Source organism: uncultured Parasphingopyxis sp., from assembly GCF_937129435.1.
Taxonomy (GTDB): domain Bacteria; phylum Pseudomonadota; class Alphaproteobacteria; order Sphingomonadales; family Sphingomonadaceae; genus Parasphingopyxis.
In genome coordinates, this window is record NZ_CAKZNF010000078.1 from 1 (window position 1) to 44,795 (window position 44,795).

The window sequence follows — 44,795 nt, forward strand, 5'->3', positions numbered from 1 at the left end:
GATTTCCTCACGGGTCCAGTCGGTGCGGATCGCTTGCTCTTCGTCGTGCTGAACGTGTTTCAGCATCCACTCTTCCTCCCGAAATCACCAGGCAATCTGATGTGTGAACCCTGAAACAAGTTCAGGGTGACGGCAACTCTCACTCCGCAGCCTCCTCGAGCGGCGGCAGATTGTGCCCCAACAGTTTCAGCACCTCGCCCGCCGCATCGACCAGATTCGTCCCCGGTCCGAAGATCGCCTTCACCCCCGCCTGCCGCAGGAAATCGTAATCCTGCTGCGGGATCACGCCGCCGGCGATGACCTTGATGTCGTCGCGGCCCGCGTCCTTCAGCTTCTGGATCAGTTCGGGGATCAGAGATTTGTGACCGGCGGCGAGGCTTGAGGCGCCGATCACGTCGACATCGTTTTCGATCGCGTCCTTCGCGGCTTCCTCGGGAGTCTGGAAGAGCGGGCCGCTGACGATCTCGAATCCCAGATCGGCGAAGGCGCTGGCGACGAGATTGGCGCCGCGATCGTGTCCGTCCTGTCCCATCTTGGCCACCATCATCCGCGGCTTGCGGCCTAGCCGTCGCTCGACGGCCGCGACACCCTCTTCGGCGCGTTCCCAAACGGGATCGCCCTTGTAAGCACCGCCATAGATGCCGCTGACCGGCGTCGGGCGCGTATCGTACCGCCCGAACGCGTCTTCCATTGCGCTCGATATCTCGCCCAGCGTACACCGCGCCCGCGCGCATTCCACGGCGAGCGCCAGCAGGTTCGCGTCAGCTTTCGCGCCTTCGGTCATGTTCGCGAGCGCTTGTTGCGCCGCGTCCTCGTCGCGTTCGGCGCGCGTCTTCTCGATCCGTGCGATCTGGTCGCGGCGGACGCGCGCCGTGTCGATATCGAGGATATCGATCTCCTCTTCCTCGGCACGGCGATATTTGTTGACGCCGACAATGACCTGATCGCCGCGATCGACGGCGGCGGCCTTGGCGGCGGCGGCCTCCTCGATGTGGCGCTTGGGCAGGCCCTCGGCCACGGCCTTCGTCATACCGCCGGCGGCCTCGACCTCCTCGATCAGCTCCCACGCCTTGTCCGCCAGCTCCTGCGTCAGATGCTCGATATAATAAGAGCCGCCCAGCGGATCGGCGACCTTGGTGATGCCGCTCTCGTCCTGCAGGATCAGCTGCGTGTTGCGCGCGATCCGGGCCGAGTTGTCGGTCGGCAGCGCCACCGCCTCATCGAAGCTGTTGGTGTGCAGGCTCTGCGTCCCGCCGAGCGTCGCCGCCATCGCCTCGATCGTGGTGCGGATGACGTTGTTGTAGGGATCCTGCTCGGTCAGCGAGACGCCGCTCGTTTGGCAATGCGTCCGCAGCATCTTAGACTTGGGGTTCTGCGCGCCGAAATCGTCCATGATCGAATGCCACAATTTTCGCCCCGCGCGCATCTTGGCGATCTCCATGAAGAAGTTCATGCCGATGCCCCAGAAGAAGCTGAGGCGCGGGGCGAAGCTGTCGACATCGAGACCCTTGGCCATCGCGGCGCGGACATATTCCATCCCGTCGGCGAGCGTATAGGCGAGCTCCTGCACCGCCGTCGCGCCGGCCTCGTGCATGTGGTAGCCGCTGATCGAGATCGAGTTGAACCGCGGCATGTGCTCCGAGGTGTAGCCGATAATGTCCGCCACGATCCGCATCGACGGTTCGGGCGGATAGATATAGGTGTTGCGGACCATGAACTCCTTGAGGATGTCGTTCTGGATGGTCCCCGACAGGTCTTTCTGGGCAACGCCCTGCTCTTCCGCCGCGACGATATAGAATGCGAGGATCGGAATCACGGCACCGTTCATCGTCATCGAGACGCTCATCTCGTCGAGCGGGATCTGTTCGAACAGGATCTGCATGTCGGCGAGCGTGTCGATCGCGACGCCGGCCTTGCCGACATCGCCCGTCACGCGCGGATGATCGCTGTCATAGCCGCGATGCGTGGCGAGATCGAAGGCGACCGACAGCCCCTTCTGCCCGGCGGCGAGATTGCGGCGATAGAAGGCGTTTGAATCCTCGGCCGTCGAAAAGCCCGCATATTGCCGGATCGTCCAGGGGCGCCCGGTATACATCGAGGCATAGGGGCCGCGCGTATAGGGTTCGAAGCCCGGCATGCCCGGATCGAGCGCATCGCCGGCACCATAGGCGGGCCGGACGGTGATGCCCTCGGGCGTCTCCCAGTCGAGCTCGCGGCCCTTCACTTCCTTGTCGGCGCGCGCGCGCCATTCGTCGTAGCTCGGCTTGTCGGTCATTTTTCGGCCCTCTTGCCGGGCGCGCCTCCAAGGTCGCGCCGTCGTTTCGATCAAGCACGCCCCTCAGGGCGCGCGACCTATCGTCCCTTGAATTCGGGCTTGCGCTTCTGAAGGAAAGCCATCGCTCCCTCGCGCGCGTCTTCGCTGTCGCCCGCCACCCGCTGTCCTTCGGCTTCGCGGATCAATGCTGTCGCGAAATCGCATTCCATCGCTTCGGCGAGGTTCCGGCGCATCTGTCCCAGTGCCACGGTCGGCATGGCGGCAAGCCGCCGGGCCAGTTCCTGCGCCTCCCGCATTAGCGAATCGGGATCGACAACCTTGTGGATCGCGCCCCATTCATAGGCCTTCTCGGCCGTCAGTTTTTCGCCGAGCATCATCAGTTCGGTCGCGCGCGCCTTGCCGACCAGGCGCGACAGCATCCAGCTTGCCCCACCGTCCGGGACGAGCCCGATATTGACGAACGCCTGGAGGAAATAGGCCTTGTCGGAAGCGATGACGAAATCGTTCGCGAGCGCGATCGAGCAACCGACCCCCGCCGCCGGACCGTTGATCGCGCCGATCGTCGGGATGTCGAGACGATGCAGCTTGACGAGCATCGGATTATAATGGTTCATCAGTGACTTGTAGCTGCCCTGGCCACCAGAAATATCGCTCGCGCGCCCGCCCGAAAGATCCGCACCAGAGCAAAAACCGCGCCCCGCTCCCGTAAAGATGAGCGCCCGCGCGCCACCGAGTTTATCCAGCGCATGATTGATCTCGTCGGCCATGGGCAGGCCGCAGGCGTTCATCTTCTCTGGAACATTCAGGGTGATCGTCGCAATCTCGTCGGAAACATCCAACGTGATGGTTTCGAATTCTGACATGCAATTTTCTCCCGGGGAGGATTACGTTTGCGTCAACGGTGCCGCAGAAGCTCTATCGTTGCAAGTGGCCGTTAGTGCTCTTGCTTCGGCGTCTCCATGATCTCCGTCAGCACGCCGCCCATGTCCTTGGGATGGACGAAGAAGATCGGGGTTCCGTGGGCACCGATCCGCGTCTTGCCGAGGATACGCTTGCCCATGGCCTCATATTCGATCCGCGCGACCTGGATGTCGGGCACCTCGAAACACAAATGATGCTGGCCGCCGGCCGGATTGGCCTCGAGGAAATTGGCGATCGGCGAATCCTCGTCGAGCGGCTCGATGAGCTCGATCTGGCAATTGGGCGTGTCGACGAAGCAGACCTTCACTCCCTGTTCGGGCATGTCGAACGTATCGTGGATGAAGGTCGCGCCCATGATCTCGCGCCAGAAGACGATGCTGTCTTCGATCGAGGGCGTGGCGACGCCGACATGGTTGAGGGGGCCGAGTTGCATAAGTTGCTCCTGTCTAGTGATTGGCGCCGTGCGGCATGATCCTGTGCACGATCGGCGCGAGGATCGAGCCGATAATCACCGCAACGATGGTCGAGGCAAGCGCGAAGACGAACCAGTCGGCAAAGCCGTGCAGGCTTGCGGGCGAGGCTTCGACGATCGGATGCGCCACGGCGTGGATCCAGTCTTCGGGCGTATGCCATCCGAGCGCGGCGGCATTGTGGATGAGGAGACCGCCACCGACCCAGGCCATCGCCACCGTTCCGACGATGGAGATGAAGGTCAGCAGCTTGGGCATGAAACCGACGAGCCCGCGCCCGAAGCCCGCCCAGGCGCTGCCCTCGTCCTGCGCCAGATGCAGCCCGAAATCGTCCATCTTCACGATCATCGCGACCGCGCCATAGACGACGGCGGTGATGACGATGCCGATCAGGCCGAGGATCAGGCCCTGCTGCCACCAGACCTCGTCCGTCACTTCGTTGAGCGCGATCGCCATGATCTCTGCGGACAGGATCAGGTCGGTGCGGATCGCGCCGGAAACCATCCTGTTCTCGCGCTCGACGCTGCCCCCTTCGATGACGGGAGTCTCGTGCTTGTTGGTCTCGTCGACATGGAAGAGTTCGAGGATTTTCTCCGCTGCCTCGTAGGAGAGAAACAGCCCGCCCATGATCAGGATAACGGGAATGAGGAACGGTGCGAACTGGCCGAGCAGCACGGCGGCGGGAAGCAGGAAGAGCAGCTTGTTCTTGAACGATCCTTTGGCGATCCGCCAGATCATCGGCAATTCGCGCGCCGGCGAGAAACCGGTGACGTAGCGCGGCGTCACCGCGGCGTCGTCGATCACCACGCCAGCGGTCTTGGCCCCCGCCCGCCCGGCGGCGGCTCCGATATCGTCGATAGACGCGGCGGCGACCTTGGAAATCGCAGCGACGTCGTCGAGAAGGGCTACTAGGCCTGAGGGCATGGGAAGCCGATCAAAAGTTCGATAATCATCTGCATTGCCATACCATCGTCATTGCGAGGAGCAACGCGACGAAGCAATCCAGAGCGGTAAGGGACAGCGCGAGCGGCTCTGGATTGCCGCGTCGCCTTCGGCTCCTCGCAATGACAGCGGACGGTTCAAAACAAATCCTCGTACAAATCACGCCATGTCGGATTGTCGGCCTCGATCAACGTCAGCTTCTTCTTCCGTGACCCACCCTTGATCTGCTTCTCCCGCGCGATCGCAGCTTCCATAGTCTCATGCATTTCGAACCAGACGAGGAACTTGCAGCCATATCGCTTGGTATACCCGGGAACTAGACCCTCACTATGCTGATAAGCCCGCTGCGGCAGGTTCGACGTAACCCCGGCATACACCGCCCCGTTCCGCCGATTGGCCATCATGTAAACCGCCGGTCGCTTCACCTCATCCGTGCCCCACCCCCGTCATCGCGAGGAGAGCAGCGACGACGCGATCCAGAGCGTCACGCGACACGCCCTGGATTGCTTCGCTCCGCTCGCACTGACATTAGCTACAACGGAATATTGTCATGCTTCTTCCACGGATTCTCCAGCGCCTTGTTGCGGAGCTTCCGTAAGCCGAGCGCGATGCGGCGCCGGGTGGAATGCGGCATAATGACCTCGTCGATAAAGCCCTTCGACGCCGCCACGAACGGGTTGGCGAAGCGGTCTTCGTATTCCTTCGTCTTTTCGGCGATCTTGTCGGGGTCGTCGCGGTCCTGGCGGAAGATGATCTCGACCGCGCCCTTGGCGCCCATCACCGCGATCTCGGCGGTCGGCCAAGCGTAGTTCAGATCGCCGCGCAGATGCTTCGACGCCATCACGTCGTATGCGCCGCCATAGGCCTTGCGCGTGATGACCGTAATCTTGGGCACCGTCGCCTCGGCATAGGCGAAGAGCAGCTTGGCGCCGTTCTTGATGATGCCGTTATGCTCCTGCCCGACGCCGGGGAGGAAGCCCGGCACGTCCACGAACGTCACGATCGGAATTTCAAAGGCATCGCAGAAACGCACGAAGCGCCCGGCCTTTTTCGACGCGGCGATGTCGAGGCAGCCGGCGAGCACCATCGGCTGGTTGGCGACGATGCCGACCGTGCGGCCTTCGATCCGGCCGAAACCGGTAATGATGTTGGCGGCATGGGCAGGTTGCAGCTCGAAGAAATCGCCCTCGTCGAGCGTCTTCCGGATCAGCTCGTGCATGTCATAGGGATGCGCGGCGCTGGCGGGCACGAGCTGGTCGAGGCTCGGCTCCTCGCGGTCCCACGGGTCTGCGGTGGGGCGCTCCGGCACCTCCTCGCGGTTCGACGCGGGCAGGAAATCGATGAAGTCGCGCGCCGCCATCAGCGCCTCGATATCGTTTTCGAACGCCACATCGGCGACGCCCGATTTGGTGGTGTGGGTGACGGCGCCGCCCAGTTCCTCCTGCGTCACCACCTCGTTGGTGACGGTTTTGACCACGTCCGGCCCGGTGACGAACATATAGCTCGAATCCTTCACCATGAAGATGAAGTCGGTCATCGCCGGCGAGTACACCGCGCCGCCCGCGCACGGGCCCATGATGAGGCTGAGCTGCGGCACGACGCCCGACGCGAGCACGTTGCGCTGGAACACCTCGGCATAGCCGCCGAGGCTCGCCACGCCTTCCTGGATACGCGCTCCGCCCGAATCGTTGAGGCCGATTACCGGGGCGCCGACTTTCATGGCGCTGTCCATGACCTTGCAGATCTTCTCGGCATGGCGCTCGGACAGCGATCCGCCGAACACGGTGAAGTCCTGACTGAAGGCGAAGACGAGGCGGCCGTTGACCGTGCCCGATCCCGTCACCACGCCGTCGCCGGGGACCACGGTATCGGGCATGCCGAAATCGACGCAATTATGCTCGACGAACATGTCGAGCTCTTCGAACGATCCTTCGTCGAACAGCACTTCAAGCCGTTCGCGCGCCGTCAGCTTGCCGCGCGCATGCTGCGCATCGATCCGCTTTTGCCCGCCGCCAAGCCGCGCTTCCTCGCGCCGCCGTTCCAGATCTTCGATCACTTCCTGCATGAGATGCCCTGTCCTTTTTCCCGTGGGGAGGGGTGTCGGGACGTGGAAGCAGGATCGGCGGTGAAAATCAACGCGTCAGCTTTTGACGACGCCCTGATCGAACAGGCTGTCGACCGTATCGACGATGGTCTGATCGGCCGGAATGTAGGTGAAGCCAAGCGCTTCGGCGACATGCGCGCCCGAAACGTCGCGCCGCTTTCCGGCATTGCGCTTCACCTGTCTCATCTCGGGCATGAACATCGCGAGGATCGACACCATGAAGCCGGGCATGCGCCGTTTCGGTATCTTCTTCGCGCGCGCCTCGGGCAGTCGTTCGCGCAGGATTTCGGCCATCTCGCTCACCCACATGAAGCGGCAAGAGGCGGCGAAACGCTCTCCGCGCACTTTGTCCTCCGGCGCCTCCAGCGCAAGGACGTGGATTTTCGCGACATCGCGGACATCGACGACGCCGATCCCGACATTGGGCACCATCGGCATGCCGCCGTCGACAAGCCGCTTGAGCACCTCGACCGAGGTCGACAGGTCCTCATTCGCGACCGGACCGAACACGGCGACCGGATTGACCGAACAGAATGCCATGCCGGGCGCGTTCTCCGCTACCCAGTCGCGCGCCGCGCGTTCGGCGATCGTTTTCGACTGGATATAGGGTTCGGCGTCGGGGCCATCGAGATTGCTCCAGTCGCTCTCGTCGAACTCCTCGCGATTGCCATGGCCATAGGCGATGGCGGCGGCGGAGCTGGTCTGCACGAAGCGCGTAACGCCCGCTTCCCTGGCGAAGCGCAGCGCACGCAAGGTCCCTTCGCGCGCCGGCACGATCAGATCGTCGGCGTTTTTCGGGATTCCCATCGGAAAGGGCGAGGCGACATGCGCGACATGGGTGCAGCCGGCATTGGCCTCGGCCCAACCCGCATCGTCCATCAGGACCGCCTCGAAGATTTTCAGCCGCTCGCCCGCCGCCGGCCAGCGCCCGCGCAGCCGCGTTTCGCTCTTCGCCCTGGAACGCACCGTGGTGTGCACCGTCCAGCCGCGTTCGAGCAGCTGGTCGATGAGTTCGCCGCCGATATATCCCGTGCCGCCCGTCACGAGCACCGTTCCCGCCATGTCCGCCTCTCCTCCCGACTCCGCGTTTCGCGTGAGCGGGGCGGTTATGCCGCAATTTCGCGGTCGCGGCGAGGTGTATCAGCTGGGCGGCGTGCAGGCGTCGCGGTTCGCCGGCAGCCGGCCGAGACGGCGCAATACCGAATCGCGAATGGCTGCGTCGCCGCGAAAGCGCGGAACGACGCGGACGGCGAAAACGGTCGGATGCTCGTCGCCTTCGAAGGCGAGATCGCCGTCGCTGGCGCCAGTCTGTTCCTCCTCGAACGTACCGAAGACGAAGCGCGCGCCGGCAACGTTGAGCGTGCCGTCCGTCTCATCGGCCTCGGGCTCATATTGCACGCGGTTGTCCTTTTCGAGGAACTGCATTTCGCCCTCTTCGCGCTGGAGCACGAAATAGGTCAGGCTGCGCTGTTGCAGCGCCGTGCCCGGAAACAGCAGCCGCATGCTCTCGCCTTCTTCGAGCCGCAGGCTGAACGTCTCCGCGCAGAGCAGCGCCGGGCCTTCCCAATCGTCATGATCATAGTCCGGCGGCGGCACGCTCAGCATCGCTGTCAGGATGGCGCTCGCAAGCATGGGCATTTCCCTTCGATGTCGGACCCGCGGCTTCTATCCGGAACCAAGGTTGCGAAATCAAGCGCTTGCGATCACCGCCTCGGCCTCGATCTCGACCTTCCATTCGGGGCGCAGCAACGCAGCGACGACCACCATCGTCGCGGCGGGACGGATATCGCCGAAAAGCTCGCCATGCACCGCCCCGATCGCATCGCTATCCGCTGCATCGGTGATGAACATCCGCGTCCGCACGACATCGCCGGGCGACCCGCCCAGCTCCCTGATCGCCGCCCCGATGATCGCGAAACACCGCCGCGCCTGCGCCGCCGCATCGCCGGACGTGGAAGACCCGTCTGCTTCGATCGGCCCGGTGCCGGATACGAGTATGCGGTTGCCAGTGCGGATGGCGCGGGAGAAGCCGTAAGCGACTTCAAACGGGGATCCAGATTGCGTGTCGCGACGGTCTGGTCTCAACGAACGCGCTTTCATCTAATCGACTTCTCGAAGGGAATCGCATTTCTCATATTCCCACGGCTCATGGTCGTCTTCAACGAGAGTCAGCTGCTCCGCGCCGTCGCGCAATTCAAGAATGAAGATTGCATCCCGATTGACATCGACCCCCTCAAGGCGGCCCATCGCCTGCAGGCGTGTCTGTGATTCCTGAACGATTTCATCCGGAAAGAACCCGGATTCGTAGAAGAACATCTCATCCTCTTCGATCCTTATGAGTTCAGCGCTCATGTCATTGCAGGCATATTCCCGGTTTGACGCGCTGTCCCAATACCCACGAAAGCTCTCGGGGAATTCCTCGATCGGTTTCGACCCTTCTGGTTCGATGACGGGAGCGTCATCAGATGCCGAAGTGAGGGCGGTATGGGATGCCGAAACGCTTTCACCATCTCCCGACAAATGATCAGACACCGGCACATCGCCGCAGCCAGTCACGACAAGAGCCCCCAATCCGATGAGTAAGGCCCGCATTTCATTCTCCAACTGTCGTAACGGTTTCAAATTTGGCCAGCATCTACCCCATAGTCGGAATCACAAAGGCGTTCTCGTTGCCGCCGTCGGCGGTGCCATCGGGCCAGCGCTGGGTGACCTTCTTGTTCTTGGTCCAGAAGCGCACGCCTTCCATGCCGTGCTGGTCGATATCGCCGAAGCCCGAGCGCTTCCAGCCGCCGAAGCTGTGATAGGCGACGGGCACCGGGATCGGCACGTTGATGCCGACCATTCCGGCCTCGACCCGATGTGCGAACTCGCGCGCGGCATGGCCGTTGCGCGTGAAGATCGCGACGCCGTTGCCGTACTGGTGTTTGCTCGGCAGTTCGAGCGCCTCTTCGAAGCTCTTCGCGCGCACCATCTGGAGGACGGGGCCGAAAATCTCTTCGCGATAGCTTTCCATGCCCGGCTTCACATGATCGAACAGCGAGGGGCCGATGAAGAAGCCGTTCTCATGACCTTGTAGCGAGAACCCGCGGCCGTCGACGACGAGCTCGGCGCCCTCGTCGACGCCGGTCTGGATCCACTGCTCGATCTTCGCCTTGTGCTCCTTGGTCACGACGGGGCCGTAATGCGCCTCGTCATCGGTCGACACGCCGACGCGCAGCGCGTCGATTGCCGGGATCAGTTTCTCGCGCAGCTTGTCAGCCGTCTCGTCGCCGACCGGAACGACGACGGGGAGCGCCATGCAGCGCTCGCCGGCCGAACCGAAGGCCGCGCCCGACAGGTCGTTCACCACCTGGTCGAGATCGGCGTCGGGCATGACGATGCCGTGGTTCTTCGCACCGCCCATCGCCTGGATGCGCTTCCCGTTCTCGGTGCCGCGCTGATAGACATAGTGCGCAATGTCCGACGAGCCGACGAAGCTCACCGCCTTGATATCGTCATGGTCGAGGATCGCATCGACCATCTGCTTGTCGCCATGGACGACGTTGAGGATGCCGTCGGGCAGCCCCGCTTCCTTCATCAGCTCGGCGAGCCGCACCGGCACGCTCGGATCGCGCTCCGAAGGCTTGAGGATGAAGGCATTGCCCACGGCGATGGCAACGCCGAACATCCACATCGGGATCATCGCGGGAAAGTTGAACGGGGTGATACCGGCGACGATGCCCAAGGGCTGGCGCATCGAATAGACATCGATGCCGGGGCCGGCGCCTTGCGTATATTCGCCCTTCAGCGCGTGCGGGATGCCGCAGGCGAACTCGATCACTTCCAGCCCGCGCTGCACATCGCCTTTCGCGTCCGCGATCACCTTGCCATGTTCGGAAGAGAGCAAGTGCGCGAGTTCGTCCATATTCGCCTCGACAAGCCGCTTATATTCGAACATCACGCGTGCGCGGCGCTGCGGGTTCGTGGCGGCCCAGGCGGGCTGCGCATTGTTCGCCGCGTCCACCGCCTTCTGCAACTCGTCCTGCGTTCCCAGCGACACCCGCGCCTGCACTTCGCCCGAGTTCGGGTCCCAGATGTCGTGCTGACGCGAGCCGCCGCCTGCCGAACCGCCATTGATGAAATGCTCGATGCTGCGCATTGCTTTTGGTCTCCCGCGCTCTAGAAATTCGGCCATGCCCATAGGCCATGGCGATCCGCATGGCTATGCCAAGAATAGTGAGTGGACTCTGTGAGGGTTCGCCAATGTCGAGAGGAACATTATGACGCCGCAACACCAGGCCGCAACGCTCGACCAGCTCGCCGATTTCTGGGCGAGCGAACGGCCCGATCATGTCGCCTACCGGTTCGAGGGGCGCGATACGACATTCGCCGGGGTGCGCGATACGATGGAGGCGCTGGCGCGCGCGCTCGTTGCTGCAGGGCTCGACAAGGGGCAGCGGATCGCCTGGGTGGGCAAGAATTCGGATCAATATTTCATGCTGCTCTTCGCCGCCGGACGCGTCGGCGCCACCGTCGTCCCGGTCGGCTGGCGGCTGGCCGAGGCGGAAATGCGGTACATCATCGACGATGCCGAGGCGGGTGCAATCGTCGCGACGCCAGACTATCTCGACATGGCAAAGCGCCTCGCCGCCGATATCGACAAGGTCGATACCGTCTGGGTCAGCGAAGGCGATGCCGATGTGCCGAACCTGCAGGCCGTGGCCGAAGCGGCGAAGGACGATGCATCGCCGCCCACCGCCACCAGCACCGATGCTCTGGTCCAGCTCTACACGTCGGGCACGACGGGCCACCCCAAAGGCGTTGTGCTGACGCACGGCAACTTCCTCGATCTGGCGCGCGATCCCGATATCCAGACGCCCGACTGGGATCACTGGACGCCCGAGGAATCGGGCCTGTTGCCGATGCCCGTCGGCCATATTGCTGGCACCGGATACGGCCTGATCCCGTTCAATTCGGGATCGGCCTGTACGATCACCGCCGAATTCGATCCGGGCGAAATTCTCGACCTGATCAACGAGCACAAGGTGACACGCTTCTTCCTCGTGCCCGCTGCGCTGCAATTCCTGATCGGCCATCCCAAGGCCAAGGACACTGATACATCGAAGGTCAGCCAGGTCGGCTATGGCGCCTCGCCGATCCCGCTCGACCTGCTGCGCGCCTGCATGAAGGCCTTCCCCAATGCGGGCTTCGTCCAGTCCTACGGGATGACCGAAACGACCGGCGCGGTGGTCGTGCTCGAACCCGAGGACCACGATCCGGAGGGCAATGAACGGATGCGTTCAGCAGGCCGGGCCCTGCCCGGCTGCGAAGCGATGGTCGTCGACGAGGAGTTCAACGAGGTACCGCTCGGCGAAGTCGGCGAGATTGTCATCCGTAGCCCGAAAAACATGGCGCATTACTGGAAGCTGCCCGACAAGACGGCGGAGACGGTCAACCAGGATGGCTGGCTCCGCACCGGCGATGCCGGCTATATGGACGCCGACGGCTATGTCTTCATCCACGACCGGATGAAGGACATGATCATTTCGGGCGGCGAGAATGTCTATCCGGCCGAGGTCGAGAACGCGATCTATTCGCACCCGAAAGTTGCCGATGTGGCCGTGATCGGTGTTCCCGATGAAAAATGGGGTGAAGCCGTCAAGGCCGTGATCGTCCGCAAGCCGGGCGAGGAGCTGGACGAAGACGAGTTGATCGGCTGGACGCGCGAAAAGATCGCCGCCTTCAAATGCCCGAAATCGGTGGATTTCACCGACATGCTGCCGCGCAACGCCAGCGGCAAGATCCTGCGAAAGGATTTGCGCGCGCCCTATTGGGAAGGCAAGGAACGGCAGGTAAATTGAGGGGCGCCGATTCAATCCCAAGCCGTTAGGGCTGAGCCTGTCGAAGCCCGCCTCTCGAAGTCGATAGACGCCCTTCGACAAGCTCAGGGCTAACGGCAATTTGGAAAGCGTTCAGTTGCAAAAGGAAAACCATCTCGACCTGATGATCGATCTTGCCCTGAAAGCCGGCAAGGCGATCGACGAAATTTACGAGAAAGGTTGCGAAAGCGACGAGAAGGGCGACGGCTCTCCCGTCACGATCGCCGACAAGCGGGGTGAGGAGATCATCGAGGCGGGCCTGCGCAAGGGCGCGCCGGACATTCCCATACTCGCCGAAGAAGCCGCGTCGGAAGGCAATATCCCCGAACTCGGCAACCGTTTCTTCCTCGTCGACCCGCTCGACGGGACGCGCGAATTTCTCTCGCGCAACGGCGAATTCACGGTCAATATCGCGCTGATCGACCATGGCCGCCCGGTCGCCGGCGTCGTCTACGCCCCCGCCATCGCCAAGCTCTATTATGGGGCACGCGGCGAAGGCGCCTTCTTTCAGTCGATCGTGCCCGGCCAATCGCGCAATGAGGCCGAACACCCGCACGAGATCGAGGCTCGCGCTCCCTTCCATAAGGGCCTTGTCGCCGTCGCCAGCCGCAGCCACCGCTCGCCCGAAACCGAAGCGCTGCTCGACAAGATCGGCGTCGCCGATTTCACCCCCGCCGGGTCGAGCCTCAAATTCTGCCTGCTCGCCCAGGGGTCTGCGGACGTCTATCCACGCCTCGGCCGGACGATGGAATGGGACACGGGCGCCGGTCAGGCGGTGCTGGAAGCCGCAGGCGGCCGCGTGATGGCACTTGATGGCGAGACCGAAACGGGCCCCCTCGGCTACAACAAGAAAGAGCGGGGCTTCGACAATCCGCACTTCATCGCCTGGGGACGGTGAGCTGAGCGCAGAACAGGCCAGCGCAAAGCCCGCGCGCCGGACGCTCTGGTCGCGGGCACGCGAAATGGCGGAGGCGACGCCGCCGCAGCGAAACCGCTATGTCGATTTCCTGCGCGCGCTTTCCATTCTCGCGGTCGTGTCCGGCCACTGGCTCGTCGCCGCGCCCTATATGGAGGACGGCGCGGTGCAGGGCGAGCACCTGCTCGGCATCCTACCCTGGACGCAGTGGCTGACCTGGGGCTTTCAGGTGATGCCGATCTTCTTCCTCGTCGGCGGCTATTCGAGCGGCATATCCTGGTCTGCCAACCGGCGGGACGGGGGCGGCTATTCGGACTGGCTCGGCGGGCGGCTGGAGCGGCTCATCAATCCCGTGCTGCCTCTGTTCCTGCTCTGGACGCTGTTCGCGCTGTTCGGAACGGCGGTCGGCGTCGAACGCCGGATCCTCGGGCTGGCCGCGCAGCTGGCGCTGATCCCGGTCTGGTTTCTCGCCGTCTATCTCATCGTGACGGCGCTGGTGCCGCTGACCCATGCGGCATGGAGAAAGCTCGGCTTTGCATCCTTCTGGCTGCTTGGGGCAGGGGTGGTCCTGGTCGATGTCGCGACGCTGCGTTTCGGGGTGCGCTACGTCAACTTTGGCAACTTCGCATTCGTCTGGCTGGCCATCACGCAGCTCGGCTATGCGTGGGCAGACGGCCGCCTGGCGCCCGCCAAGGCAATGCTCTGGGCGGTTGGCGGGCTCGCCGCACTCGTCGCGCTCATATGGTTCGGCCCCTATCCGGTGGCCATGATCGGCGTGCCCGGCAACGAGATCACCAATTCGATGCCGCCGACGCTCGCGCTGCTCGCCCTCGGCATTGCACAGACAGGTATCGCGCTCGCGCTGGAACCGGTGGGCCGGAAAATGCTCGACCGCGGTGGCGCGTGGACGAGCGTGATCCTCGTCAACGGCATGATCATGACGATCTATCTCTGGCACCTGACCGCTTTCGTTTTCGTGCTCGTTGCCGCCTGGCTCCTCGGCGGGATCGGGCTGAACGTCGAGCCCGGTAGCGGCGCCTGGTGGCTCGCACGCCCGGGCTGGTTCGCGCTCTACATTGCCGCGCTGCTGCCGTTGATCGCGATTTTCGCGCGCTACGAACAGGCCGGACGCCGGGGCGACACGCCAGAGCTTCCCCGGTGGCGCGTCATTGTCGGATTGCTCCTGATCTGCGCCGGTCTTGCCGCCAGCGCAGCGATCAGCATTGCGAGCCCCAACGGCATAACCGGTGTCCGGCTATGGGTCGTCGCCCTGCCCTATATCGGCGCCACGGTCGCCGGTTTCGGCCCGATCATCGACCTGCTTCGGCGACTGCGGCCCGCAAGGCCGTCGCGGTAAGCACATCAGGGCAGCAGGACCGTCGCGCCGATGGTCTTGCGCGCCTCGAGATCGCCATGGGCCTGCGCCACGTCCTCCAGCGGATATCGCTGCCCGATCTCGACCGAGACCTTGCCGCTTGAAAGCATCTCGAACAGCCGCACCCTGCCCGCTTCGGCGTCTTTGCGTGTCGTATAATAATCGAACATCGTCGGCCGCGTGACGTAGAGCGACCCGTGCGACGCTAGCACACCCAGATTGACGCCCTCGACCGTCCCGCTGGCATTGCCGAAGCTGACCACCAAACCGCGCCGGGCGCAGCTTTTCAGCGAGTCTTCGAACGTCGCCCGTCCCACGCCGTCGAAGACGACGGGCACGCCGGCTCCACCGGTCAGTTCCCTGACGCCATCGGACACGCTATCCTGATCGTAGCGGATGACATGATCGGCACCGGCGGTGCGCGCCTTGTCGGCCTTTTCATCGGTGCTGACCGTGGTGATCACATCGGCGCCGATCGCCTTGAGCCACTGGATCAGGATCTGCCCGGTCGCACCGGCGCCCGCATGGACGAGCACGGTCATCCCGGCCTGCACCTTCGCGCACCGTTCGACCAGGAATTCCGCCGTCTGCCCCTTCAGCATCACGGCGGCGGCGGTTTCGCTCGAAACATCGTGGGGCAGGCGCGTTGCGGATTCGGCGGCGACCAACTGGCCCGTCGCATAGGCGCCCGGGCCCAGAATCGCGACCCGATCGCCCTTGCCGAATCCGGTTACGCCTTCGCCCACGGCCTCCACCACGCCAGCCGCCTCCATGCCGAGCATACCGGGCAGTTCGATTGGATAGGTGCCGTCGCGGTGATAGGTGTCGATATAATTGACGCCGATCGCCTCGTGCCGAACCAGCAGTTCCTTATCGCCGGGCGCATCAACATCAGTCTCGCGCCAACAAATGACGTCGGGCCCGCCGGTCTCCTCGATATAGGCCTGCTTGATACGCATCAGCGGTTGCCCAGCGAACGCCCCGCGCCGCTCGCCCCGTCGACGGGGATGACCGCACCGGTCACATATTGTGCACTGCCCGAGGCGAGAAACATCGCCATGTCGGCAATCTCCTCGATCTCGCCCCAGCGGCCGAGCGGCACGGCTTTCTTCGAAGCTTCCGCAGCTTCGGCATTGGGCGCAAGCCGCTCCATGCCCTCGGTCCCGGCAATCGGACCGGGGCTGATCGAGTTCACGCGAATGCCCTCCGGCCCCCATTCGAGCGCGAGCGTGCGCGTCACTTGATCGATGCCGGCCTTGGCGGCGCAGGCATGAATCTGGAACGGCATGGCGATCCAGCTTTGCGGCGCTGAAATGTTGATCGCGACCGCGCCCGGCTTGGTCATCCCGTCATAACCCGCGCGCATCACGTTGAACGTGCCGAGCAGGTCGATATCGATGACGGTCTTGAACCCGTTGGGGCTGAGTCCGGCGGCCGGTGCGAGGAAATTTCCCGCCGCGCCGGATACCAGCACGTCGATCGTGCCGCGTTCGGCGACAAACTGATCGACAGCGGTCTTCACCGCTTCGGCATCGCGCACATCGAGCGAGAAGCCGAGCGCCGGGCCGGCATCGTTGCCGAGCTCCTTCACCGCGGCATCGACCTTGTCCTGCGACCGGCTGGCGACGCCGAGCCGCGCGCCGGCGGCGGCGAAACCCCTGGCGATGCCGAGATTGATGCCGCTGGTACCGCCGAACACCATGACGTTCTTGCCGGTATGATCGAAAGTTATTCTGCCCATGAATTCGCTCCTGAAAACCCTCTCCCATCGGGAGAGGGATGTTGAGTTCTTAGTGAGCGTAGCGAACTTAGAACGAGCTGGGTGAGGGGATCGCACCTGTCGATACCGCAGAACCCCTCATCCAAGTTCGACTAGCTCGCTGCGCTCGCAAGTCTCCCTATCCTTCTCCCGATGGGAGAAGGCTTCACGCCTTGTCTCTTGTCGCAAAATCCGGATCGTCGAACCACTGGTGCAGGTCCGGCATGTCGGACGACACCCTGTTCGGATATTCGGCCGGGCGCTTTTCGAGGAACGAGACGACGCCCTCCTTCGCGTCCTCCTGCCGGCCGCGATACCAGATCGCGCGGCTGTCCATCCGGTGCGCTTCGATCGGATGGTTCGCGCCCATCATCCGCCAGAGCATCTGCCGCGTCATCGCGATCGACACCGGCGCGCTTTCGCTCGTCAGTTCGTGCGCGAACTTGCGCGCAGCATCGATGAGCGAGCCGGGCGAATGGAGTGAGCGGACGAGGCCGCCGTCATGCGCCTCATGCGCGGAAAAGACGCGACCCGAATAGCACCAGTCGAGCGCCTGGCTGATGCCGACAAGGCGCGGGAGAAACCAGCTCGACGCCGCTTCTGGAACGATGCCGCGCCGCGCGAAGACGAAGCCGAAGCGGGCATTGTCGGACGCCATCCGGAAATCCATCGGCAGCGTCATCGTCGATCCGACGCCGACGGCCGCGCCGTTGATCGCGCCAATGACCGGCTTCTTGCAGTTGAAAATGCGCAGCGTGAGCTGCCCCCCGCCGTCGCGCGCCGCGCGGTGCGACCAGTCGATGCTGCCGTCTTCCCGCACCGGCGTGTCTCGATCGAGTCGCTTGTCGTAATCGAAGGTTTCCGCGCCCGAGGACAGATCGGCCCCGGCGCAAAAGGCGCGCTCGCCCGATCCGGTGACGATGACGGCGCGGACATCGTCGTCGGCGTCCGCCTCGTCGAAGGCGGCGATCATCTCGTGCATCATCCGCTCGGTGAACGCATTCATCTTGTCGGGGCGATGCAGGGTCAGCGTGAAGATGCCGTCGGAAATATCGGTCTGGATTTGCTGGTAGTCGGCCACGGGATTCTCCTCTCGCGGCACAGTGTCCGCGTGGTTGACGTAAAGGTCAACCTTGGAGTGGGGAGAAACGCTAGGCCGCTTTCAGATCGTCATGCTGAACTTGTTTCAGCATCCACTGGCCGACCCGGCACCACCTAATGGATCAAAGCCCAACCCGATTGCCAAATCCACCCAGTGCGGGTTCTCTGATTCGATCAGATTCATCTTCCAGGGTCGATGCCAGCGTTTGAGCTGTTTCTCTCTCGCAATGGCGGAGTTCATATCTTCGAACATCTCGAATCGCACGAGCCGCGCAATGCGGTATCTCGCTGCGTGACCCGGGATGACGCCGTGTCGATGTTCATAAAGCCGTTTCATGAGATCGGACGTCACGCCGATATACAGCGCCCCGTTGAAGTGTTTTGCCAGAATGTACACGCACGGCTGACGTTCCATCCTTAACTGGTAGCACATCGCGCGTGGACCGGTGGATGCTGAAACAAGTTCAGCATGACGGGATTGCTACTCCCCCGCCGCCTCGATCTTCGCGAGCACGGCGCCATCGGTAACCTGCCCGCCCTCTTCGGCGTCGAGCTCGGCCACCACCCCATCGAACGGCGCGGTCAGCGTATGCTCCATCTTCATCGCCTCGAGCGTCAACAGCTTGTCGCCGGCGGAAACGGTATCGCCCGCCGCGACATTCACCGCGATCACCTTGCCCGGCATCGGCGCAAGGATCGCGCCGTCGCCGGCAGCGCCAGCGCCCGCAAAGCCACCATGTGGCGCCATCGAGACCAGAACGACATTGCCGCGATCGTTGACCACACAGCCGTCAGTGCCGTGATCACTGATGCTGAAGCTGCCTGCGCGGCGTGTCTCACCATCCGGCGCACCAACGATTCTAGGTTCCGCGTCGGCAAAGACACGAACGATTTCCTGAACCGGCGCGTTGAGGCGAAATCCCTTCAATCCCGTCAGCAACTGCGCCTGTTCGAACGTTTGGCCTCCGAGACCGAAGGACCAAAGGCCGCTGGCCGCAACGCTGATCCGTTCGTCACTCACTTCTCCGTCAGTCAGCTTATCACCCAGCCGCTCGATCAACCCAGTGTCGAGATCCGCCGCCCGGAACGGGGCGCAATCGAGGCATTCATAGGCGAAGCCCATATTGTTCTTGAGCGGCCAAACGAAGCTTTCTTCCAGCATCCGCAGCATCGATTCGATCGCGTGGTCGCGGCTGTCATCATGAACGATCAGCTTGGCGAGCATCGGGTCGTAATGCGGCGTGACGGTTGCGCCTTCCTCGAACCCACTGTCGAAACGGCGCCCGGCGTAACCGGCATCGATGCGGAAAACTTCGAGTCTGCCGGTCGAGGGCAGGAAACCGTTGGCCGGATTCTCGGCATAGAGCCGCGCCTCGATGGCATGGCCATTTATTGCCAGATCCTTCTGCCGCAGCGGCAGCCCCTTCCCGCTCGCGACCTTCAACTGCCATTCGACCAGATCGACACCGGTGATCATCTCGGTCACCGGATGCTCGACCTGGAGCCGCGTGTTCATCTCCATGAACCAGATGCGGTCGGCGCGCAGGCCTTCGCTGGCGTCGGCGATGAATTCGATCGTGCCCGCGCCCTCATAATCGACCGCCTTGGCGGCGCGGACGGCGGCGGCGCAGACGGCCTCGCGGGTTTCGGAGTCCATCCCCGGCGCGGGGGCTTCCTCGATCACTTTCTGGTGGCGGCGCTGGAGCGAGCAATCGCGCTCGAACAGATGGACGACATTGCCGTGGCTGTCGCCGAACACCTGCACCTCGATATGGCGCGGGCTCTCGATCCATTTTTCGAGCAGCACGATATCGTTGCCGAAACTCGCCTGCGCCTCGCGGCGGCACGATTGCAGCGCGTCGGCGAAATTCGCCGCCTCGTCGACCTTCCGCATCCCCTTGCCGCCGCCTCCCGCCACGGCCTTGATGAGGACCGGATAGCCGATCTTCTCCGCCTGCTCGGCCAGAAAATCCGCGTCCTGATTGTCGCCGAGATAGCCGGGCGTCGTCGGCACCCCGGCCTCGTCCATCAACGTCTTGGCCGCATCCTTGAGGCCCATGGCGCGGATGCTCTCGGGCTTCGGCCCGACCCAGATAAGCCCGGCATCGAGAACCGCCTGCGCAAAATCGGCATTCTCGGAAAGGAAGCCGTAGCCCGGATGGATCGCCTCGGCGCCGGTTTCCTTCGCAGCCGCGATGATCTTGTCGCCAACGAGATAGCTCTCCGCCGCCGGGCTCGGCCCGATATGCACCGCCTCATCCGCCTCGCGCACGTGCAACGCCTTGGCGTCGGCATCTGAATAGACGGCAACCGTGCGGATGCCCATCCGATGCGCGGTGCGGATGATCCGACAGGCGATCTCGCCGCGGTTGGCTATGAGGAGGGAGGTGATCACGCCATATCCTCCCCGGCACGGGGAGGGGGACCATCCGCAGGATGGTGGAGGGGCACGTACCCCTTTTGCCGAACCTTCATCTTCTCCGCCCGGTCCGAACACACCTCAACAATCCGCGACACCACAACCTCCAAATCGTCCAAAATCACCTTTGCCGGTACGCGCAACGTATCCACATGCTGTGACCGCAATGAACGCGACCGCGCCTCGTCGCGTTTCACCGCCGCTTCGCCGTCATGCGCCATACCATCGACTTCGATCGCAAGCTTCACCGCCGCACAGTAGAAATCGAGCACATACTCCCCCGCCGGATGCTGTCGCCGGAACTTGAATCCGCCGGGTCGCTGGCGCAGTGCGCGCCACAATCGGGTCTCGGGCAGGCTCATCTCGCTGCGCAGTTGGCGGGCGCGTTTAACGGTATCGCGGGGGCCGGTAATCACCGAAGGTGCCCCTCCCCCATACTTTGCATGGTCCCCCTCCCCGTTCCGGGGAGGATTTTTGGCGCAACGACCATCATCACATCCTGAACACGCCGAAGGCCGGCCGTTCGGCGATCGGTGCTTCAAGCGTCGCGCTGAACGCCAGCCCCAGCACATCCCGCGTCTGCGCCGGATCGATGATCCCATCGTCCCAGAGCCGCGCGGTGGCGTGCCAGGGATTGCCTTCGTCCTCATATTTCTGGCGAATCGGATTCTTGAAGGCTTCGGCCTCGTCCTCGCTCCAGCTGTCGGCATCGCGATGGACGGTCGCCAGCACGCTCGCCGCCTGTTCGCCGCCCATGACGCTGATCCGGCTGTTGGGCCAGGTGAAGAGGAAGCGCGGGCCGTACGCCCTCCCCGCCATGCCGTAATTGCCGGCGCCGAAGCTGCCGCCGATGAGCACGGTGATCTTTGGCACCGTCGCCGTCGCCACCGCGGTCACCAGCTTGGCGCCGTGCTTGGCGATTCCCTCGGCCTCGTACTTCCCGCCGACCATGAAGCCCGAGATGTTCTGGAGGAACAGCAGCGGAATCCGGCGCTGGCAGGCGAGCTCGATGAAATGTGCGCCCTTCACCGCGCTCTCGGAGAACAGAACGCCATTATTGGCGAGGATCGCCACCGGCATCCCCCAGACATGCGCGAAGCCGCAGACCAGCGAGCTGCCATAAAGCGACTTGAACTCATGAAACTCGCTGCCGTCAACGATCCGCGCGATCACCTCGTGCACATCATAAGGCGCGCGGACATCCTGCGGGATGATGCCGTAGAGTTCTTCGGGATCGAATTTCGGCGGACGCGGCTCGATGCGTTTGACACCGGGATCGTGCGGCGCGTTCAGCGTCGAGACGATATCGCGGACGATCGTCAGCGCGTGCTCGTCATTCTCGGCGACGTGATCGACGACGCCGGACTTGCGGCCGTGAAGATCGCCGCCGCCCAGATCCTCAGCTGATATCTCCTCGCCCGTCGCGGCCTTCACCAGCGGCGGCCCGGCGAGGAAGATCGTGCCCTGGTTGCGCACGATCACCGTCTCGTCCGACATCGCCGGGACATAGGCGCCGCCCGCCGTGCAACTGCCCATTACGCAGGCGATCTGCGGGATGCCGAGCGCGCTCATATTCGCCTGATTGAAGAAGATGCGCCCGAAATGCTCGCGGTCGGGAAACACCTCGGCCTGATGCGGCAGGTTCGCGCCGCCCGAATCGACGAGATAGATGCACGGCAGCCGGTTCTCCTGCGCGATTTCCTGTGCGCGCAGATGCTTCTTCACCGTCATCGGGTAGTAGGTGCCGCCTTTGACGGTCGCATCGTTGCACACGATCATGCACTGGCGCCCCGAGACGCGGCCGATCCCGGCAATCATCCCGGCGCCGGGGATATCGTCCTCGCCATACATGTCGCAGGCCGCGAGCTGGCCGATTTCAAGGAAGGGCGAGCCCGGATCCAGCAACCGCTCGACGCGGTCGCGCGGGAGCAGCTTGCCGCGCGAAACGTGGCGCTCGCGCGAACGCTCCGATCCGCCCAGCGCAGCCGTCGCGACATCGGCGCGAAGCCGTTCGACGAGCGCGCGATTGTGCGCAACATTGGCGCGGAAATCCTCGCCCGCCGTGTCGATCGTGCTGGTAAGCGTCGGTGCCGTCATGCGGCGGTCTCCTGCGGATCCTCATGCGCGATCAGGTAGCGATAGACGCCGATACAGTTGATGGCGAGGAGGATGATATTCTGCAGCCCGATCGCGATCCCTTCATTGGCGGCAAAGCCCCAGATGACCAGCGCGATCGAACTTGTGACGAAGATGATGAAGCCATAGCCCGTCTTCTGCGCGCCGAGGTTGAGCGAGACGATCAGCGCAGCGAGCGCCCCCGCGCCCGCGCCATACCATTGCAGGACGGATAGCAGGGTGTCGTTCATGTCGTCGCCTCGATCCAGCGGGAGAACAGAGAACGGAGTGGTTCGCGTTGTCCTTCGATTGCCGACGCATCGGCGAACTGGATCACGCCGCGATCGGATGAGGGCCATTTTGCAAGGCCGTCCACGTCATCGAAATGGAAGTTATCGTCCGGTTTCGACTTGGCGCCGCGATGTAACACGACACGCACGCCGCCCTTGCGCTCGACGCCCAAGGTGATCCGGTCCTCGTCGCCGATGGCGAAGCTCGGCGCGTTCCACTTGATCCGCTCGACCAGATCGGGATGGGCGGCGCCGGCAAGTTCGCGCAGCAGGTTCAGCGCCGCGCGCGTTTCATTCGACTGCGCGGCGAGATAGAAATCGACCGACGGGTCCGGTTGGGAATTCACTTCAGGCAGCCTGTTGCAGCGAATGCCCGACCAGCAATTGCACGAAATTCCGCGCCTTTTGTACCAAGCTTACCATCAAGAGTCGGGACGGTCATTTAAATGCCAACCCTCTTGGCCAGAATTTCTCGATCGCGTTCCCACATCTCTTTTATCCTTTCGGCCTGCATTACAACGCCAGTATCTTCGTCATTCAGGCCAATTTCGAGAAACGACCAGCCATCTTCAATTTCCAACTCGCCGGCCATGTAGAGCCCGTCCAAAACACACATCGTCCAAGCTCTGGTGTTTGCATTCTGACTCGCCATCAATTCATCAAAGTGTTCGAGTACCGGCGAATTTGAAATCGAGCGCAACAGCTCGATGGCGTGAGAAGCCACCTCAGAGTCCGGATCTGAACGAAAAATTTCCAAACATCGTTCAGTTGCACTGCTCGGCCTCAGCATACGAAGCACGGACCGAGCCACCTCTCGCCCTGGTTCGTGTGAAAGGTAGAAATCAACGGCTCCGACTGCCAAATTCTCGCCAATGATCAAATTAAGCGCTCGGGCGGCAACGTTACCCCCTCCTCTTTCCGACCAGCCCCCATCTGTGAAAGAAATCGTATCGAGCTTGCGGGCAAGTGCTCGCCAATCGACACTTTCGCTCATGCTGCCCCCACGAGTTCGCGGCCGATCAGCATCCGGCGGATCTCGTTGGTCCCGGCACCGATATCGAGCAGCTTTGCGTCGCGGGCGTAGCGTTCGACGGGCCAGTCCTTGGTATAGCCCGCACCGCCGAGTGCCTGGATCGCCTCGAGCGACACTTTCACGGCATTCTCGCTGGCGAGCAGGATCGCCCCGGCGGCGTCGAAGCGCGTCGTTTGGCCCGCATCGCAGGCTTTCGCCACCGCATAGACGTAGGCGCGCGCCGAGTTGAGCGCGGTGTACATGTCGGCGACCTTGGCCTGCATCAGCTGGAAGGTGCCGATCGGCTGGCCGAACTGCTTGCGCTCGCGCACATAGGGCAGGACGCAGTCGAGACAGGCCTGCATGATGCCAAGCTGGATTCCCGAGAGCACGACGCGCTCATAATCGAGGCCGGACATCAGCACCCCGACCCCACCATTGGTCGGCCCCATGATGTTTTCTTCGGGCACCTCGCAATCGTCGAAGACGAGCTCGGCGGTGGGAGACCCACGCATCCCCATCTTGTCGATCTTTTGGCCGATCGAGAAGCCGGGCATGTCCTTTTCGATCAGGAACGCCGTGATCCCGCGCGACCCGGCATCGCTGTCGGTCTTCGCATAGACGACGAGGGTGTCGGCATAGGCGGCGTTGGTGATCCAGAACTTCGTGCCATTAAGGATATAGCCGCCCTGCACGCCTTCGGCCTTCAGCTTCATCGAAACCACGTCGGACCCCGCGCTCGCCTCGGACATGGCGAGGCTGCCGACATGCTCACCGCTGATCAGCCTGGGCAGGTATTTCGCCTTCTGCTCGTCATTGCCCCAGCGGCGGATCTGGTTGACGCACAGATTGCTGTGCGCGCCGTAGGAGAGCCCGACTGAGGCGCTCGCACGGCTGACTTCCTCGACCGCGACGACATGTTCGAGATAGCCGAGACCGAGGCCGCCATATTCCTCCTCGACCGTGATCCCGTGCAGCCCCAGCTCGCCCATTTGCGGCCAGAGGTCCTGCGGAAACTCATCCTTCTCATCGATCTCGGCGGCGCGCGGCGCGATCTGCTCGCTTGCGAACCGCATCGTCGTTTCGCGGATCATGTCGGCGGTCTCGCCGAGCTGGAAATCGAGGGCGGGGGCGGTCGTCATCGGGTTGGCATCTCCTTGGAACGATGGTGCCCTAGCAGGGAGGGGAACGCATCGGAAGAGCACGGCGCACGCAGATTTACGCCCCTCCTCCAAGGCGCTATGATCGGTGAAGGGGACAGGCCTATGCGGACCGGATTCTGGGCGATGGCAGCCGTTGCACTTGCGGCGCTGGATGCCGCGCCCGCCGCTTCCCATTTTATCGTCACCGCTTCGGACGGTCCGCGGGCCGTACGGAACTATCCGCGCGGGATGCGCTTGACGGGCGACGAGACGATCCGGCTGCGGCGTAACGAAAGCATCACCATCTTGACCGGCGATGGCATGCGCCGGTTTCGCGGGCCGGGCCGCGTCTCACTCGCCGATGCACGGCAGCTCAGCGGCCGGTTCCTGCTCGCCGAACGCGAAACGGAACAACCCCGTGCGGCCGTCGCGCGCATGGAAATGTGGCCGCCCGCGCCCGACATGTTGCGCCCCTTCGCCCCGCTCTGGAACGTCGAGCTTGGCGAGAGCGCGCGGATCTGCCTGTTCTCCGAAGACATGCTGGTGACCAGCGTACCGCGCGGCAACTGGCAGGAGGCCGAGTCAATCCAATTCCGCCGCTTGCGCGATCGCGAGACGCGGCATTTCTCCTACGACGCCGATTTCGCCCAGCTGCATGCGGGCGACCGCTGGCTGCAAGGCTGGCCGGTCGGAATGACGATCGAACCCGGCGACCGGTTCGAGATCCGGGCGTTCGACGCGCATCGCGCCGGGATCGGAGAACCCGTTACGATCGAATTCGTGCCGCTCGACATCGTGCCGTTCGAACATGTCGATCCGGCGCTGGAGCGCTTTCCCTTCGTCGAGCAGGTGCTGGAACGGTACCGGCTTCTGGAAACCGAACTGGCGGACAAGGGGTGCAGCGGCCAGCTGGCTGCGGCCCGCCAGGCGATCGCGCGATATGAAGGCGAACTGGCCGAGGCCGTGGAATCGGCCGAAACGGAAAGCCCCGACTAGAAAATCGCAAAGAGCGCCAGCGCGACGACTAGGCCGACGCCCGGCACGATCACCGTCAGCGCGCCGACCGGGCCATAGGCATCCTTGTGCGTCTCGCCGCAGATGGCGCGGATCGTCGTCACGACATAGCCATTGTGCGGCAGGCTATCGAGCGCGCCCGAGGCGATGGCGACGGTGCGGTGCAACTCGCCCGGGTCGGCCCCCGCGCCCAGATAGTGCGGCGCGATCAGCGGAAGTGCGATCGACTGGCCGCCCGAGGCCGAACCGGTCAGTCCCGCAATCACCGTCACCGCGATGGCGGCGCCGATCAACGGATCGCCAGGCAGGTTCTGCACGATATCGAGCGCCTCCCGAAACGCCGGCGACAAGGCCGCGACCGCGCCGAAGCCGACAACGGCGCAGGTGTTGGTGATCGCGACGACCGCTCCCGTCGCGCCGCGCGAAAAGGCCTCCGGCATCGCCCGCCGGCTCGCCCAGCCGACGAGCAGCGCAATGATCGTGCCGGCACCGAGCGCCGCGACGAGTGCCCATTTGTCGAGCGAGGCTTCGGGCAGGATCGCCGAGAGCGCGCCCAATTGCTGCGGATATTGGAAGATCATGAACACGCCGAGCACGGCGACGAGCGGCAGCAGGCAGAGCAGCGGGTTGGGCAGCACCCTCCCCTCCTCGATGACCTCGTCGCCCTCGCGCCCGTGGAAGCTCTCGCCGCGCGAGACCGCCCGTTTCACCATCCATTGCAGCCAGATATAGCCCGTCACCGCCATCAGGATCGCGACGACAAGGCTCACTTGCCATCCGGCATAGGCGGTGGTCCCGAGATACTGCATCGGGATGAGGTTCTGGATTTCGGGGCTGCCCGCGCTCGTCATCGTGAAGGTGACCGAGCCGAAGCAGAGCGCCGCCGGGATGAACCGGCGCGGCAGGTTTGCCTCGCGATACAGGCTGACGGCGAGCGGATAGACGCTGAAGGCGACGATGAAGACGCTGACGCCGCCATAGGTCAGCACGGCGCAGGCCGCGACGACCGCGAGCACGGCGTGGCGGATGCCGAACTTCTCGACGATCCAGTGCGCGACGCTCGCCGCCGCGCCGCTCGCGCCCATGACCTCGCCGAAAATCGCGCCCAGCAGGAACATGAAGAACCAGTCGGCGAAGAAGCCGGTAAAGCCCGCCATATAGCTCGTCGCGAAATGGGGCGCGCCTTCGACAGCGAGCGGCGGCAACCAGGCAAGCCCGCTCGTCAGCGCCACGATCGCGGCGGCGACCGGACCGGCGATCAGGATGTTCACGCCGCGCACGGTCATCCAGATCAACAGGGCAAGTGCGCCGATAAGGCCGATCGCGCTGATCATGAAGCTTCCCTCCCAAAGCCGGTTTCGCACGCTTTAGACCGAAGGGCCGTGCCTTTTCCATGGCGGCGGGTTAGAAGCCTGGGCGTTATCCAAGCTTGCAGGACATGACCGATGCCCAATCCGCTGACCAGCCATCTTCAAGAAGTCGACGAGAATTATGGCGAGCATTTCGTCGCCGCGTCAGGCTTCGGGCTGCGGATGATCGGCGCCGGTCTGCTCTGCGTGATCCACGGCCTGTTACCCTTCGCCTTCAAGCGGACGGCGAGCGATACGGTCCTGGCGCTGCACGACGAAATGGTCGTGAAGCGGCGCAAGGCCTATGCCGAAGACTGGGTGATCTGAGCCCCGGCCCCGAAAAATGCATTTGCCGTCGAACGTGTGACTCCGGTCACAAACGCCGTCCCCGATTCGCCGCATAAGGACCTCAGGCGGCAGGCAACTCCCAAAGCAGCCGCTCCAGGCCATCATGGCGAACCCGGTTTTATGCGACCCGACCGGCCAGCCATGATGGCCTTACTTTGTTGGAACTTCGCTTTCGCGAGGTCGCCGCACCAGCCCGCACCCCCTCCCGACCTCCCATTCAGGATATACTCGTGGGAGGTCGGGAGGGGGTGCGGGCTGGTGCGGCGCTCGACCGTCAGGTCGAGTCTGACGATTTACCCGACAAAGGCCTCGTGCACGGCGATCGTCCGCTTCGCACCCTTCAGATGCGGGACGTCGTACATCTTGCCGTCGATCCCGACGGTGCCCGCACCGGGTTCCGCCTTGAACGCGGCGACGATTTTCCGGGCCTCCTCGACCTCGTCGAGGCCCGGCATGAAGCTCTCGTTGACCGGTCCGACCTGGGCGGGGTGGATGCAGAGGCGACCCGAAAAGCCCTCCGCCCGCGCGGCACGGCTCGTCGCGCGCAGCCCATCCTCGTCGCGGAAATCGGCGTGCAGCGTTTCGATGGCCGGGACGCCCGCCGCATGTGCGGCCATCAGCGTCATCGACCGCACCATCTTGTAGGTGAAGAGCCATTCGCCATCGGGCCCGCGATTGCCGGTCGCGCCGAGTGCGGCGGCCAGGTCTTCGGCACCCCATGTCAGCCCCGCCAGCCTGTCGAGCCGTGCGTCGGCAAAGGTGCCAAGCTTGAAGGGTGCGGCCGCCGTCTCGGTTGCAATGGGAAGGATGCCGGCGCGGATCGGCTCGTCGCGGTGACGGCTCTCATGAATATCGATCAGCTCGGACAATTTCCTGACGTCCGCCGCTCCCTCGGGCTTGGGATGGACGATACCATCGGGCGAGAACGGCATGACGGCGGTCAGGTCTTCCTCGGTCATATGCGTATCGAGCGGATTGACCCGGACCCAGAGCTGCGGCCCGCGCTTGCTCGGCGGGCGTTCGGCGAGAAAGGCCGCAGTGGTCTCGCGCGCCGCTTCCTTGTAGGCGGGCGCGACGGCATCCTCCAGATCGATGATCACGGCATCGGCGCCGCTCTCGTCGGCCTTGGCCAGCTTCCTGTCGCTGTCGCCGGGAATGAAGAGAAACGATCGAACCGGTCTCATTCGACGGGCCTCTTATGCTGCAGCCCTGTTCGCTTGCACGAAGCGACAAGCGTTCCGTCCTGATTGTAGGCGCGGTGGATGAAGGTGACGATTCCGGCGGTCGGCCGCGACTTACTCTCGCGCAGTTCGGCGACCTCGGTTTCGATCGAAAGCGTATCGCCCACAAAGACCGGCGCCGGAAAGCGCACCTCGTCCCAACCCAGATTCGCGACCGCCGTGCCGAGCGTCGTATCGCCGACCGACACACCGACCATCAGGCCGAGCGTGAAGGTCGAATTGACGAGCACGCGGCCGTAATCGGTGCCCTTCATATATTCGGCGTCGAGATGGAGTTGTGCCGGATTGTGCGTCAGCGTCGTGAAGAGGACGTTGTCGGTTTCGGTCACCGTCCGCTTGATATCGTGTTTGAAGACTTGCCCGACCTCGAGCTCGTCGAACCAGATGCCTGCCATATTGGCCCCATTGTTCGTTTCGGATCGCGCACGGGTCTAGTGCCCCCCGCCCCGCATTTCCAGCATCGCCATGCGCCGCGTTGACATGCCGTGGCGTGTCGCCGACGAAAAACGGATTCAATGCAGGAGAGCGTAGCGATGCCGGACCAGCCCATCACGATCGAACGCCGCGAGGCGATCGAGATCGTATCCCTCAACCGGCCGGATCGGCTCAACGCGATGAACGCAGCGCTGATCGGCGCGCTGAAGGATTATTTCGAGGCACTGCATGAACGGCCCGAGATTCGCGTGGTCTTGTTGCGCGGCGAAGGGCGGGCCTTCTGTGCGGGACTCGACATGACGGACGGCGCCTGGCCGCGCGGCGATGAGGGCCGCGTCCATCGCGGATGGAAGACGCAGCGATCGATCGCCACGGTGATGCAGCTGATGCGTTCCTGCCCGCAACCGGTCATCGCGCTGGGCCACGGGCCGGCCTGTGGCGGCGGATTTTCGCTGCTGCTGTCCTCGGACGTACGCTATGCGGCGCCCGACATCCGGATGAACGCCGCCTATATCAAGATCGGCCTTGGCGGCTGCGACATGGGATCGAGCTATTTCCTGCCGCGGCTGGTCGGCGCTTCTGTGGCGTCGGAATATTTGCTCAGCGGAAAATTCATGACCGCCGGCAAGGCGCTCGCCTGCGGGCTCGTCAGTGAGATCGTCGAGCCCGGCGCGCTGCTCGATCGCGGCATGGCCTTGGCGGAAGAGATGCTGCTCACCGCGCCGATGGGGCTGCGGATGACCAAGGACGCGATCAACCGCAATATCGACGCGAACGGCCTTGCCGAAGCGATGGCCATCGAGGATCGGCAGCAGGTAATGCTGGCGATGACCGAGGATCATGGCGAGGCCGTCAGCGCGTTCCTCGAAAAGCGGACGCCCCGGTTCGGAGACCGGTGATCAGCCGTGCCCTGCGATCGCGTGTGGCCGGTACGGCTCCTCGAGCCGCTTCATTTCCTCGTCCGTCAGCTCGATATCGAGCGAGGCGAGCGCATCGTCGAGGTGGCGCATCTTCGTTGCGCCGACGATCGGGGCGGTGATGCCGGGCTTGGCATGGTGCCAGGCGAGCGCGATCTGCGCGCGCGAGACGCCACGTTCCTTCGCCACCGCGCCGACCGCCTCTACGATCCGCCGGTCGCTGTCATCAAGATAGAGTGTGCTGCCGAACTGGTCGGTCTCCGAGCGTTCGGTATCGGTATCCCATTCGCGCGCCAGCCGCCCGCGGGCAAGCGGGCTCCACGGGATGACGCCGATGCCCTGATCGCGGCATAGCGGGATCATCTCGCGCTCTTCCTCGCGGTACAGCAGGTTGACGTGGTTCTGCATCGAGGCGAACCGCGTGAAGCCGTGCAGATCGGCAAGGTAGAGCAGCTTGGCGAACTGCCAGGCATACATCGACGAGGCGCCGATATAGCGCGCCTTGCCCTGGCTCACGACGTCGTCGAGCGCTTCGAGAATCTCCTCCATCGGCACATAGGGATCGAGCCGGTGGATCTGGTAGAGATCGACATAGTCCATCTGCAGCCGATCGAGGCTGTTGTCGATTTCCTGCAGGATCGCCTTGCGCGACAGACCCCGCTGGTTCGGCCCCGGCCCCATCGCGCCGTGCACCTTGGTGGCAATGACGAGCGAATCGCGATCCGCACCGAGATCCTTCATCGCGCGGCCGAGAAATTCCTCAGACGTGCCCGCCGAATAGACGTTGGCGGTATCGAAGAAGTTGATCCCCGCCGCTAGCGCGCGTTCGTAGAAGGGGCGGCTCGCCTTCTCGTCGAGCGCCCAAGGATGGTTGCCCTTGTCGCCTTCGGCATAGGTCATCGTGCCAAGGCAGATGGGCGAGACGCGGAGCCCCGATTTGCCGAGTTGGACGTATTTCATGGGGCGCTCCTTTCAATTCGATCCTCCCCGGAACGGGGAGGTGTCAGCCCGCAGGGCTGACGGAGGGGGCTCTGTCGCAATGCGCGGCGCGTGCGGCCGGCCCCCTCCACCGCCTTCGGCGGTCCCCCTCCCCGTACCGGGGAGGATCCGTCGTCTACACCCGCTCGATGATGATCGCGGGCGCCATGCCACCGGCGGCACACATAGTGACGAGGCCGCGTTTCAAATCCTGCCGCTCCAGCTCGTCGAGGATCGTGCCGATCAGCATCGAACCGGTCGCACCGATCGGATGGCCGAGCGCGATCGCGCCGCCGTTGACGTTCACCTTCTCGCGATCGAGATCGAGGTCGCGGATGAACTTCTCAGCGACGACGGCGAAAGCCTCGTTGATCTCCCACAGGTCGATATCGTCCTTGGTGAGGCCCGCCTTTTCGAGCACCTTCTTCGCCGCCGGTACCGGCGCGTTGAGCATCAGCGTCGGATCGTCGCCCATGTTCGCGGTGGCGACGATGCGCGCCCGCGGCTTGAGGCCGTGCTTGTCGGCATAATCCTTCGACGCGATCAGCACCGCGGCGGCGCCGTCGACCACGCCCGAGCTGTTACCCGCATGGTGGACATGCTTGATCTCGAGATCGGGATATTTCTGGTTGATCAGCTTGCGGAAGGTCGTGCCGTCCTGATCGAGCGGCAGATCGGCGATCTTGGCGAAGCTCGGTTCGAGCTGGGCGAGGCCCTCGGCAGTCGTCTGCGGCCGGGGAAATTCCTCATGATCGAGCACGGCATTGCCCTCGGCATCGACGACGGGAACCAGGCTCTTGTCGAACCGGCCCTCTTCGATCGCCCGCGCCGCGCGCTTCTGGCTCTCAAGGCCGAGCGCGTCGACATCCTCGCGGCTGATCCCCTCCATCGAGGCAATGGCATCGCCGCACACGCCCTGATGCGATTGCGGATGGACACTCTGCAGCCGCTCATTGCCCGATCCCATCATCGCCGGTTCGAGGCCGCCGGCCTGCTCGTCCTTGGCGCGCGTCGCGGTGTAGCTCATCATCTCGGTGCCGCCGGCAACGACGAGATCTTCCATCCCGCTCATCACCTGCGCCGCGGCGAAGTTCACGCTCGTGATGCCGCCGCCGCAGAACCGGTCGAGCGTCGTGCCGCTCGTTTTGATGTCATAGCCCGCGTCGAGCGCGGCCATCCGGCCCAAGTCGCCGCCCTGCTTGCCCTTCTGGGTGCTCGTCGACCAGATCACGTCGTCGACATCGGCGGTGTTCAGATTGTTGCGCTCGGCGATCGCCTTGAGAACGGTGGCCGCCAGATGCTGCGGATGCATATGCGCGAGCGATCCCTTGCCGACCTTGCCGATGCCGCGCGGGGTGCGGCACGCATCGATGATATAAGCCTCGGCCATCCGTGAATTCCTTTCGTCTCTTTGAAGTTGCCGTTTGCGTAAACTTAGCCGCCGGAGTCCGCAACGGGGATTTCGCCGGGATGGTCTCGCGGTCCTGCCATGGAGATGCCCCGCTGAGGCGAACCCGGGAGGCCATGCCGAATTGCCGAGCGACCTGTCGCTCTTTTTTCGGGTTGGGTATCGTCTGAGCCTCTTCGCCTTTGCCGGGCCGATGGATATCTTACATTGGAAATCGCAGCGCCGCGCGGCCGGAACGATCAATCGATTTTTCCGTTCTCACTGGCGAAAGCTAATCGTTTTTCCCGCACAGCAAAATGCGGTACGAAGCGCGATCAGTTCAAATAGGAGAGGAGCCCCCGACATGGATATGAAATCAAGCGAACCGGTAGAAGGTTGCCCGATGGGATTCGACGGGGGCGTTCGCGCGCTCCTCGGACGGCAGAATCGCGACTGGTGGCCGGACCAGCTCCAGCTCGACATCCTGACGCAGAACGGCAAGTCGGCAAGTCCGCTCGATCCCGACTTCGATTATGCCGAAGCCTTCAAGTCGCTCGACTATAACGCGCTGAAAGCGGACCTTACCGCATTGATGACCGACAGCCAGGACTGGTGGCCGGCCGATTACGGGCATTATGGCCCCTTCTTCATCCGCATGGCCTGGCATGCCGCCGGCACCTATCGCGTGTCCGACGGCCGCGGCGGCGGCGGCGAGGGGCAGCAGCGCTTCGCTCCGCTCAACAGCTGGCCGGACAATGCCAATCTCGACAAGGCCCGGCGCCTGCTCTGGCCGATCAAGAAGAAATACGGCAACAAGATCAGCTGGGCCGACCTGCTGCTGCTGACCGGCAACGTCGCCATCGAATCGATGGGCGGACCGACCTTCGGCTTTGCCGGCGGGCGGGCCGACACCTGGGAGCCGCAGCGCGACATCTATTGGGGCACCGAGGACCAGTGGGTGAACGAAGGTGTTCCGACACGCATCAACCCGGAGGAGGGCAAGGCGCTCGAAAACCCGCTTGCCGCGATCCAGATGGGGCTGATCTACGTCAATCCCGAAGGGCCGGGCGGCGAACCCGACATCATGGGTTCGGCCCGCGACATCCGCGAAACGTTCAGCCGGATGGCGATGAACGACGAGGAAACCGTCGCGTTGACGGCCGGCGGCCACACCTTCGGCAAGTGCCATGGCGCGGGTGACGCTTCGCTCGTCGGCGCCGATCCCGAAGCCGGAGATCTTCACTCGATGGGCTTTGGCTGGCACAGCGATTTCGAAAGCGGCAAGGCAGGGCATACGATCACCTCGGGCATCGAGGGACCGTGGACCAACACGCCGGACAAATGGTCGGAAAACTATTTCCGCCTGTTGCTCAAATATGATTACGAGCTGACCAAATCGCCGGCTGGCGCGCACCAGTGGACGCCGATCAATCCCGACGAGGACGATCTTGCGCCCGATGCGCACGATCCCTCGAAGAAGGTTCCGACGATCATGACCACCGCCGACATGGCGATGAAGACCGATCCGGAATATCTCAAAATCTCGCAGCGCTTCCGCGACGATCACGAGGCCTTCAAGGATGCCTTCGCCCGTGCCTGGTTCAAACTGCTCCATCGCGACATGGGGCCGAAGAGCCGCTATCTCGGACCGGAAGCACCCGATGAGGATTTGATGTGGCAGGACAATGTCCCGGCGGGCACCATGCCGTCGGACAGCGACGTCTCGTCGTTCAAGTCGGCGATCCTCGGCAGCGGCCTTACCGTCAGCGAACTCGTCAAGGCGGCCTGGGCCTCGGCCTCGACCTTCCGCTGCTCGGACTATCGCGGCGGCGCCAATGGCGCGCGCGTACGGCTCGAGCCGCAGAAGAACTGGCCGGTCAACGATCCGGACGAACTCTCCAAGGTGCTTTCGAAGATCGACGAACTGCGCGGCAACCTCTCGATGGCCGACGCCATCGTGCTGGCCGGCACGGCGGCGGTCGAGAAAGCGGCCAAGGATGGCGGCCACGATGTCACCGTGCCGTTCACCGGCGGCCGCGGCGATGCGACCGATGAGCAGACCGACGCCGACAGCTTCCAGTATCTGGAGCCGAAGGCCGACGCGTTCCGCAACTATCTGTCGACCAAGCACTCGGTCCCGACCGAAGAGCTGATGCTCGACCGCGCGTCGCTGCTCGACCTCTCGATCCCCGAGATGACGGCACTGATCGGCGGCCTGCGCGTGCTCGGCGCCAATACGGGAAATTCGAAGCATGGCGTGCTCACCGACAAGGTCGGCGTGTTGAGCAACGACTTCTTCGTCAACCTGCTCGACATGGGCACCGAATGGACGGTGGTCGACGAAACGGGGGACGAGGAGTTCGTCGGCACCGATCGTGCCAGCGGCGAACAGAAATATACCGCCACGCGCACCGATCTCGTCTTCGGTTCGAACTCGCAGCTTCGGGCGGTGTCCGAAGTCTATGCCGAGAACGGCCATGAAGCGAAGTTCGTCAACGACTTCGTCGCCGCCTGGACCAAGGTGATGAACGCCGACCGTTTCGACATCTAGACCAAACGGCCGCAACAAAAAGGGCCTCCGGCAGCGATGCCGGAGGCCCTTTTGAATCTATCCTCTATTGGGCGAGGTGCTCAGGCCGCTTCCCTGCGCAGCCGGTCCAGCAACGCATAAAGCTCACGATCTTCGCGCGCGACCCGCTCGTTGAAACCTGCGATCATCGCCTTGGTGGCCCGGCAGAAGCCGGCCCAGTCGTTTTCGACCCGGGATGCCGTCCAATGGGATGAATATTGCGCGAAGCGGTTGGCGAGCCCGCCCATCTCGCTTTGGAACTCGCGAGCGAGCGAGGCGATCGATGGATCGGGGTGCCGCAGGAGCTCGGGATACACGACCTCGTCCTCGAAGGCGAGATGCGCGGTCAGCACCCGCGCCAAATCGTTGCGAAGAACAACGAGTTGCTGTTCCGGCATGGGCTCGGCCTGCATTACCGCGACCTCGAGCTGCATGAGCAGTGCCGCAATTTCGTGATGTTCGACGCGCAGTTTGGCCGCATTGCTGAACATGGAATACTCCCTGACACCCCCGCAACGCCGCATAAGAGAGCCGCATTAACCGCCTGCTCAACAATGTGGTTAACGCGGCCCGTTCCAGGGTCAGGGCGCTACATCCCGCGCGCGATCAGCATCTTCATGATCTCGTTCGAGCCGCCGAAGATGCGGGTGATGCGGCTGTCGCGGAACATCTTCGCGATCGGATATTCGTTGATATAGCCCCAGCCGCCATGGAATTGCAGGCACTTGTCGACGACCTCGCCCTGCAGTTCGGTGCACAGATATTTCGCCGCCGCGGCCGCATTCGGATCGAGCTCGCCCTTCAGATGCTTGGCGATGCAATCGTTGAGCAGCGCCTTCGCCGCCATGCCGCGCGCCTTCAGGTCGGCAAGAACGAACTGGGTGTTCTGGAAATCCCAGACGGTCTGGCCGAACGCCTTGCGCTGCTTGGTATATTCGAGCGTGGTTTCGAGCGCCTTTTCGATCGTCATCACGGCGCCGGCGGCGATGATGAGCCGTTCCTGGCCGAGTTCGCCCATCAGCTGATAGAAGCCCCTGCCTTCTTCCCCGCCGAGCACATTGTCGGCCGGAACGAAGACATTGTCGAAGAACAGCTCCGACGTGTCCGAGCTGTCGAGGCCGATCTTGTCGAGCTTGCGTCCGCGCGAAAAGCCTTCGGCGCCTTCGGTCTCGAGGCACATCAGCGAAATGCCCTTGGCGCGCTCCTTCGGATCGGTCTTGGCGACGACGATGATGAAGTTGCCGACCTGGCCGTTCGAGATGAACGTCTTCGAACCGTTGAGACGATAGCCGTTGCCGTCCTTCGTCGCGGTCGTCGTGATCGATTGCAGGTCGCTGCCGACGCCCGGTTCGGACATGGCGATCGCGGTGATCAGCTCGCCCGACACCATTTTCGGGAGCCACTTCTTCTTCTGTTCCTCGGTGCCATGGCGAACCACATAGGGCACGACGATGACGTTATGGAGCGAGGCATTGAAGCCGCTCGCGCCCTTCAACCCGGTCTGCTGCACCACGACCATGTCGTGCCGGAAATCGCCGCCATGGCCGCCATATTCGGTGGGCACCGATACGCCGAGCAACCCCGCCTCGCCTGCCTCGCGCCAGAATTCGCGATCACACTGGCCGGTCTCTTCCCATTTTTGGAGCCGCTTTTCATCGAGATGCTGGTCGAAGAATTTCCCGACCGCATCGTTGAAGATCGCGATCTCCTCGTCCTCCATGAATTCGGGGTCGGCAATTCCGAGTGCGCCTGTCATGACTTCCTCTCCTTTACGTAAACGGTAATTGGGGTCCGTCTACCATGTCTGTAATTCCGCGGAAAGCGATCAAAGCCGCTGGCCGTCGTCGACGATCAATTCGCTCCCGGTGACCATCGCCGAAGCGTCCGACGCGAAAAACAGGATGGGATCGTCCAGCGCTTCGACCGCTGTCAGCCTGCGGCGATGGAAGGACCGGATATGCGCCTCGCCTCCTTCGGTCTTATAAAAGTCGGCATTCAATTCCGTTTCGATATAGCCGGGATGGACGGTATTGACGTTGATCCCCATCCGCACCCATTCACGCGCCAGATTGCGACCGAGATGCGCAACGGCCGCCTTCATCGCGGCATAGGTGGCATCGCCATTGTGATTGGCGAAGGAGGTGATCGAACCCAAGAGAACGATCCGCCCCGCCCCGCTTTCGCGGCTTCCAGCCGCAATGAGCCGGCGAGCGCCTTCCCGCGCGGTCAGGTAAACCCCGCTGAAATTGGTATCGACAACCGCCTGCATGTCTCCCGCGCTGACATCGGTGCTTCGCCCGTCGCGCGAGATGCCGGCATTGGCGACGATCGTGTCCACGGTGCCGAACGCCTTTTCGGCGGCGTCATAAGCCGCGATCACCGAGCCTTCATCGGTCACGTCGAGTTCGACGGCGAGCGCCTCGCCGCCCGCGGCGCGTATCTTTCCCGCTTCCTCTTCGGTGCGATCCTTCCGCCGCGCGCCCAGCAAGACGCGGGCACCCGCCGCGCCGAAAAGGGCGGCAAGATGCGCGCCGATGCCGGAGGATGCGCCGGTGATCAGCGCCGTGCGGCCTTCGAGAGAGTAACGTGGTTTCATGTGAATCTCGCAATGTTGCGGCCCTTGTCATCGGGCGCGACGGTGATGGACTTCCCGATGACGTCGCCGGCTTCGAGAGCGGCGATCCCCGCCTCATCGCCTTCGCCGATCATCGCGCCGAGCCGCTCGCCCGCTTCATTGTGCGCCACGATGACGCCGGTCTTGCCGTGTTTGCCGGGAACGACGGTGTAGCTGTCGATCACGGCCTCGCCCGACCAGCCTTCGATAACGGAGAGTGCGGGCTGGTCGTTCTCCAGTTTCTCCCAACGGCTGCCGCCCGACCAGTCGGCCGGCGTTGTCGAATAGATGCCGGTGGCATATTTGCTCATCACCCCGCCATTGGCGCCGGTCAGGGCGAAGCTTCCGGGGCTCGTCCTGCAGCACTGAACCGCCTCGACGATCGCATGGGCCGAATAGTTGTTCCCCGCCCCGCCGAAAAAGGGAAGACCGCCGGTCAGTGTCAGGCCGCGCGGATCGTCCGCCGTCAGGCCATAGGCATCCATCACATTGAATACGGGGATCGCGAAGCAGCTGTAGAGATCGATGAAGTCGAGATCGTCGAAACCGATCCCTGCGATCTCCAACGCGCGCTGGATCGACGCCAACGACATCGGTGCAATCGCCAGATCCTCGCGTGCCATCGGCGAATGTTCGCTGGCGTTGGTCACGGCATGGACATGCACCCAGCGGCTTTCCGGCACGCCGAGCTCGCGCGCCCTGCCGGCCGAGGCGATGATGATGGCCGCCGCCTGATTCACCTGATCGCGGGCAACCGTCATGCGCGTATAGGGTTCGGCGACGATGCGGTTGCGCTCGGTCACTTCGGCCAGTTCCTCCGCCGTCTTCACCTCGCGCGAGGCGGCATGGGGATTGGAAGCCGCCACCTCGGTGAACGGCGCGAACAGCCTGCCGATTTCGAGCCGGTATTCGTCTGGCGTCAAGCCCAGCTTTGCCCGGCGGGCATTGTCGAACAGCGCATAGGCCGGGATCGGCGCGGTTGCGCCATGGACAAGCAGCGGCTTGTCGAACATCCCCGAAACGCCATAGCCGCGATCCTCCATCTCACCGCCCACCTCTTCGGACCAGTCGGGCGTCTCTCCCGCCTTGGTGAGCGACAGGACCGTCGAGATTGCTTCCGAGCCGACGACCACGGCGACGTCCGACTTCCCTTCGGCGATATTGGTCGCGAACTCGCCGACAAGCTTCTGATTTCCCTGCCCTCCCGTGATTTCGAGAATCGCGCGTGCGGGATCAGCACCCCCCCGCTTGCCGATTGAGCGCGGCGGATTGTCCGACTTGCCGAACGGGGCCTCGGCAACCGGCGTCGAGATCTCGAACTGCCGAATCGCGCCGATGGTGTCGATCGCGCCGGCGACGTCTTCCGATGCCGAGCAATCCTCGATCGCCGCGGCGAGCGCCTCGCCCGCCAGGTCCATATGGCTAAGCGCGGCATAGCCCTCGTCCTGCGGCCTTTCCGAAAACTGGCCGACGCCGATGATCACCGGCGTGTTGTCTGCAATCGCACTCATGCTTTCTCCATATCGCGCCTCGGTCTTTCATCGCCGACAGTGACAGCCGCCGCGCAATATGCAAGCAGACTGACGCGAACGTAAACCCACTAGGAGAGGCAAGACAATGAGCGACGAAGTCCAGACCGAGGCCGATGACGGCATCCTGATCGTCACCCTCAACCGCCCGGAAGCGAAGAATGCGGTCAACAAGGCACTGGCCGAGGGCGTCGCCGAAGCGCTCGAGCGGCTCGACAGCGACAACGACCTGCGCGTTGGCATCATCACCGGGGCTGGCGGCACCTTCTGCTCGGGCATGGACCTCAAGGGCTTTCTGCGCGGCGAATCGCCGATGGTTCAAGGCCGCGGCTTTGCCGGCATCACCCAGCGGCCACCCAACAAGCCGGTGATCGCCGCGGTGGATGGCTATGCGCTCGCCGGCGGCATGGAGGTCGCGCTGAGCTGCGACCTGATCGTCGCCAACAAGGACGCGAAGTTCGGCATTCCCGAAGTGAAACGCGGTCTCGTCGCTGCGGCCGGCGGCCTCATCCGCATGCCGCGCCAGATCCCCTATAGGCTGGCGATGGAATATGCGTTGACGGGCGAGTTCATTGGAGCGGAAAAGGCGCTCGAAATCGGCCTGATCAATCGAGTCACCGACGGTGTTGCGCTCGATGCGGCAAAGGAGCTGGCCGCGAAAATCAACGAAAACGGCCCGCTCGCAGTCAAGGTTTCCAAGCAGATCGTGTCGCAACAGTTCGACTGGAGCGCCGAAGAGATGTGGAAGAATCAGGGCAAGCTGATGGGTTCGGTCATGGGCTCGAACGACGCGCGCGAAGGCGCGGCCGCCTTTGCCGAGAAGCGCAAGCCGAACTGGACCGGCACCTGATTCGGTAGGGGGCGAGACCGCTTCTCCGGCCTCGCACCTCCGTTAGACGATCTCGAACAATCCCGCCGCGCCCATGCCGCCGGCGGTGCACATCGACACGACGACATAGCGCACGCCGCGACGCCGCCCTTCGAGCAATGCCGCGCCGACGAGCCGGCTTCCCGTCATGCCAAAGGGGTGGCCGATTGCGATCGCGCCGCCATTGACGTTTAGCTTGTCGGCATCGATGCCGAGTTTGTCGCGGCAATAGAGACACTGGCTGGCAAAGGCCTCGTTGATCTCGAACAGACCGATATCGTCGATGCCGAGCCCTGCGCGGTCGAGCAGCTTTGGAATCGCGAAGACGGGGCCGATGCCCATTTCCTCGGGATCGCAACCCGCCGCCTGAAAGCCGCGATAGATGCCGAGGATGTCCTTGCCTTCGGCCTCGGCGGTCTTGCGGTCCATCAGGATCTGCGCCGCTGCGCCGTCGGACAGCTGGCTCGCATTGCCGGCGGTGATATTCTTGCCTTCCTTAGTCATCGCGCCGTCTTTCCAGACGGTCTTCAGCCCCGACAGCGCTTCGGCGGTCGTGCCGGGCCGCAGTCCTTCGTCTTCGGCGAGCGTCATCGTCTCGGTTCCGGCCTTGCTGCCGTCCTTTTCGTAGAGTTGCTTCTCGACGGTGATCGGCACGATCTCGTCGGCGATCCGGCCCTCTTCGGTAGCGGCGCAGGCGCGCTGCTGGCTCATCGCGCCGAATTCGTCCTGCTCCTCGCGGCTGATATTGTAGCGCTCGGCGACGACCTCGGCGGTTTCGATCATCGGCATATAGGCGTGCGGCACATGCTCGATCACCGATTCGTTGACATAGCGCGGCGCGTCCTTGGTCACGGTGAAGCTGATGCTCTCCATCCCGCCGGCCAGCGCCACATCCATTTCGTCGCAGATGATCGCGCGCGCGGCGAGCGCGATCGAGGTCAGCCCCGACCCGCATTTGCGATCGAGCGTAAAGGCGGGGATGCTGTTCGGCAGGCCAGCGGCGAAGATCACCATCCGGCCGTTATTGCCGCCCTGCGTCCCCCATTGGTTGCCGACGCCCCAGAAGGTGTCGCCGATCCGTTCGGAGTCGATCCCCGCGCGTTCGATCGCGGCATTGACCACATGGGCGCCGAGCACCGGCGCTTCGGTGATGTTGAAGGCGCCGCGATAGGCTTTGCCGATGGGCGTGCGGGCGGTGGAGACGATAGCGGCTTCGCGCATGACGGGATTTTCCTTTCGCTTTTTTGGCCCGAGCTATACGCATCCGGCGGTGTAAATCCACCGCCGGCGCCGCTCACAGCCCAGCACAGTCCGGCACAGCGGCTTAGTGAAACTTGGCGCTCGCGGTCATGGCAACGGCGCCGTCGGCGCGCACCGCACGATAGGCGCCCTGCTCGTCGCCCCATTGCAGGAAGACGGGCTGGCCCTCGAAAAGCGGTGCCTGGGCGCGGAAGGTGAAGCGGGCGAGCGTCCCGTCGCGCGCCGCCAGTTCCGCCAGCTTCGAGGCGGTGAACGGCCCGTGGATGACGAGCGAAGGGTAGCCTTCGACATGCTTCGCATAATCACGATCGTAATGGATGCGGTGCGCGTTGAAGGTCGCGGCCGAGAAGCGGAAGAGATGAACCGGATCTGGCGTCCAGCGCTCGCCAGCGGGATCCTCGCCGGCCGGTTCGGGCATCGCCACCGCCGCTCCGGCTTCGCGATAGACGTAACTCTGCCACTCGCGCACGCGGGTCGTGCCGTCCTGTTCGAGCGCGCGCTCGACCGTCGCGAAGACGAGGTCGCCCGAACGGCCGCTTTTGTGTTGCACATCGGCGATGGTGCTCACGAGGCGCGCCGGCTCCCCGACCGCGAGCGGCGCTTCGAACGCGATATCGGAGGCCGCAAACATCCGGCGCGGCAAGGTAACCGGCGGCAGGAAATCGCCGCGTTTCGGGTGACCGTCTGCGCCGATCTGGTCGTCTGCGGGTTCGGGCAGGAAGAAGGCCCAATGGGCTAGCGGCGGCACCGACCCCGCAGGCTGGCCGACGGCGAGCGCAAAACGCGCGAGCGCCGACGGGTCGAGCATTTGCGTCGCCACATCCTCGCGGCCGATGGCGCTGCGCCAGCCTTCGATCTGTTCGGCGGTGGTGGCGGTCATGGACGGCCCCTGCTGGACGACATTGCCGTCGCGTATCGGTACACCGGCCCTTCGCTATCGCTCGGGACTTTCCCGCGAGAATATTCCCCGAATATTCTCGATCTCCGGAAAAATGGTGGGCGCGGCTGGGATTGAACCAGCGACCCCTGCGATGTCAACACAGTGCTCTACCACTGAGCTACGCGCCCACGAGAAGCGGCCATTTAGGGCAGGCAGCCCGCCCGCGCAAGGCCTTGCGGCCTAAAGTCCCGACACGTCGCCGACCTCGAACATCCGGTCTACCTCGAGCACCAGATCGCGCAGGTGGAACGGCTTGGAAAGCACCTTGGCATTGGCCGGCGTCTTGTTGTTCTTGAGCGCCACGGCGGCAAAGCCGGTGATGAACATCACGCGCATCTTCGGCGCGATCTTCGCCGCTTCCTGCGCCAGTTCGATTCCGTCCATGCCGGGCATGACGATATCGGTGAGCAGCAGGTCGAAATCCTTCGATTCGAGCTCGGGCATCGCCGTCACGCCGCTGTCGACGGCGGTGACGGCATAGCCGGTCCGTTCGAGTGCGCGGGTCAGATATTCGCGCATTGACATATCGTCTTCGGCCAGCAGAATCCGAATCTTGCCCTGTTCCATACCCGGTCGTTTCGCCCTGCGATCTCGCGTTTCGAATGGCCTTATAGGCGCAAGCCCTTAAAATTTTCCAGACGCATCGGGGATTTTTGCGGCTTGTCACCGCGCGAACCGGCCCATAATCGTCGGTTCGATGGCACAGACGCCCCCCTTGGAGCAGGGTTTCGCGGTCCTCGGACCGCGCCGGCCGCGCTATCCCGTCATCCTCTCCGTTCCCCATGCCGGCCGCGACTATCCCCGCGAATTGCTGGAACGCACGCGGGTCGGCGCATCCCGGCTGAAGGCGCTCGAAGACCGCTATGTCGACAAGCTGGTCACCCCCCTCGCACAACGCGGCTTTCGCGTCTTCATCGCCACCCGCGCCCGCGCCTGGATCGACCTCAACCGCTCGGAGCGGGAGATCGACCCGGAGATGATCCATCCCCGGCCGGCGCTGAAGGCGATCGACCACAGCGCCAAGGTTCGCGGCGGGCTGGGCCTCGTGCCGCGCCGCCTGGCGCGCGAAGGCAATATCTACGCCGCCCCCCTTCCCGCCGCGGAGCTTTCCGCCCGGATCGGCGCCGTGCATCGCCCCTATCATGCCGCGCTCTCGGACGCGCTGGATCAGGCCCGGCGCCAGTTCGGAACCGCCGTGCTGCTGGATTGCCATTCGATGCCGCCGCTCCGGCGGGCGAGCGGCCCCGCTCCGGATATCGTGCTGGGCGACAGCAATGGCGCCAGCGCGGCACCGGCCTTCGTTACATGTGCGGCGGACACGGCACGGGCGATGGCCTTTCACGTCGCCATCAACGATCCCTATTCCGGCGGGCACATCCTTGCGCGCCACGGCCGGCCCGAGCTCGGCATTCACGCGCTCCAACTCGAACTGTGCCGGTCGCTCTATCTCGATTTTTCGCTCGAGGAGCCCGGCCCACGCTTTGCCGAAACCGCGGCTCTGGTCGAAGCGCTCGCCGAAAAACTGGCCGACGAAGCGCAGGCCGGGCCCGACAGCCTCGCCGCCGAATAAAAAAACCGCCCCGCACAAAAGTGCGGAGCGGCCAGGTTCAGGGAGGAAACGCACCCGAGGGTGCGCTACGCCGACGGCGAAAGGGGGAGACGCCGTCACACGCCTCTATTAAATAGGTTGAAAGCCAAACGGTTTCAAGATTTCTGCGGTCAGTCGACGAACCGACGCTGATATACGTTCGGACGCCGAAATAACCGCGGAAATCAGCGCTAATTGACGACCTGGTCGGTATCCGAAACCACATCCTCCGTGCCGGCATTGGGCTGCGAGGGCACCTTGCCCTGTGCCATCTGGCGGGCAAACACGTCACGCGTCAGCGAGAGCGAAAAGAGATGCGCATAGATCAACGGCAAAATGCCATTGTCGAACAGGGCCTTCGTTTTTTCCGTGTCGAGATTTTTAAGCTTTGTTTCGTCGATCATCTTGAAGCCGCGATAGAGAAACGGCTTGCCCTGCCCATCGGGCTGGATAGAGACCTCGCCGTCCATCAGCAGGTCCGCCTGGATCAGCTCGTCCATAAACTGCTGCGTCCGGCGGCCGGCGACTTCGAAATCCTCACAGAATTTCAGAAGGCCGCGCGTGGTTTCGCTCGGTTCGTTACCGGCGAACAGTTCGTCGCCCTCGTCATAGTCGCCAATGACATCCGACGTTGGGTCGAAACAGAGCGACATCTCGTCATTGTCCTGCTGCAACTTGGCGAGCATGAAGGGATAGCGGCGGATATAGGCCGGCATGTAAACATTTTTCTCGATAAGGCGGCCCTCGTCGTCGACGAAGACGTTGACACCGGAATTGAGGCCCATAAGCGCCAGCGGCACCGGCTGATCGCCGGCCGAAAAGACGATCGGCATGGAACGCTGTGTCATCATGAACTCGTCGATCGTGACGGGCACGATGTGCACGCTCGCGAGGAACGGCGCGGTGTCGCGACGCTGCAGGCGCCAGCTACCATGGTCGAGGCTCGAAAGCGGGCGAAGGTCGTTGTAAAGCGGGGGAAGCTGCTGCTGGGCGGGTGCCGCGCTGGCCATCGAAATCTCCGTCAAATCATCTGGTTGCCGGGCCGTGAAGGTTTCAGGC

General features: G+C 63.6%; 44 protein-coding genes and 1 tRNA gene. 9 read left to right on the forward strand and 36 right to left on the reverse strand.

Annotation, left to right across the window (positions count from 1 at the left end; translation table 11 throughout):
* Window positions 1-139 precede the first annotated feature (139 nt).
* The 11 genes from scpA to Q0139_RS12315 all read right to left on the reverse strand — a co-directional run bounded on the left by scpA (window position 140) and on the right by Q0139_RS12315 (window position 10,850).
* Window positions 140-2,275: a methylmalonyl-CoA mutase gene (scpA, locus tag Q0139_RS12265; RefSeq protein WP_298022314.1), complete on the reverse strand. Its 2,136-nt coding sequence runs from the start codon at window positions 2,273-2,275 to the stop codon at window positions 140-142.
* Between the two features lie 77 nt (window positions 2,276-2,352).
* Window positions 2,353-3,138 carry an enoyl-CoA hydratase-related protein gene (locus Q0139_RS12270; protein ID WP_298022317.1) on the reverse strand — a complete coding sequence of 262 codons (786 nt, stop codon included), beginning with the start codon at window positions 3,136-3,138 and terminating at the stop codon, window positions 2,353-2,355.
* A gap of 71 nt (window positions 3,139-3,209) precedes the next feature.
* Window positions 3,210-3,629 carry a methylmalonyl-CoA epimerase gene (gene mce / locus Q0139_RS12275; protein WP_298022321.1) on the reverse strand — a complete coding sequence of 140 codons (420 nt, stop codon included), beginning with the start codon at window positions 3,627-3,629 and terminating at the stop codon, window positions 3,210-3,212.
* 13 nt (window positions 3,630-3,642) lie between these two features.
* Complete coding sequence (locus Q0139_RS12280; protein WP_298022323.1) at window positions 3,643-4,590, reverse strand: DUF808 domain-containing protein; 948 nt, start codon at window positions 4,588-4,590, stop codon at window positions 3,643-3,645.
* Window positions 4,591-4,745: 155 nt separating this feature from the next.
* Window positions 4,746-5,012 (reverse strand): GIY-YIG nuclease family protein, encoded by a 267-nt coding sequence (locus tag Q0139_RS12285; protein WP_298022326.1) that lies wholly within the window; start codon window positions 5,010-5,012, stop codon window positions 4,746-4,748.
* Between the two features lie 128 nt (window positions 5,013-5,140).
* On the reverse strand, window positions 5,141-6,673 hold the full coding sequence (locus tag Q0139_RS12290; RefSeq protein WP_298022330.1) for an acyl-CoA carboxylase subunit beta: 1,533 nt from the start codon (window positions 6,671-6,673) through the stop codon (window positions 5,141-5,143).
* Window positions 6,674-6,748: 75 nt separating this feature from the next.
* The gene (locus tag Q0139_RS12295; RefSeq protein ID WP_298022333.1) at window positions 6,749-7,774 is read right to left on the reverse strand and encodes an NAD-dependent epimerase/dehydratase family protein; all 1,026 of its coding nucleotides are present in this window, start codon (window positions 7,772-7,774) and stop codon (window positions 6,749-6,751) included.
* 78 nt (window positions 7,775-7,852) lie between these two features.
* A complete protein-coding gene (locus Q0139_RS12300) occupies window positions 7,853-8,344 on the reverse strand; it encodes a hypothetical protein (protein WP_298022335.1) in 492 nt (163 codons plus the stop codon).
* Between the two features lie 57 nt (window positions 8,345-8,401).
* Window positions 8,402-8,812 carry a RidA family protein gene (locus tag Q0139_RS12305; protein ID WP_298022337.1) on the reverse strand — a complete coding sequence of 137 codons (411 nt, stop codon included), beginning with the start codon at window positions 8,810-8,812 and terminating at the stop codon, window positions 8,402-8,404.
* Window positions 8,813-9,304 carry a hypothetical protein gene (locus Q0139_RS12310; RefSeq protein ID WP_298022340.1) on the reverse strand — a complete coding sequence of 164 codons (492 nt, stop codon included), beginning with the start codon at window positions 9,302-9,304 and terminating at the stop codon, window positions 8,813-8,815.
* Window positions 9,305-9,347: 43 nt separating this feature from the next.
* Complete coding sequence (locus Q0139_RS12315; RefSeq protein ID WP_298022424.1) at window positions 9,348-10,850, reverse strand: CoA-acylating methylmalonate-semialdehyde dehydrogenase; 1,503 nt, start codon at window positions 10,848-10,850, stop codon at window positions 9,348-9,350.
* 121 nt (window positions 10,851-10,971) lie between these two features.
* On the opposite strand from Q0139_RS12315, the gene Q0139_RS12320 reads away from it, so the two are divergent.
* The 3 genes from Q0139_RS12320 (at window position 10,972) to Q0139_RS12330 (ending at window position 14,843) form a co-directional block, all read left to right on the forward strand.
* Window positions 10,972-12,552, forward strand: a complete 1,581-nt coding sequence (locus tag Q0139_RS12320) for a long-chain-fatty-acid--CoA ligase (protein ID WP_298022343.1) — start codon at window positions 10,972-10,974, stop codon at window positions 12,550-12,552.
* 115 nt (window positions 12,553-12,667) lie between these two features.
* Window positions 12,668-13,468, forward strand: a complete 801-nt coding sequence (gene cysQ, locus Q0139_RS12325) for a 3'(2'),5'-bisphosphate nucleotidase CysQ (RefSeq protein WP_298022346.1) — start codon at window positions 12,668-12,670, stop codon at window positions 13,466-13,468.
* A 64-nt stretch (window positions 13,469-13,532) separates the two neighbouring features.
* Window positions 13,533-14,843, forward strand: coding sequence for an acyltransferase (locus Q0139_RS12330; protein ID WP_298022349.1), 1,311 nt, complete (start codon window positions 13,533-13,535; stop codon window positions 14,841-14,843).
* A gap of 5 nt (window positions 14,844-14,848) precedes the next feature.
* On the opposite strand, the gene Q0139_RS12335 is transcribed toward Q0139_RS12330, so the two are convergent.
* The 11 genes from Q0139_RS12335 to Q0139_RS12385 form a co-directional block, all read right to left on the reverse strand.
* Window positions 14,849-15,820: a quinone oxidoreductase gene (locus Q0139_RS12335; protein ID WP_298022351.1), complete on the reverse strand. Its 972-nt coding sequence runs from the start codon at window positions 15,818-15,820 to the stop codon at window positions 14,849-14,851.
* Window positions 15,820-16,602 (reverse strand): SDR family oxidoreductase, encoded by a 783-nt coding sequence (locus Q0139_RS12340; protein WP_298022354.1) that lies wholly within the window; start codon window positions 16,600-16,602, stop codon window positions 15,820-15,822. The genes Q0139_RS12335 and Q0139_RS12340 overlap by 1 nt, the downstream gene beginning before the upstream one ends.
* A gap of 184 nt (window positions 16,603-16,786) precedes the next feature.
* On the reverse strand, window positions 16,787-17,701 hold the full coding sequence (locus Q0139_RS12345; protein WP_298022356.1) for a crotonase/enoyl-CoA hydratase family protein: 915 nt from the start codon (window positions 17,699-17,701) through the stop codon (window positions 16,787-16,789).
* A gap of 105 nt (window positions 17,702-17,806) precedes the next feature.
* Window positions 17,807-18,136, reverse strand: a complete 330-nt coding sequence (locus Q0139_RS12350; RefSeq protein ID WP_298022358.1) for a GIY-YIG nuclease family protein — start codon at window positions 18,134-18,136, stop codon at window positions 17,807-17,809.
* A gap of 66 nt (window positions 18,137-18,202) precedes the next feature.
* Complete coding sequence (locus Q0139_RS12355; protein WP_298022361.1) at window positions 18,203-20,116, reverse strand: acetyl/propionyl/methylcrotonyl-CoA carboxylase subunit alpha; 1,914 nt, start codon at window positions 20,114-20,116, stop codon at window positions 18,203-18,205.
* Window positions 20,113-20,556, reverse strand: a complete 444-nt coding sequence (locus Q0139_RS12360; protein WP_367180751.1) for an endonuclease domain-containing protein — start codon at window positions 20,554-20,556, stop codon at window positions 20,113-20,115. Before Q0139_RS12360 ends, Q0139_RS12355 begins: the two co-directional genes overlap by 4 nt.
* A 76-nt stretch (window positions 20,557-20,632) precedes the next feature.
* Window positions 20,633-22,237 carry a carboxyl transferase domain-containing protein gene (locus tag Q0139_RS12365; RefSeq protein ID WP_298022365.1) on the reverse strand — a complete coding sequence of 535 codons (1,605 nt, stop codon included), beginning with the start codon at window positions 22,235-22,237 and terminating at the stop codon, window positions 20,633-20,635.
* Complete coding sequence (locus tag Q0139_RS12370) at window positions 22,234-22,506, reverse strand: hypothetical protein (RefSeq protein ID WP_298022367.1); 273 nt, start codon at window positions 22,504-22,506, stop codon at window positions 22,234-22,236. Before Q0139_RS12370 ends, Q0139_RS12365 begins: the two co-directional genes overlap by 4 nt.
* Window positions 22,503-22,892 (reverse strand): DUF1801 domain-containing protein, encoded by a 390-nt coding sequence (locus Q0139_RS12375; protein ID WP_298022370.1) that lies wholly within the window; start codon window positions 22,890-22,892, stop codon window positions 22,503-22,505. The genes Q0139_RS12370 and Q0139_RS12375 overlap by 4 nt, the downstream gene beginning before the upstream one ends.
* Window positions 22,893-22,987: 95 nt before the next feature.
* Window positions 22,988-23,539 (reverse strand): hypothetical protein, encoded by a 552-nt coding sequence (locus tag Q0139_RS12380; RefSeq protein WP_298022372.1) that lies wholly within the window; start codon window positions 23,537-23,539, stop codon window positions 22,988-22,990.
* Window positions 23,536-24,699, reverse strand: coding sequence for an isovaleryl-CoA dehydrogenase (locus tag Q0139_RS12385; protein WP_298022375.1), 1,164 nt, complete (start codon window positions 24,697-24,699; stop codon window positions 23,536-23,538). The genes Q0139_RS12380 and Q0139_RS12385 overlap by 4 nt, the downstream gene beginning before the upstream one ends.
* A gap of 123 nt (window positions 24,700-24,822) precedes the next feature.
* Between Q0139_RS12385 and Q0139_RS12390 the strand changes: the two genes are divergently transcribed.
* Entirely contained in the window at window positions 24,823-25,695 is an 873-nt protein-coding gene (locus Q0139_RS12390) for a hypothetical protein (protein ID WP_298022377.1), read from the forward strand.
* Here Q0139_RS12390 and Q0139_RS12395 read toward each other — a convergent pair.
* Window positions 25,692-27,047, reverse strand: coding sequence for a GntP family permease (locus Q0139_RS12395; RefSeq protein ID WP_298022380.1), 1,356 nt, complete (start codon window positions 27,045-27,047; stop codon window positions 25,692-25,694). The genes Q0139_RS12390 and Q0139_RS12395 overlap by 4 nt on opposite strands.
* 111 nt (window positions 27,048-27,158) lie before the next feature.
* Between Q0139_RS12395 and Q0139_RS12400 the strand changes: the two genes are divergently transcribed.
* A complete protein-coding gene (locus tag Q0139_RS12400) occupies window positions 27,159-27,389 on the forward strand; it encodes a DUF6356 family protein (protein ID WP_298022382.1) in 231 nt (76 codons plus the stop codon).
* 314 nt (window positions 27,390-27,703) lie between these two features.
* On the opposite strand, the gene Q0139_RS12405 is transcribed toward Q0139_RS12400, so the two are convergent.
* Window positions 27,704-28,594: a CoA ester lyase gene (locus Q0139_RS12405; protein WP_298022385.1), complete on the reverse strand. Its 891-nt coding sequence runs from the start codon at window positions 28,592-28,594 to the stop codon at window positions 27,704-27,706.
* Window positions 28,591-29,046 (reverse strand): MaoC family dehydratase, encoded by a 456-nt coding sequence (locus Q0139_RS12410; protein WP_298022386.1) that lies wholly within the window; start codon window positions 29,044-29,046, stop codon window positions 28,591-28,593. The genes Q0139_RS12405 and Q0139_RS12410 overlap by 4 nt, the downstream gene beginning before the upstream one ends.
* Window positions 29,047-29,184: 138 nt before the next feature.
* On the opposite strand from Q0139_RS12410, the gene Q0139_RS12415 reads away from it, so the two are divergent.
* On the forward strand, window positions 29,185-29,985 hold the full coding sequence (locus Q0139_RS12415) for an enoyl-CoA hydratase/isomerase family protein (protein ID WP_298022389.1): 801 nt from the start codon (window positions 29,185-29,187) through the stop codon (window positions 29,983-29,985).
* On the opposite strand, the gene Q0139_RS12420 is transcribed toward Q0139_RS12415, so the two are convergent.
* Window positions 29,986-30,963: an aldo/keto reductase gene (locus Q0139_RS12420; RefSeq protein WP_298022391.1), complete on the reverse strand. Its 978-nt coding sequence runs from the start codon at window positions 30,961-30,963 to the stop codon at window positions 29,986-29,988. It abuts the gene before it with no gap.
* A 154-nt stretch (window positions 30,964-31,117) separates the two neighbouring features.
* Window positions 31,118-32,371 carry an acetyl-CoA C-acetyltransferase gene (locus Q0139_RS12425; protein ID WP_298022394.1) on the reverse strand — a complete coding sequence of 418 codons (1,254 nt, stop codon included), beginning with the start codon at window positions 32,369-32,371 and terminating at the stop codon, window positions 31,118-31,120.
* A 361-nt stretch (window positions 32,372-32,732) separates the two neighbouring features.
* Between Q0139_RS12425 and katG the strand changes: the two genes are divergently transcribed.
* On the forward strand, window positions 32,733-34,919 hold the full coding sequence (gene katG / locus Q0139_RS12430; protein ID WP_298022396.1) for a catalase/peroxidase HPI: 2,187 nt from the start codon (window positions 32,733-32,735) through the stop codon (window positions 34,917-34,919).
* An 80-nt stretch (window positions 34,920-34,999) separates the two neighbouring features.
* Here katG and Q0139_RS12435 read toward each other — a convergent pair whose 3' ends face one another.
* The 4 genes from Q0139_RS12435 to Q0139_RS12450 all read right to left on the reverse strand — a co-directional run bounded on the left by Q0139_RS12435 (window position 35,000) and on the right by Q0139_RS12450 (window position 39,062).
* Window positions 35,000-35,461, reverse strand: a complete 462-nt coding sequence (locus Q0139_RS12435; protein WP_298022398.1) for a hemerythrin domain-containing protein — start codon at window positions 35,459-35,461, stop codon at window positions 35,000-35,002.
* 65 nt (window positions 35,462-35,526) lie between these two features.
* Window positions 35,527-36,693, reverse strand: coding sequence for an acyl-CoA dehydrogenase family protein (locus Q0139_RS12440; protein ID WP_298022401.1), 1,167 nt, complete (start codon window positions 36,691-36,693; stop codon window positions 35,527-35,529).
* A 69-nt stretch (window positions 36,694-36,762) separates the two neighbouring features.
* Window positions 36,763-37,533, reverse strand: a complete 771-nt coding sequence (locus Q0139_RS12445; RefSeq protein WP_298022405.1) for an SDR family NAD(P)-dependent oxidoreductase — start codon at window positions 37,531-37,533, stop codon at window positions 36,763-36,765.
* Window positions 37,530-39,062 (reverse strand): acetyl-CoA acetyltransferase, encoded by a 1,533-nt coding sequence (locus Q0139_RS12450; protein WP_298022406.1) that lies wholly within the window; start codon window positions 39,060-39,062, stop codon window positions 37,530-37,532. Before Q0139_RS12450 ends, Q0139_RS12445 begins: the two co-directional genes overlap by 4 nt.
* 106 nt (window positions 39,063-39,168) lie before the next feature.
* Between Q0139_RS12450 and Q0139_RS12455 the strand changes: the two genes are divergently transcribed.
* The gene (locus Q0139_RS12455) at window positions 39,169-39,930 is read left to right on the forward strand and encodes a crotonase/enoyl-CoA hydratase family protein (protein ID WP_298022410.1); all 762 of its coding nucleotides are present in this window, start codon (window positions 39,169-39,171) and stop codon (window positions 39,928-39,930) included.
* Between the two features lie 42 nt (window positions 39,931-39,972).
* On the opposite strand, the gene Q0139_RS12460 is transcribed toward Q0139_RS12455, so the two are convergent.
* The 4 genes from Q0139_RS12460 to cpdR all read right to left on the reverse strand — a co-directional run bounded on the left by Q0139_RS12460 (window position 39,973) and on the right by cpdR (window position 42,715).
* Entirely contained in the window at window positions 39,973-41,169 is a 1,197-nt protein-coding gene (locus tag Q0139_RS12460) for an acetyl-CoA C-acyltransferase (RefSeq protein ID WP_298022412.1), read from the reverse strand.
* A gap of 103 nt (window positions 41,170-41,272) precedes the next feature.
* Window positions 41,273-42,088, reverse strand: coding sequence for a hypothetical protein (locus tag Q0139_RS12465; protein ID WP_298022415.1), 816 nt, complete (start codon window positions 42,086-42,088; stop codon window positions 41,273-41,275).
* A gap of 113 nt (window positions 42,089-42,201) precedes the next feature.
* Window positions 42,202-42,276: transfer RNA gene (locus Q0139_RS12470), tRNA-Val, on the reverse strand.
* 52 nt (window positions 42,277-42,328) lie between these two features.
* Window positions 42,329-42,715 (reverse strand): cell cycle two-component system response regulator CpdR, encoded by a 387-nt coding sequence (gene cpdR / locus Q0139_RS12475; RefSeq protein ID WP_298022418.1) that lies wholly within the window; start codon window positions 42,713-42,715, stop codon window positions 42,329-42,331.
* 130 nt (window positions 42,716-42,845) lie between these two features.
* Between cpdR and Q0139_RS12480 the strand changes: the two genes are divergently transcribed.
* Window positions 42,846-43,718: an N-formylglutamate amidohydrolase gene (locus tag Q0139_RS12480; protein WP_298022421.1), complete on the forward strand. Its 873-nt coding sequence runs from the start codon at window positions 42,846-42,848 to the stop codon at window positions 43,716-43,718.
* Between the two features lie 209 nt (window positions 43,719-43,927).
* On the opposite strand, the gene Q0139_RS12485 is transcribed toward Q0139_RS12480, so the two are convergent.
* On the reverse strand, window positions 43,928-44,795 hold an 868-nt coding region (locus Q0139_RS12485), incomplete at its 5' end, for a SapC family protein (protein WP_367180752.1).

Bases quoted from the DNA above. Each gene is read 5' to 3' on its own strand.
- scpA (WP_298022314.1), bottom strand. From the start codon at position 2,275: ATGACCGACAAGCCGAGCTACGACGAATGGCGCGCGCGCGCCGACAAG.
- Q0139_RS12270 (WP_298022317.1), bottom strand. From the start codon at position 3,138: ATGTCAGAATTCGAAACCATCACGTTGGATGTTTCCGACGAGATTGCG.
- mce (WP_298022321.1), bottom strand. From the start codon at position 3,629: ATGCAACTCGGCCCCCTCAACCATGTCGGCGTCGCCACGCCCTCGATC.
- Q0139_RS12280 (WP_298022323.1), bottom strand. From the start codon at position 4,590: ATGCCCTCAGGCCTAGTAGCCCTTCTCGACGACGTCGCTGCGATTTCC.
- Q0139_RS12285 (WP_298022326.1), bottom strand. From the start codon at position 5,012: ATGATGGCCAATCGGCGGAACGGGGCGGTGTATGCCGGGGTTACGTCG.
- Q0139_RS12290 (WP_298022330.1), bottom strand. From the start codon at position 6,673: ATGCAGGAAGTGATCGAAGATCTGGAACGGCGGCGCGAGGAAGCGCGG.
- Q0139_RS12295 (WP_298022333.1), bottom strand. From the start codon at position 7,774: ATGGCGGGAACGGTGCTCGTGACGGGCGGCACGGGATATATCGGCGGC.
- Q0139_RS12300 (WP_298022335.1), bottom strand. From the start codon at position 8,344: ATGCTTGCGAGCGCCATCCTGACAGCGATGCTGAGCGTGCCGCCGCCG.
- Q0139_RS12305 (WP_298022337.1), bottom strand. From the start codon at position 8,812: ATGAAAGCGCGTTCGTTGAGACCAGACCGTCGCGACACGCAATCTGGA.
- Q0139_RS12310 (WP_298022340.1), bottom strand. From the start codon at position 9,304: ATGCGGGCCTTACTCATCGGATTGGGGGCTCTTGTCGTGACTGGCTGC.
- Q0139_RS12315 (WP_298022424.1), bottom strand. From the start codon at position 10,850: ATGCGCAGCATCGAGCATTTCATCAATGGCGGTTCGGCAGGCGGCGGC.
- Q0139_RS12320 (WP_298022343.1), top strand. From the start codon at position 10,972: ATGACGCCGCAACACCAGGCCGCAACGCTCGACCAGCTCGCCGATTTC.
- Q0139_RS12330 (WP_298022349.1), top strand. From the start codon at position 13,533: ATGGCGGAGGCGACGCCGCCGCAGCGAAACCGCTATGTCGATTTCCTG.
- Q0139_RS12335 (WP_298022351.1), bottom strand. From the start codon at position 15,820: ATGCGTATCAAGCAGGCCTATATCGAGGAGACCGGCGGGCCCGACGTC.
- Q0139_RS12340 (WP_298022354.1), bottom strand. From the start codon at position 16,602: ATGGGCAGAATAACTTTCGATCATACCGGCAAGAACGTCATGGTGTTC.
- Q0139_RS12350 (WP_298022358.1), bottom strand. From the start codon at position 18,136: ATGGAACGTCAGCCGTGCGTGTACATTCTGGCAAAACACTTCAACGGG.
- Q0139_RS12365 (WP_298022365.1), bottom strand. From the start codon at position 22,237: ATGACGGCACCGACGCTTACCAGCACGATCGACACGGCGGGCGAGGAT.
- Q0139_RS12370 (WP_298022367.1), bottom strand. From the start codon at position 22,506: ATGAACGACACCCTGCTATCCGTCCTGCAATGGTATGGCGCGGGCGCG.
- Q0139_RS12380 (WP_298022372.1), bottom strand. From the start codon at position 23,539: ATGAGCGAAAGTGTCGATTGGCGAGCACTTGCCCGCAAGCTCGATACG.
- Q0139_RS12385 (WP_298022375.1), bottom strand. From the start codon at position 24,699: ATGACGACCGCCCCCGCCCTCGATTTCCAGCTCGGCGAGACCGCCGAC.
- Q0139_RS12390 (WP_298022377.1), top strand. From the start codon at position 24,823: ATGCGGACCGGATTCTGGGCGATGGCAGCCGTTGCACTTGCGGCGCTG.
- Q0139_RS12395 (WP_298022380.1), bottom strand. From the start codon at position 27,047: ATGATCAGCGCGATCGGCCTTATCGGCGCACTTGCCCTGTTGATCTGG.
- Q0139_RS12400 (WP_298022382.1), top strand. From the start codon at position 27,159: ATGCCCAATCCGCTGACCAGCCATCTTCAAGAAGTCGACGAGAATTAT.
- Q0139_RS12405 (WP_298022385.1), bottom strand. From the start codon at position 28,594: ATGAGACCGGTTCGATCGTTTCTCTTCATTCCCGGCGACAGCGACAGG.
- Q0139_RS12410 (WP_298022386.1), bottom strand. From the start codon at position 29,046: ATGGCAGGCATCTGGTTCGACGAGCTCGAGGTCGGGCAAGTCTTCAAA.
- Q0139_RS12415 (WP_298022389.1), top strand. From the start codon at position 29,185: ATGCCGGACCAGCCCATCACGATCGAACGCCGCGAGGCGATCGAGATC.
- Q0139_RS12420 (WP_298022391.1), bottom strand. From the start codon at position 30,963: ATGAAATACGTCCAACTCGGCAAATCGGGGCTCCGCGTCTCGCCCATC.
- Q0139_RS12425 (WP_298022394.1), bottom strand. From the start codon at position 32,371: ATGGCCGAGGCTTATATCATCGATGCGTGCCGCACCCCGCGCGGCATC.
- katG (WP_298022396.1), top strand. From the start codon at position 32,733: ATGGATATGAAATCAAGCGAACCGGTAGAAGGTTGCCCGATGGGATTC.
- Q0139_RS12435 (WP_298022398.1), bottom strand. From the start codon at position 35,461: ATGCGGCGTTGCGGGGGTGTCAGGGAGTATTCCATGTTCAGCAATGCG.
- Q0139_RS12440 (WP_298022401.1), bottom strand. From the start codon at position 36,693: ATGACAGGCGCACTCGGAATTGCCGACCCCGAATTCATGGAGGACGAG.
- Q0139_RS12445 (WP_298022405.1), bottom strand. From the start codon at position 37,533: ATGAAACCACGTTACTCTCTCGAAGGCCGCACGGCGCTGATCACCGGC.
- Q0139_RS12450 (WP_298022406.1), bottom strand. From the start codon at position 39,062: ATGAGTGCGATTGCAGACAACACGCCGGTGATCATCGGCGTCGGCCAG.
- Q0139_RS12455 (WP_298022410.1), top strand. From the start codon at position 39,169: ATGAGCGACGAAGTCCAGACCGAGGCCGATGACGGCATCCTGATCGTC.
- Q0139_RS12460 (WP_298022412.1), bottom strand. From the start codon at position 41,169: ATGCGCGAAGCCGCTATCGTCTCCACCGCCCGCACGCCCATCGGCAAA.
- Q0139_RS12465 (WP_298022415.1), bottom strand. From the start codon at position 42,088: ATGACCGCCACCACCGCCGAACAGATCGAAGGCTGGCGCAGCGCCATC.
- cpdR (WP_298022418.1), bottom strand. From the start codon at position 42,715: ATGGAACAGGGCAAGATTCGGATTCTGCTGGCCGAAGACGATATGTCA.
- Q0139_RS12480 (WP_298022421.1), top strand. From the start codon at position 42,846: ATGGCACAGACGCCCCCCTTGGAGCAGGGTTTCGCGGTCCTCGGACCG.